The following is a 56,749-nucleotide window of genomic DNA, read 5'->3' as shown; positions in this document are numbered from 1 at the left end:
GCGGACCCACACCTCTTCCTGGGCCAGCTTGCGGTCGAACTCGGCGTTTTTCAGCTCCTCGACCCGCAACCACTCCTCCTTGCCTTGCAGATATTCGTCATAGTTACCGGGCCAGGAGGTGATCACGCCGCGATCGAGATCGATGATCCGGGTCGCCAGCTTGTGGATGAACTCCCGGTCGTGGGAGATGAAGACGATGGCGCCACGAAAGTCCTTGAGGAACTCTTCCAGCCAGTTGATGGCATCGATGTCCAGATGGTTGGTCGGCTCGTCCAGCAGCAACAGGTCCGGGTCACACGCCAGGGCGCGGGCCAGAGCCACCTTGCGCAGCCAGCCGCCAGACAGACTGTCGAGCGTCACATCAGGGTCGAGATCGAGCAGGGTCAGCACCTGATTGATGCGGGTTTCGTACTGCCAGCCGTTCTGATAGTCGAGCTGCTCCTGCAACTGGCTCATGGTGCGAATGTTGGCATCGGAAGGGTCGTGCGCCAGGGCGTGGGAGACATGGTGGTACTGCTTGAGCAGCTCCCCTACCCCGGCCAGCCCTTCTGCGGCGTAATCGAACACGGTGATCTCGCTCGAGGCGGGCGGATCCTGCTCGAGGCGGGTCACTTTCAAATCTTGTTGCAACACCAGACGGCCGTCGTCCAGCGGCAGTTCGCTGGCAATCACCTTCATCAGGGTGGACTTGCCCGCCCCGTTGCGACCCACCAGACAGAGGCGCTCGCCCCGCTCTATGGTGAGCTCGGCATGGTCGAGCAGCGGAAAATCACTGAACGACAGGGACGCGCCGTGCAATGTCAAAAGAGCCATGTTTGTTCCTTGTTGCTTATGAAAAAACGGGCGGCAGCGTGAATCTGCCCCCGTTTTGTCGTCAAATCCTGCTCACCCCTGTGCCAGCCAGCCTTGCAGCTCCCCCAGGGTGAAGGGCCAGCCCAGCTCCCGGCCGGCACTGTCTTGCAGCACCGGGATGCGCACCCGGTAAGCCTCGAGCCAGGCCTCCTCCTCCAGGATGTCGCAGCGGCGGGTCTGCGCGGCCATCCCGGCCTGTTCCACCAGCGTCCACGCCTGTTCGCACAGGTGACAGCCGTCGGTGTGAAACAGGGTCAGCATCAGCCTTGTGCCTCGGCGTGGGTGATGATCCAGCAGTTGTGGATATGCTGGTTGCGCTCGAAGTCCTTGGGCCGGGTCTTGTTCGTGATGTTCTGCGCCTTGAGACCGATGGCGTCAAGGCCGGCCAAGTCCATCTTGAAGTGGCGTTTGTTGTTGGAGAAGACCAGGGTGCCGTCCGCCGCGAGCAGGCGCTTGAGGTGCTGCATCAACAGCAGGTGATCCCGCTGCACGTCGAAGCTCTCGTCCATCCGCTTGGAGTTGGAGAAGGTGGGCGGATCGATGAAGATGAGGTCGTACTGCTCGTCGGCTTCCGACAACCACTTCAGGCAGTCCGCCTGCACGAACTTGTGCTCGCGGCCCACCAGCGAGTTGAGGCGCATGTTGTCCTGGGCCCAGTTGAGGTAGGTGCGCGACATGTCCACCGTGGTGGTTTCGCGGGCGCCGCCGAGCCCCGCGTGCACGGTGGCACTGCCGGTGTAGGCGAACAGGTTCAGGAAGCGCTTGCCCCGAGCCATCTGGCCCAGCATGCGGCGGGTCTGACGGTGGTCGAGGAAGAGGCCGGTGTCCAGATAGTCGTAGAGGTTGACCCAGAGGCGTGCACCGTACTCCTGCACTTCCATCCGGTGCTGCTCTTCGGAGAGCTTCTGGTACTGCTGTTTGCCTTCCTGGCGCTCGCGCACCTTCAGGATCACCTTCTCGCCGTCCATGCCGGTCACCTTGATGGCGGCCTGCACCATGTCCAGCAGACGCTGGCGGGTTTTCTGGGCGGGAATGTCCTTGGGCGCCGCGTACTCCTGTACCACCAGATAATCCTGATAGCGGTCGATGGCGGCGTTGTATTCCGGCAAGTCCGCGTCATAGAGGCGGTAGCAATCGAGGTTCTCCTTGCTCGCCCATTTCTCGAGGGTCTTCAGATTCTTGCGCAGACGGTTGGCAAAGTCCTGGGCCACCTCTTTCTGGGAAGCGACGGCATCGAGGGCGATCTGGTAGTTGCGCAGCTGGCACTCGAGGGCGCCGTTGAACAGGCGATACTGCTTGTCGGCACGCAGGCGCAGGCAGCTCAGGAGTTCGGGAGAGGCGGAGAGAATGGTGACCTTCCACCCCTGGAAGCCGCGGCGCAGGGCATCGCCAAGGGCCTGATGCACTTCCAGCAACGCCGGGAATTCACCGAGACGCTCGCCATAGGGCGGGTTGGAGATAAGCATGCCGACCTGACGGCTCTCTCCTTCCACAGCCGGCATTGGCAGCGGATTTTCCAGCTTGGTGACATCGGCCTGCTTGAAGGTAATGAGATGATCCACGCCGGCGGCCTTGGCGTTGTCACGGGCCTTCATCAGGACCCGGGTATCCGCATCGCAACCGAACAGTTTCACCTCGCAGCGCTGCATGCCGCGCTTGGCACGTACCTGGGCTTCCATCATCAGACTCTGCCACAGTTCACCATCGTGTTGCAGCCAGCGATCGAAACCGAAGCGCTCACGGCGCAGGGCCGGCGCCATGTCGGCAGCGATGAAGGCCGCTTCAATCAGCAGGGTACCGGAGCCGCACATGGGGTCCATCATGGGCTCGCCGGCCCAGCCGCTGCGGGCAATCATGGCCGCCGCCAGGTTCTCTTTGAGGGGCGCCTCGCCGGTGCCCTGGCGATAGAAGCGCTGGTGCAGCGCCGGGCCTGACAAGTCCAGCGTGATATTGGCCTTGCCTTTGCCAAGGTGCGCCATGATGCGAATGTCCGGGGACTTCTTGTCCACATCCGGGCGCACGTGACCGCGCTTGGTGAAGCGATCGACGATGGCGTCCTTGATCTTCAGGGCACCGTACTGGGTATTGCGAATGGAGGCGTTGGTACCGGTAAAGTCCACCGCGATGGTGGCGGTACCGGAGAAGTGATCTTCCCAGGGAATGGTATGGGCCCCGAGGTAGAGGTCCAGATCGTCGTTCATCTGGAACTCGGAGAGCACCAGCACGATTCGGGAGGCAAAGCGGCTCCACAGACAGGCCTTGTAGCCGATGGCCAGTTCGCCCTTGAAGTGGACGCCGGCCACGGTCTCACGGACCTGCTCTGCACCCAGATTGGTCAGCTCGACGGCCAGCAGGTTTTCCAGCCCTTTGGGGCAGGTTGCAAAAAATTCTTTCATCACGCTCACGGGGATGCCATAAAAATAGTGCCGCATTATACCTTATCGGCCCGCGCTCGGCACTCGAACCTTGGACAAAGGCGCCATATAAACGGCAAGAGGCGCGGCAAACGCTCCCCTCCCCCTTGCGGGCGACAGGATCCCGCTCTTGGCTGGCAGTTGTCTACCATCACATTCGTAAAGAATTCGAAAATCTTGCCCGGACCAGGCAGAAAATGGTCGTGACGACCAGACGAAGGAAAAAGACAAATAATGGAACAAGAGAGAGACTGAGCGCTTAAATATCAGACCAATATAGCAGGCCTATAACGGACTTATTCGTCGCCATATAACGGCCCCGTCGTCAGCCCACTTCCCGATATTGTGTCTGTGCCCGAACTCTGGCTTGCATCCGGTTATTCATCACCTTGATCACGGCAAAGCGCGGCAGCGTCTTGCTGTTGGTCAGCACCAGCTCGTCGGTCAGGTTCAGGCAAACACTCGCCTGATCGCCGGCTTCGATGACCATGAATTCCCCCCTACCGTGGGGCGTATCCATCCACACCAGGGATCCCATATCCGGAATAACATGGGCCTGCTGTTCATGAAAGAACCAGCTTTGCGGCATCAGGGGTTTATAAAAACGGCTGACGGCGATGGCATTGAGGACCAGCTGGACCTGGTGGGGCGTACTCCAGTCGAGTTCAGCGGCCTTGTCCATCAACTGGTAATAGAGGGCGGCATCATCCACGCAAAAAGGCTGGGTGGTGAAAGAACAGGGAACAAGTTGTCGACCTTTATATTCGGTGGCAAATATCATGCGATCGGACAAATCCAGCATAAGGCGATCATCCTGAGCGTCATAATGCCACTGCCAATTGTCATTGGGTTGAATACACATGGTGGTGCCCTTATCTAAGCCGTCCCTCGACTTTATTCCATGTCGAGAATTTGAGCAACGTTAAATAAGGGCAACCGGTTATTTTTTAAATATGGGTAACGATCTCTTTGACCAGACTCGGCCCTTTATAAATAAAGCCGCTGTAAATCTGGACAAGACTGGCACCCGCTGCCAGTTTTTCCCGAGCCGCCATGGCGCTGTCGATACCACCCACACCGATAATGGGCAGGGCGCCGTCGAGGGCCTTGGCCAGGTGGCGAATAACCTCGGTGCTCTTGTGCTGGAGCGGACGACCGCTAAGCCCGCCAGCCTCTGCGGCATGGGGCATGTCATATATCATCTCCCGCTCCAGAGTGGTATTGGTGGCGATGACACCGTCAATACGGTTCTTGATCAAAGAGGCGGCTACCTGATCTATTTCATCGAGTGACAGATCCGGGGCAATTTTCACGGCCAGCGGCACATACTTTTTATATTTCTCGGCCAGCTCCTGTTGGCGCTGTTTCAATGCGGCCAGCAGTTCATCCAGTGCATCGCCATATTGCAATTGACGCAGACCCGGGGTGTTTGGCGAGGAAATATTGACCGCAATATAACCGGCGTGGTCATACACCTTGTCCATGCAGAGAAGGTAATCATCCTTGCCCTGCTCGATGGGGGTGTCCTTGTTCTTGCCGATATTGATGCCGATCACCCCCTGATATTTGGCCTCTTTCACCTTGGCCACCAGGTGATCGACTCCCTTGTTGTTGAATCCCATGCGATTGATGATCCCCTCGGCCGGGATCACCCGGAAGAGACGTGGCTTGTCATTGCCGCTCTGGGGTCTGGGGGTCACGGTACCGACCTCGATGAAACCGAACCCCATGGCGCCGAAGGCATCGATGCACTCCCCGTCTTTATCCAATCCTGCGGCCAGGCCCACCGGATTGGCAAAATTAAGCCCCATGACGGTGACGGGGCGTTTTGGCAGGGTGTTGCGGAAGAAACAATCGAGCGGTGTACCGAGAAGGCGGGGCAAATATTTGATGGAGAGATCGTGAGCCTGCTCCGGATTGAGTTTGAACAGGAAATGCCTGGCGAGTGGGTACAGCATGCTTGCTCCTTAAAAAAAGCCCCGGCAACTGGCCGGGGCTTTTGGGGTTATGCCGAGGTTCGGCAATTCAACTGGAGCAGGTTCAACTCTCGCAAGGCCACCGAGAACTTGGCGAACTCGTGGGTGCTGGTAGTCTTGAAGTCGGCCAACATATGGGTCCAACGGGACAAGAGCTGCTCATGCTCCGAAATCCAGTCGGCCAGTATGGTAGCGCATTCCCCCTGCTCTTTGCACCCTTCCAGTACCACGGAAGTGAGGCTGCGTTGCTGCCAGTCCAGATCTTCGCGGAAGGAGGCCCGCGCCATCGCCTGCCAGTGGTTGCCCACCGGCTGATGGTTGATCTGCTCGAGGAACCAGTGCAGATCCAGCTTGGCACCGAGACGGTAGTAAACGTTGGCGGCGCGCAGGATGTCGGTCTTGTGCTCCGCGGCGATCTGCGCCAGATCCAGGCAGGAGAACAGGCTGCTCATGTGGGATACCTGACGGGCAATCTGCTCGGGTACCGCTTTGGCCACCAGGGCCGCGACCGCCTGCTGGTGCTCGGCCACTTCGCTCTCGTCCATCACCTCGTAGAGGTGCTCCGCCAGGGTCTCGAAGGCCGGGCGGAAGAAGGCGATGTTCTCGCCGATGCTCCAGCTGCGGTTGCGGGCACGCAGGAACCAGCGGGTGGCGCGGCGTACAATGCGGCGGCTGTAGAACATCAGCTCGAGCTGGGTGTTGGCATCCACCTGGTTGTCACACCCTTCGATGTCGCGCCACAGGGTATTGAGGCCGAACACCTCGCGGGCCATGGCGAAGCAGCAGGCCACTTCGGCCACCGAGGCACCGGTCTCGTCCTTCATCCGGCTGGCGAAGTTGAGCCCCATGTCGTTGACCAGCATGTTGGCCACCCGGGTCGCGATGATTTCGCCGCGCAGCGGATGCTGGGCAAGGGCCGCACCGAACTGCTGCTGCAGCTGGGTCGGGAAGCTGGTGACCAGCATGTTGGCCAGGAAGGGCTCGTCGGTCACTTCCGGGCAGTTGAGCTGCTCTTTGAGCACCATCTTGCCGTAAGCCACCAGCACCGCCAGCTCGGGTCGGGTCAACCCCTGCCCTGCCGCCATCCGCTCGGAGAGCTCCTCGTCGGAGGGGAGGAACTCGAGCGCCCGGTCAAGCTTGCCTTCCCGCTCCAGCCCCTGGATGAAGCGCTGCTGCTCTTTCAGCTGCTCGGCACCACGGAAAGCGGTCACCGAGATGGATTGTGACTGGCGGTAGGCGTTGGTGATGACCACCTGGGCCACCGCATCCGTCATCTCGTAGAGCATCTGGTTGCGCTGCTTGAGGGTCAGATCCCCGGCGGCCACCAGTTGGTTGAGCAGGATCTTGATGTTGACCTCGTTGTCGGAGCAATCCACCCCGCCCACGTTGTCGGTGAAGTCGGTGTTGATGCGACCACCCTGACTGGCATACTCCACCCGGCCAAGCTGGGTGAAGCCAAGATTGCCACCCTCGCCCACGATGCGGGCACGCAGGTCACGACCATTGACCCGCAGCACGTCGTTGCTGCGATCCCCGACGTCGGCGTCGCTCTCGCGGGCGCTCTTCACATAGGTGCCGATGCCGCCGTTCCAGAGCAGGTCGACGTTCAGGCAGAGCAGCGCCTTGATCAGCTCATTCGGGGCCATGCCGCTCTTGTCGGTGCCGAGCAGGGTCTGCATTTCCGGGCTCAGCTTGATGGACTTGGCAGAGCGCAGGAAGATGCCGCCCCCCTTGGAGATGAGCTCACGGTTGTAGTCATCCCAGCTCGAGCCCGGCAGCTCGAACAGGCGCTTGCGCTCGACGAAGCTCCTGGCCGCATCCGGGGTCGGGTCGACGAAGATGTGCATGTGGTTGAAGGCGCCCACCAGCTGGATGTGCTCGGAGAGCAGCATGCCGTTGCCGAACACGTCGCCGGCCATGTCCCCAATACCCACGCAGGTGAAGTCGGTGGTCTGGCAGTTGATGCCAATCTCACGGAAGTGGCGCTTGACCGATTCCCAGGCGCCGCGGGCGGTGATGCCCATCTTTTTGTGGTCATAGCCCACCGAGCCGCCGGAGGCAAACGCATCGCCGAGCCAGTGGCCGTATTCGAGGCTTATCTCGTTGGCGATGTCGGAGAAGGTGGCGGTGCCCTTGTCGGCCGCCACTACCAGGTAGTAGTCATCCTCGTCGTGACGCACCACGGATTTTGGCGGGATCACCTCGCCGCCGATGATGTTGTCGGTCACATCGAGCAGGCCGCGGATGAACAGACGGTAGCAGGCCTTGCCCTCCTCCTGGATGACGGCACGGGGGGCGCCTGCCGGCATCTGCTTGCAATAGAAGCCGCCCTTGGCGCCCACCGGCACGATGACGGTGTTCTTCACCTGCTGGGCTTTCACCAGACCCAGCACTTCGGTGCGGAAGTCCTCCTTGCGATCGGACCAGCGCAGGCCGCCACGGGCCACCTTGCCCCAGCGCAGGTGTACCCCTTCCACTCGCGGGGAGTAGACGAAGATCTCGAACTTCGGCAGCGGCAGCGGCATGTCGGTGATGCTGGAGGGGGCCAGCTTGAAGGAGATGTAGGGCTTGATGTTGCCCGCCTTGTCCAGCTGGTAGTAGTTGGTGCGCAGGGTGGCGTCGATCATCTCCACATAGCGGCGAATGATGCGATCGTCATCCAGGTTGGCGACCTGATCCAGCTTGGCGGCGAGCTGCTCATGCAGCTTGGCGGATGCCTTGGCATCTTGCGATGGCACCTTGGCGTCCTGCTTGCCGGCCGGATCCAGACGCTGTTCGAACAGAGTGAACAGCAGCTCTGCGATATCCGGATAACGGGTCAGGGTCTCCTCGATATAGGACTGACTGAAGGAGACGCCGGTCTGGCGCATGTATTTGGCATAGGCCCGCAGCACGGATACCTGACGACCGGTGAGGCCGGCCCCCAGCACCAGACGGTTGAAGCCGTCATCTTCCAGGGTCTTGTTCCAGATGGCGGCGAAGGCCTGCTGGAAGCGCTGCTGGCTCTGCTCCAGATCGAACGGTTGCTCGCCCCGCAGCAGCATGGAGAAATCGAGGATCCAGAACACCTCGCCGGTGGGGGTCCGTACCTGATACGGGGTCTCGCCGATGACGCGCAGTCCCATGTTTTCCAGCATGGGCAGGACGTCGGAGAGGTGGATGGGTTCGCTTCGGTGGAACAGCTTGAGGCGTACCCGGCGATCGTTCTCCTCCTCCTGGGCGCGGTAGAACAGCATGCCAAGCGGCTCGGCCTCGCTCAATCCATCCAGGGCCATGATGTCCGCGACGGCAGAGCCCGGCAGCACATCTTCCTTGTAGGCACGGGGGAAGGCGGTGCTGAAACGGCGGCGCAGCTCGTTACCGCGGGCCTCGCCATAGTGGGAAAGCAGCACGGAATCCAGGCGGTCATCCCAGCTGCGGGCCGCTTCAATCAGGTTGTTCTGTACTTCGTTCACATCCACATCCACGTTGTTGTTGTTGACCCGCACTATGTAGTGAGTCCGTGCCAGCACGCCCTCGGTGAAGTAGACGTTGAACTCCACATCGATGCTGCTGCCAAAATATTTCTGCAAAATCTGCTGGGTCTTGACCCGCAGCGCCGTGTTGTAGCGCTCCTTGGTGACATAGACCATGCAGGAGAAGAAGCGGCCGTAGACGTCGCGGCGCACGAACAGGCGCAGCATGTCCCGCTCCTGCATCTCCAGCACGCCGAGACCGGTGGCCAGCAGCTCCTCTTCACGGGCCTGGATCAGCTCGTCGCGCGGGTAGGTTTCCAGCACGTTCAGCAGCGCCTTGTAGGCATGAGAGCCCGATTCAAAGCCGGAGGCGGCCATGATGCGCTCGAGGCGGTGGCTGATGAGGGGGATCTGGGTCGCACTGGTGTTGTAGATGGAGGAGGCATACAGGCCGATGAAGCGATCCTCTCCCACCACCTTGCCGTGCTCGTCGAAGCGCTTGATGCCGATGTAATCCACATAGGCCGGACGATGCACCCGGGACTTGCTGTTGGACTTGGTGAGGATCAGCAAGTCGGAACTGAGGGCCGCGTGACGGGCGCTGGCGGGCATGGTGCCGAGGCGCTGGCCTTCGTCCTTGATGGAGTTCTTCATCAGCCCCAGGCTGGACTCGGGCTGCGGCAGGATCTCGTGATCCCCCTCCACCGCCTTGACGTCGTAGCGACGATAACCCATCAGGGTGAAGTTGTGGGCGGCCACCCATTTGAGGAAGGCGACGCAGGAGTCCACCTCGGCCTGGCTGACCGGGTTCTTGCGTTTGGGCAGCTCCTCGATGATCTCGTTCAGGCGCGTCAGCATGGGCTGCCAGTCTCCCACCGCCAGGGCCACTTCCCGCGCCACCGAGTTGAGCTCGGCAGTCAGGGCGTCCATCTCCTCTTCACCGGTCAGGTGATCGATTTCGATGAGGAAGGCGGTTTCCACCGAGGTCTGCTCTGCGGTGTTGTCCAGATCCAGGATGGCGCCAATCTTGCCGCCTTCGCCGCGGATCAGGTGCAGCGGCTGGTGCAGCATCATGTGGGCGGTGATATTGAGACGCTTGAGGGCCATGCGGATGGAGTCCACCAGGAAGGGGGAATCCTGCAGGATGATCTCGACGATGGTATGGGGAGACTGCCATCCGTGGCGGGTCAGCTCGGGGTTGTAGACCCGGATATAGGGCTCGATGCCGGTACGGTGGTTGAGGGCATTCCACAGACTGAGGGCGGCGCCATAGAGATCGCTGTCATTGCGGTCATGCAGATCAGTGCTGGCCATGTTGCCGTAGAACTTGGCAACGAAACATTCGACCAGGGAGGCACTGTTTTTCGGCAATTTCTGGTGGATCAGACTGAGAACGTTTTCGAGCAGAACGGAGGTAGGGGCGTCTTTCAATGCCATTGCTAGTTTCCTTATCGGACGACATCACAGACACGGCGACATCCACCCAGGATGCCCACCGGTACAGAGTTGCAGCGAAGTGTAATGGCTTGGATCAAGGAAGGCGAGCAAAGGTGATAACGGGATGTTAAAAACAAGGGACAGATCACGGCTTGGGTTGTGATAAATTTTGCCAAGTTGGCAAAATTCAGAAAATCCCACTGGATGCCGCGCCATTTGCCGGATAGATAGTGACTTAAAGCAGATAATTACCCGGATTGATGTTCAAGTTTTGTTAATTTATGCGTTCCAGGGAAATGAAGCGATGATCGTCCTGGGTTTTCAGTCGAAAGTAGCCGTGAACGCCGCTCTCCGACACAAAACGCCGGATTTTCTCCAATCCCAGCTCCAGGGTCAGACCCTGCTCGGTACGTACCACCAGGCGGTTCACCTGCCCCTGGTACATCAACATGATCTCGTCGCGGCCAAGGGAGAGCCGAAAAGTGTATTGCCTCATGTCACCTCCTGGTCATCCATGAAAAACGGGCAGGAAAGCCAGGCTCCCCTGCCCGCCGTCGCGGCGCTTACTGTGCCAGCGCCTTGCTCACCTTCTCGAACAGATCCCGCGCCAGCCCGTCCAGGTTGGCCAGGCGGGTCAGCTCGGCGCGAACCAGCGCCTTGCGCCCCTCATCGAGCCGCTTGAACTGGATAAGCGGGGTGATGAGGCGGGACGCCACCTGGGGATTGACCTCGTTGAGCTCGATCAAGAGATCGGTCAGGAAGCGATAGCCGCTGCCATCGGCGGCGTGGAACTGCACCTGGTTGTTCATGGCGAAGCTGCCGATGAGCGCCCGCAGCCGGTTCGGGTTGCGGATGCTGAAGGTCGGGTGCGCCATCGCCTGCTTCACGTCATGGAGCACATCCTTGGCCGGCTTGGCCCCCACCAACCGCAGCCAGTTGTCCAGTACCAGGCCATCATGGGCCCATTTGCCTTCGAAGTCGGCCAAGAGCGCGGCGCGGCACGGCAGCAGATGGCTGTTGGCCACCTGGAGCGCCGCCAGGGTGTCGGTCATGTTGTCGGCAGCCTCGTACTGCTCGCGCACCAGGGTATCGGCCTTCGCGGCATCCAGCGCCGCCAGATAACCCAGCACCACACCCTTGAGGGCCCGCTTGGCCATGTCGGCATGGACCACCTGATAAGCCGGCAGACGCAGGCTCTCGTAGCACGCCAGCAGGCGGTCGCCGAAGGCGTGGGCCAATGCGGTCTGGATCCCGTTGCGCACCTGGTGGATGGCGTCGATGTCGGCCACCTCGAACAGCTCGGCCAGGGTCGCCTCCCCCGGCAGGGCCAGGATCTCTGCCTTGAGGGCGGGATCCAGTGCAGCCTCGTCCAGAATGGCGACAAAGGCCGCCAGCAGGGTGTGGGAGAGTTCAACCCCCTGCCCGTGCTGGACCCGGGCCACCCCGTCGATCACCGCCTTGTTGATCAGCATCTGGGCGGCGTCCCAGCGGGCAAACTCGTTGCGGGCATGACGCATCAGGAAGGCCAGGGCCTCGTCGCTGTAGTCATAGTGCAGCTTGACCGGGGCGGAGAAGTCTCGCAGCAGGGAGGGTATCGGTCTGACCGGCACTCGATCGAATTCGAACGTCTGCTGTGCTTCCAGCACGTCCAGCACATTGCCGATGGCCTTGCCCTGGTATTGCAGCGGGATGACGGCACCCTGTGCATCGTAGAGCTCGATGTCGAGGGGGATATGCAGCGGCAGCTTTTGTGGCTGATCCTGGGTCGGCGGCGTGTGCTGGCTCACGTGCAGACGATAGACACCGCTTTCGGCATCGTATTCGTCGGTCACGGTGAGCTCGGGGGTGCCGGACTGGCTGTACCAGCGGCGGAAGCGAGCGAGATCCACCCCGGAGGCATCCTCCATCGCCTGCACGAAGTCGTCGCAGGTGGCAGCAGAGCCGTCGTGACGCTCGAAGTAGAGTCGCATACCCGCCTGGAAGGCGTCCTCCCCCAGCAGGGTGTGCATCATGCGGATCACTTCAGAGCCCTTCTCGTAGACGGTCAGGGTGTAGAAGTTGTTCATCTCGATCACCACATCCGGGCGGATGGGGTGGGCCATGGGGCCGGCATCTTCGGCAAACTGCGGACCGCGCACGGTGCGCACGTTGTTGATGCGGTTGACGCCGCGCGACCCCAGATCGGAGGAGAACTCCTGATCCCGGAACACCGTCAGTCCCTCTTTGAGGCTTAACTGGAACCAGTCGCGGCAGGTGACGCGGTTGCCGGTCCAGTTGTGGAAATATTCGTGGCCGATCACCCGCTCGATGCCGTGGTAGTCCGCATCGGTGGCAGTGGCCGGGTTGGCCAGCACGAACTTGGAGTTGAAGATGTTGAGCCCCTTGTTCTCCATGGCCCCCATGTTGAAGAAGTCCACCGCCACGATCATGTAGATGTCGAGGTCATACTCGAGGCCGAAACGCTGCTCGTCCCAGCGCATGGAGTTGATGAGGCTCTCCATGGCGAAACCGGCGCGGTCCAGGTTGCCCTTGTCCACGAAGATCTCGAGCGCCACCTGGCGGCCGCTTTTGGTAATGAAGTGGTTGCGTTCCACATCGAAGTCCCCCGCCACCAAGGCGAAGAGGTAGCTCGGTTTGGGGAAGGGATCCTGCCACTGCACGAAGTGGCGACCGTCGTCCAGATCGCCGCTCGCGACCTTGTTGCCGTTGGAGAGCAGATAGGGGTACTTGGCCTTGTCGGCGGTGATGCGGGTACTGTAACGGGCCAGGATGTCCGGCCTGTCCATGTAATAGGTGATACGACGAAAGCCCTCGGCCTCGCACTGGGTGCAATAGGCATCGCCGGATTTGTAGAGCCCCTCCAGCGCCGTGTTGGCGGCGGGATCGATGTCGGTGACCACGGTCAGCACGCACTCGGCCGGCAGGTTGAACAGGGTCAGGCTGCTCTCTCCCTGCTCGTATTGCTGATAGGGCACGCCATCCACAATGACGCTGACAAGGTCAAGCCCCTCGCCGTCCAGCACCAGGGGTTCGTTGTGATCGCCGCTGCGACGCAAACGGGAAATGGCGGTGACCCGGGTCAGGGGCTCTTGCAGCTGAAAATCGAGATCCAGGCTGTCACACCAATAGAGGGGAGCCTGGTAATCCTGGCGATATTTGGCCGTCATGGCCTGAGGTTGTTCAGTCATTATTGTGTGCTTCCACGCTTTGTTATTGACGTGTCAGAGGCTGTCACAAGGCTCGGACAGGGTCAAATAGTTTGCATTCAGGCAAAAGAAAGGGCGACCCGAGTCGCCCTTGTCATTTCGTTGCCAGCATCAGCTCTTCTTGCTGAGGGTGGTCAGATCCGCCGTGATGTTGGCCGCTTCCACCTGGTATTCGTCAGGTGCCTCGAAATCGGTCGGCAGTTCATCCAGGCTCTTCACCGTCGGCTTGCCAAGACGGGTCAGCCGCTCATTGGCTCGCGCCAGCGCCTTCTCGTCCTGTTTGGCCTGTTCAGCCAGCCGCTCGGCTTCGTTCAGGGAGACCGACTTCTTGTCCTTGTCCGCCTGATACTCCTTGATGTCCTGCAGCACATAGGCAAATTCCGGATCCTTGGTGATCCGTGCCTCGTGGGCCGCTTTCAGCTTGGGCAGCAGGCTGGAGAAGTCCCCCAGTCGCTCGTAGCTGGCCGAGGCAATCTTGTCCCAGGGCAAGGCGTTGAACTCGCGGCTCTCCCCCGTCTCCCCCGGCGCTACCGCAGTCGGGAAGGCGATATCGGGTGCAACTCCCTTGTTCTGGGTGCTGCCGCCATCGATACGGTAGAACTTGGCGATGGTGTACTGCACGTGACCCAGCGGCTGCTCGTAGAAGTCATAGACCTTGGCGAGGCTGCGATGCTGCTGCACCGTCCCCTTGCCGAACGAGTTTTCGCCGAGGATCAGCGCACGACCATAGTCCTGCATGGCGGCAGCGAAGATCTCGGAGGCCGAGGCGCTGTAGCGGTCGATCATCACCGACATGGGGCCACCGTAGTAGACATTGCCGTCGTCGTCGCCATTGACGGTGATGCGACCCATGTGATCACGGATCTGCACCACGGGGCCGCTGGCAAAGAAGAGACCGCTCAGGGCGGAAGCTTCCGTCAGGGCACCGCCACCGTTGCCGCGCAGATCGACGATGAGGCCGTCGATCTTCTGCTTGTTGAGGCTGGAGATCTCCTTGATCACGTCGTCGTGCAGGTTGACGTAGAAGCTCGGGATCTCGAGCACGCCGATCTTCTTGCCCTCGGCGGTGATCACCTTGGACTTGGCGGCTCTGTCTTCCAGACGCACCTTGTCACGCACCAGCTCCACCAGCTCGGTCTTGGCGGTCGCGCCCTTGCCGCGCTGGATCTCCAGCTTCACCTTGCTGCCCTTGGGCCCCTTGATGAGCTCGACCACGTCGTCAAGACGCCAGCCAATGACATCCACGATCTTACCGTCGTCCTGCCCCACACCGGTGATCTTGTCATCGGGTTTCAGGTGATTGGACTTGGCCGCCGGGCCGCCTGGCACCAGGGAGCGGATGACGGTAAAGTCATCTTCCGCCTGCAGCACGGCCCCAATCCCTTCCAGCGAGAGGTTCATCTCGGTGTTGAACCGATCGGCGCTGCGCGGAGACAGATAGCTGGTGTGCGGTTCGATGGCGCGGGCGAAGGAGTTCATGAAGAGCTGGAACACGTCCTCGCTCTCGGTCTGGGACATCCGCTTGATGGCGTTGTTGTAACGCTTGCCAAGCAGCTCCTTGATCTCGGGCCACTCCTTGCCGCTGAGCTTGAGGCTCAGGGCATCGAACTTGACCCGCTGACGCCACAGCTCGTTGAGCTCGGCTTCATCCTTGGGCCAGGGAGCCCCTTCCCGATCGAAGACGTAATTGTCTTTCTGGGTAAAATCGAAGGGAGTGTCGAGCAGTTTGAGGGCGTATTCGAACCGCTCGTACCGCCGCTGCTGACTCAGGTTGAACATCTCGTAGGCCGGAGCCAGTCGCCCTCGCTCGAGGTCGGTGTCAAAACCGGTACGATATTTCTCAAAACGGCTGATGTCAGAGGCCAGAAACAGGTTGCGGCTGTAGTCCAGATTCTCCAGATACTTGTCAAAGATCACGGAGGAAAAGGCGTCGTCCAGCTTGAACTGTTTGTAGTGGGAGCGGGTAAACAGATTGGCAATTCGCTTGCTGGCCGTAGCATGTTGGCTCTCTTGAGCCAACACAGGCAAATCACTTTCCTTGAGCACCGGCTCGATGGCCTGTGCGAGCCCGGCAAGCGCCAGGCTACAGGCAACGAGTGAAAAACGAATCACGCCATGCTTCAACATTCGTCTCCTTAGAGAACCAGATGCTCGAACTTGACCCGCAACATCATGCCGGTCTGCAATTGAACCTGTACGTCATCCTTGGTCACTTCCTTGATGGTCGCAGGCACAGGGGACTTGCCCAGCACGACGCGCACGCCCTGCTCGACTTTCAGGGTAGCGGCATCCACTTTCACCAGCGGCGCATCGGCGACCGGTGCAGCCTTGGGAGCAGGGGCGGACTTGGGCTTGTCGGAGCGGGGAGCGTCAGCCTTGCGCGGCGCGTTGCGACGCGGCTGCTTGGGCTTGTCTTCCTTCTCCTTGGTGTTGGTGCGGCGGCTGGCAAAGACACGTTCCTTGCTCTCCTTGAGCGCCTGTTTGGCATGCTCGATGTGCTCTTCGGTGAGCAGCTCGCCCGGGTTGCCGTCCAGATCGACACGGGCCTGGCCAGCCTTGAGGCCATGCAGGTAACGCCAGCTGGAGGTGTATTGACGCAGAGCAGAGCGCAGCATGGTCTTGGAGACTCTCTCGTCATCAGCAAGACGCGCGGCCAGATCCTGGAAGATGCCAATCTTGAGTGGCTTGGCCTCTCCTTCAGCGATGAAGCAGGCCGGGAATTTCTCGACCAGGTAGGCGACGATCTCTTTACTGTTCTTCAGCTTTTCAGTGTTTTCCATGTATAACCTTGGCTTTCATATAGACGCACGGGCATGCCCGAACACAACAAAGGCCCCATTATAGAGAGCTTGGGACCTTTTGCGAACCATCTAGCAATGACTTAGAGCATGCTTTCCAAAATTTGCACCGTTTCTTCGAGGCCAATCCGGTCCTGCTCGTCAAAGCGGTTAAAGATTGGACTGTCGATGTCCAGCACCCCGATGATCTCCCCGCCACGGCGCAGCGGGATCACGATTTCCGAGTTGCTGGCACCGTCGCACGCAATGTGCCCCGCGAACTGGTGCACGTCGTCCACCAGCTGGGTCTTGCCCTCGGCAACCGCAGTGCCACAGACGCCGCGCCCGACCGGGATGCGCACACAGGCCGGCTTGCCCTGGAACGGGCCGAGCACCAGGGTCTCGCCCTGCAGCAGGTAGAAACCAACCCAGTTGATGTCAGCCAGTTCCTGATTGAGCAGGGCAGACAGGTTTGCCAGGGTGGCGATCATGTCGGGTTCGCCCTCTAGCAATGCCTGGGCCTGCTGGTTGAGCGTGCGATAAAATGCTTGTTTTTCAATCATGATTAAATGAACTTCACTCTTTGATAATCAATGCAAGGTACCGTCCTGCCTGAAAATTTCAAATCAATTTTCATTTATCCCCCCTCCTGGGGCCCGATGAGAGTCCGTTCAACGTGCCGCGCCCAACGTCAGTTGATGGCGCTGGCCATTGCTCCACTCGATGGTCAAGAGCCAGTCCATCGCCTCTGCCGTACAACTTCCCACCTGGGTCACCCCTCGCCACCCCGCATCGCTGGCTTCAAACAGCACGGGGATGAGCCCCATGAACATCTCCTTGCCCTCGAGCCAGGCCTTGACCGGCGTAATGGCCGGCACACCCCCTTGAAGGCGCAGGACAAAGTCATGTTCAGGGCGGATCGGCAAGCCATCGATGCTGACCGTCAGCGGGCGATCCCCGACGATGAGGCGGCAGGGGCTGTGGGACAGATCACAAATCTGAACATTGGAGCCCTCTGCATGGTCGCTTCCTGTGCCTGAAAACCAGGTTCGATAGGCCATCAGGGAGAGCAAAATGACCAGCACCATGGACAGGTGGACGATTTTGCGTGAAGTGAGTCTCTCTTTCATGAAAAAACAGCTCTGTAAGGTACGTAGAAAATGTAATTTTCGTGATCTGGCTCAAGGTAAAAACTGGCGGACATGAGACCCGCTGGAGCCAAATATATCACTGTTTGTACTGTTATTTTACCGGTCATTTCAGTATCATTCTCAATGGATTTTCATTTAACCACCTTTTGCTTTTCCTTTTATTAACAGATGTTAACGAGGGGATTTTGCAAAACCGGGGTGAAAATGGCCCAGGACACCGGGCAACACTAACAACAGCATCGGAAGCGGAATACAACGATGAGCCATACAACAAACCACCCTGAGTACAACTACACCGTTGTGCGCCAGTTCACCGTCATGACGATTGTCTGGGGTATCGTCGGCATGTCGGTGGGTGTATTGATTGCAGCCCAGTTGATCTGGCCTGCCCTCAACTTCGACACCCCCTGGCTGACGTACAGCCGTCTGCGTCCCCTGCATACCAATGCGGTCATCTTCGCATTTGGTTGCAGCGCCCTGATGGCCACCTCCTTCTACGTGGTGCAACGCACCTGTCAGGTCCGGCTGTTTGGTGGTCCCCTCGCCTCCTTCGTGTTCTGGGGCTGGCAGGCGATCATTCTGTCTGCAGCCATCTCGCTGCCGCTGGGGTACACCACCTCCAAAGAGTACGCCGAGCTGGAGTGGCCCATCGACATCGCCATCGCCGTGGTCTGGGTGAGCTATGCCATCGTCTTCTTCGGCACCTTGGTCAAGCGCACCACCTCCCACATCTATGTGGCGAACTGGTTCTTCGGTGCCTTCATCATCACGGTGGCCGTACTGCACATCGTCAACAACATGGAAGTGCCGCTCTCCGGCATGAAGTCCTACTCCATGTACTCCGGTGCCATGGATGCCATGGTGCAGTGGTGGTATGGCCACAACGCAGTGGGCTTCCTGCTGACAGCGGGCTTCCTTGGCATGATGTACTATTTCGTGCCCAAGCAGGCGGGTCGCCCCGTCTACTCCTACCGCCTCTCCATCGTGCACTTCTGGGCGCTGATCTCCCTCTATATCTGGGCCGGTCCGCACCACCTGCACTATACCGCCCTGCCTGACTGGGCCCAGTCGCTGGGCATGGTGATGTCCCTCATCCTGTTCGTGCCCTCCTGGGGCGGCATGATCAACGGCATCATGACCCTCTCGGGTGCCTGGCACAAGCTGCGTTATGACCCCATCCTGCGCTTCCTGATCGTCTCCCTGTCGTTCTACGGCATGTCGACCTTCGAAGGCCCCATGATGGCGATCAAGACCGTCAACGCCCTCTCCCACTACACCGACTGGACTATCGGTCACGTTCACTCCGGTGCCCTGGGCTGGGTTGCCATGGTGTCCATCGGTGCCGTCTACCACCTGATCCCGAACCTGTTCGGGCAGGGGCGCATGTACAGCATCAAGCTCATCAACGTCCACTTCTGGCTGGCCACCGTGGGCACCGTGCTCTATATCGTCGCCATGTGGATTTCCGGTGTGATGCAGGGTCTGATGTGGCGTGCGGTCAACGACGACGGCACCCTGACCTACAGCTTCGTGGAGGCGCTGCAAGCTTCCTATCCCTTCTACTTCGTGCGCTTCCTGGGTGGCTGCTTCTTCGTCACCGGCATGCTGCTGATGGCCTACAACGCCTATCGCACCGTCACTGCGCCCAAGGGTTCTCTGGAACCCGTCGCACAGCCAGCCTGATTTGAAGGGGTTTAAAGCATGAGCAACAACAACCGTCACGAGATTTTTGAAAAAAGCGTCCCCATGCTGGTCATTGGCATCATCTTCGCCATCAGCCTGGGGGGCCTGGTGGAAATCACCCCCCTGTTCTTCCAGAAGCAGACCAACGAGCCGGTGGAGGGCCTCAAGCCCTACACCGCCCTGCAGATGGAAGGACGCGACATCTACATCCGCGAAGGCTGCACCGTCTGCCACAGCCAGATGATCCGCCCGTTCCGCGCCGAGACCGAACGCTACGGCCACTACTCGGTTGCCGGCGAGAGCGTGTGGGAGCACCCCTTCCTATGGGGCTCCAAGCGTACCGGCCCGGATCTGGCCCGGGTCGGCGGCCGCTACTCCGATGACTGGCATCGCGCCCACCTCATCAACCCGCGCGACGTAGTGCCCGAGTCCAACATGCCGGCCTTCCCCTGGCTCGAGACCAATGTGCTGAGCGGCGAGCTGACCGGCAAGAAGCTGGCTCTGTTCCGGGATCACTTCGGCGTGCCCTATACCGATGCCGACATCGCCGGTGCCGGTGAGGCCGTCAAGGGCAAGACCGAGCTGGATGCGCTGATCGCCTATCTGCAATCACTGGGCCATGCCCTGAAATAAGGAGTCGGGATATGGATTACGGCACATTTCGCGGCCTGTACACCCTGCTGCTGATGGTCATCATGATTGGCATCATCGTCTGGGCCTACAGCAAGCGCCGCAAGGCTTCTTTCGACGAGGCCGCCAACCTGGTTTTTGCCGATGACGAGCAACCCAGTGCTGATAACAAGAACGCAGGAGCGAAGCAATAATGAGCACTCTGTTTAGCATTTTTGTGACCGTCATAAGCCTTGGCACCATTCTCGGCTGCTTCCTGCTGCTGGCCTGGTGCATGAAGGACAAGATGGGGGCCGAAGAGGGCAAACCCATGGGTCACACCTTCGACGGCATCGAGGAGATCAACAATCCCCTGCCGAAGTGGTGGTCCTATATGTTCCTCTTCTTCATCGTCACCGGGCTCATCTACCTGCTCGCCTTCCCGGGCCTTGGCAACTTCAAGGGTCTGCTGGGCTGGCAGAGCTCCAACCAGGATGTACGTTCCCTGGCCGAGTCCAAGGCAGCGGCGGCTTCCGCCAAGGCCGAAGGACGCGCGGTGGAATACGATCGGGAACTTGCCAAGGCCGACGAGATCTACGGCGCCAAGTTCCGCGAGCTGACCTATCAGGCTGACGGCAAGAGCTACAAGGAGATCACCGAGATCGCCAAGGATCCGGAAGCCCTGAAGGTGGGTCAGCGCCTGTTCCTGCAAAACTGTTCCCAGTGTCATGGCTCCGATGCCCGCGGTGGCCGCGGTTTCCCGAACCTGACCGACAGCGAATGGCAGTGGGGCGGCGCACCCGACCAGATCAAGACCACCATCATGGGCGGTCGTCAGGGTATCATGGCCGCTTGGGGCGAGATCCTGGGTCAGGACGGGGTGAAGGAGGTGGCCTCCTATGTGCTGAGCCTCTCCGGTCGCAAGGTTGATCTGGTGGAAGCCAAGAAAGGGGAAGCACGCTTTGCCATGTGCGCCGCCTGCCACGGCCCGGATGCCAAGGGCGGCATCGCCTTCGGCGCCCCCGACTTGACCAACAACATCTGGCTCTATGGCGGCTCCCGTCAGGTGGTCGAACAGACCATCACCCACGGTCGTCACGGCGTGATGCCGGCCTGGAAGGACATTCTGGGGGAAGACAAGGTACATCTGCTCGCCTCCTACGTTTACAGCTTGTCCCACAACGATCGGCAAAATCAGCAGTAACATGTGATAAGCACGTGATTAATCAGCAAAAAGCCTCGACTCTTCGAGGCTTTTTGTTATCTTGTGTTGGCTGAATTACCGCCATTTCGTTAACCATTTGTTTCGGTAGCATCATGACCCAACCCTGGTATCGCCAATTCTGGCCCTGGTTCATCATCGCCCTCCCCTGCGCCGCCGTGGTAGGCAGCATCGCCACCGCCATCATTGCCAGCAAGGATGGGGTCAACCTGGTAGCGGAGGACTACTACAAGCAGGGCAAGGAGATTAATCAGGATCTCAGCAAGTTCGATCGCGCCGAGGCGCTCGGCATCCGTATCGCCCTCAATGTCAGCGACAAGGAGCTGACGTTAAATCCACTGTCCGGGGATTTCCCCCTCGGGCAGGCACTGCACCTCTCCCTGTTTCATCCCACGTTGGCGGGCCTGGACAGCGAACATCTGCTGACGGCCGATGGCAAGGGAGTCTATCGCCTGATGCTGGACAAGCCCCTCACCGGCAAGTGGCACGTGCGGGTCGATGCCTTCAACCATGAATGGCGCCTCCAGGAGACGGCACAACTGCCGACTCAGGCAGCGATTGAGCTCGATCCCAAGGGACGTTGAATCACGAAGGCAGGGTGATCGGCACGCCGGTCAGCCACCCTTCTCCCCGACCCGGCCTGCTGGGCTGCATCAAAGAGGGATGATCACCATGACCGGCTGTTTTCACTGTGGTGAACCGGTTCCCACTGGCAGTAACTTTACTCTCGAGATCAAAGGCATCGTTCAGCCGATGTGTTGCCCTGGCTGTCAGGCCGTGGCACAGACCATTCTCGAATGCGGCCTCGCCAGTTATTACGAACACCGCACCGCTCCCGGCATCAAGGGGGAACTGGTGCCCGAAGAGCTCGCCGCCCTCACCCACTACGATCTGGCGGAGGTGCAGCAGGAGTTCGTCACCGACACCGGTACGGGTCGCGAAACTACGCGCGAGATCCAACTGACGGTGGAAGGTTTGACCTGCGCCGCCTGTGCCTGGCTCATCGAGCGGCACCTGATGACCCTGCGCGGTCTGCGTTACATCAACGTCAATACCACCACCCATCGCGCCCGCATCAAGTGGGATCCGGCCCAGCTCTCTTTGAGCGACATTCTCAAGGGCTTTGCCAGGGTCGGCTATCGCGCCTATCCCTTCCAGACTCATCAGCAGGAAGCGCTCTACGCCAAAGAGGTGCGCAGCTACATGTTCCGCATGGCGCTGGCCGGCCTTGGCTCCATGCAGGTGATGATGTGCGCCGTAGCACTCTACATGGACCTCTTCATCAGCGTGGAAGAGGAGTTCATGATCTACTTCAAGTGGATAAGCCTTCTGCTCTCCACCCCCATCATGATCTACTCGGCCCAGCCTTTTTACGTGGGGGCATGGCGCAGCCTGAAGCAGGGGCACCTCTCCATGGATGTTTCGGTGTCGCTGGCACTGATCGGCGCCTTCGTCGCCTCCATCTGGGCCACGGTCTTCAACACGGGTGAGGTCTATTACGACTCCATCACCATGTTCGTCTTTTTCCTGCTGTTGGGCCGTCTGCTGGAACTGCGAGCGAGGCGCAAGGCGTCGGAGTCGAGCTCCAACCTGGCGCGCCTGGTACCCATCATGGCAACCCGCATCGATGATGACGGCGAACACGAGGTGGCCGCCAAGACGCTGCGAGTCGGAGACAGGGTGCGGGTACTCGCGGGGGCCACCCTGCCGGCAGACGGCATCGTCACCCTGGGCCAGGCCAGCCTCAACGAATCCATGCTGACTGGCGAACAGTTGCCTCTGCTCAAACAGGCCGGAGATCCCGTCTATGCAGGCACCATCAACACCGATGCCCCCCTGGAGATCCGGGTCAGCCATTCCATTGAAGAGTCGCGCCTGGCCCAGATCATGCGCCTGCAGGATCATGCTCTGGACGACAAGCCCGCCATCGCCCAGCTGGCGGACGTGCTGTCGCGCCACTTTATCCTGGTGCTCCTGATCATTGCGGCCGGGGTCTGGACCTTCTGGCATTTTCATGAGCCCGAGCGGGCCTTCTGGGTCACCCTGGCGGTGCTGGTGGCGACCTGCCCCTGCGCCCTCTCGCTGGCCACCCCGACCGCACTGACCTCGGCCACTGCCAACCTGACCCGCAGCGGCATCCTACTGCGCCGCGGCCACGTGCTGGACATTCTGACCCGGGCCAACCGCATCGTGATGGACAAGACGGGGACCCTGACCACGGGCAACATCAGCCTGGTGAGCACCCAGCCCCTCGGCGAGCTCGACGCAGCCCGCTGCCTCGCCCTCGCCCAGGCCCTGGAGACCTATTCCGAGCATCCCATCGCCCGTGCGTTTCGAAGCAAACCACTGGCGGACGGGGTGCCGCTCGCCGCCAGCGACGTCACCCCCGTCATCGGCCACGGCGTGCAGGGAGTAATTGAGGGCAAGCATTACCGCATCGGCAGTGCACGCTGGCTCGAACTGGCGCAAGAAGAGAATGCCGCTCAAGGGCTGACCATCTATCTGGCCGATGAACACGGACTGCTGGCCCGTTTCATCCTGGCCGACACGCTGCGCCCCGATGCCGGTGCACTGATCCAGGCCTTCAAGGAGGCAGGCCTGCAAACCACCATTCTCACCGGCGACGGTTCGGACCAGGCGGACATGCTGGCCCGCGAGCTGGGGGTCGATGAGCTGGTAAAAGGGGTCACCCCGGACGGCAAGCTGGCCTATCTCAAGGCCCGGGAAGCGGCCGGGGATATCAGCATCATGGTGGGAGATGGCATCAACGACGCCCCTGTGCTGGCCGGCGCCCACGCGTCCTTTGCCATGGCGGGGGGCACGGATCTGGCCAAGAACAGTGCCGACGCCATCCTGCTGGCCGACGATCTCTCCCGTCTGCTGGCCGCCCGGGCCCTGGCCCTGCGAACTCGCAAGATCATCAAGGAGAACTTTGCCTGGTCCATCGGCTACAACCTGCTTGTGCTGCCGCTGGCTGCAAGTGGCTGGCTCCCCCCTTATCTGGCGGCTGCTGGCATGTCCCTGAGCTCCCTCATCGTGGTCACCAACTCCATGCGGCTCAACCGGTGAGCAGCCATCTGGCATCCTCCCGGGTGGCGGCACCTCTTGCCTCGCCGGGTTATCATCCCCCTTTCACCACAGGGTCCACGCCATGAACATTATCTTCGTCCTCATCCCCATCGCCATCCTGTTCGTTGTCATTGCCGGCGCCGTCTTCTTCTGGGCCATCCGCTCCGAGCAGTTCGAGGATCTCGACAGGCAGGGCTCCAACATCCTGTTTGACGAGGAGCAGCGCCCCTTGCCCCCCTCTGAACAACAAGCAGAACAGGAAAACGGGCCCCATGACCAGCAGCCTTGACCTCATGGGCGCCCTGCTGGTCGGGCTTGCCGGTGCCGGCCACTGTATCGGCATGTGTGGCGGCGTGTCCGCAGCGCTCTCCATGGCCATACCTGCCGAGAAGCAGCATTTTTGGGGCAGGCTCGGTTATCTGCTCAACTACAACCTGGGGCGCATCCTGAGCTATGTGCTGGCGGGCGCGCTGGTGGGCGGCTTGCTCGCCACCACCACGGAGATAGGCGCTGGCAAACACGCCCTGGCAGGGCTTCGCCTCATCGCCGCCCTGCTGATGATAGCGCTCGGCCTCTACTTGGCTGGCTGGTGGCATGGCGTCTTGCTGCTCGAGCGCATCGGTGCGAAGTTCTGGCCTCTCATCAAGCCGCTGGCAGGCAGGTTTCTCCCGTTTACATCAGCCAGGCAGGCCCTCCCCTTTGGCATGATATGGGGCTGGCTCCCTTGCGGCCTCGTCTACTCCATGCTGACCTGGAGCGCTGCCGCAGGCTCCGCGAGTGGCGGGGCACTCATCATGCTCTTTTTCGGCCTCGGCACCCTGCCGACCCTGTTTGCGCTAGGGGGGCTGGCAGACCGATTGCGCTACTGGCTCACCCTGCGCAGCCTGCGCCTTGGGGGCGCCTTGCTGCTTATTGCCTACGGGATCCACACCCTCTGGATCGGGATGGCGTCCTTTTGAAACCCTATCCAAAACGGATGAGATGGTGGTAAACTTGTTTGATATAAATCAATTATTCATTTGAGCCTATGATCCCGGACAAGAAACCTGGCAGACGTATTCAGAGCGGTGGCTGTGCAATTCATTGCCAGGATTGCAGCATCAGCCAGCTCTGCATCCCCTTCACCCTGAACGATAACGAGCTCGATCAGCTCGACAGCATCATCGAGCGCAAAAAGCCGTTCCAGAAGGGTGAAGAGTTGTTCAAGGCCGGCGATGAGCTCAAGTCGCTCTATGCCATACGTTCCGGGACCATCAAGTCATACACCATCACCGAACAGGGTGACGAACAGATCACCGCCTTCCACCTCGCCGGTGATCTGGTCGGTTTCGACGCCATCCACAAGCAGGCCCACCCCTCCTTCGCCCAGGCGCTGGAAACCGCCATGGTGTGCGAAATACCGTTCGATGTGCTCGACGACCTCTCTGGCAAGATGCCCAAACTGCGCCAGCAGATCATGCGGCTGATGAGCAACGAGATCATGGGCGACCAGGAGATGATACTGCTGCTCTCCAAAAAGAACGCCGAAGAGCGCCTCGCTGCCTTCCTGCACAATCTCTCGGTTCGTTTCTCCGAGCGCGGCTTCTCCGCCAAGGAGTTCCGCCTCTCCATGACCCGTGGAGACATCGGCAACTACCTCGGTCTCACCGTCGAGACCATCAGCCGCCTGCTGGGCCGTTTCCAGAAATCCGGTCTCATCAGCGTCAAAGGCAAATACATTACTGTACTGGACAACGTTGCCTTGGGCGTCATGGCCGGAGCCACTCGTCCTCCCTGCGGTTAATCCCCGTTTATTCCCTTTTTTGCCGGATCGGATCACCCTGAAATTTGATCCGGCACACCTTCCCGTCTCCCCCCTTGGACTAAGCTGTAATAGCTAAAGAGTTGCCATCATTGGCCTTTTTACCAAGGAGGAGAACATGGTCAAGTACCGAAACATTCTGGTGGTGATCAATCCCGAGGAGGAGCGCCAGATCGCGCTCGAGCGCGCGGTCAAGGTCGCCGAGCTGGATGAGGGCGCCCAGCTGACCCTGCTCCTGACGATTTACGACTTCTCTTACGAGATGACCGCCATGCTCTCGGCAGACGAGCGGGAAGAGATGCGCCATGGTGTCATCGCCCAGCGTCGGGAGTGGCTCGACGAGATCCTCACTCCCTATCGGGCCAGAGGACTGGAATGCGAAGTGAAAGTGCTCTGGCACAACCGTCCCTTCGAGTGCGTCATTCAGGAAGTGCTGGAACAGCGTCACGATCTGGTCGTCAAGGCGACTCACAAGCACTCCTTCCTGCAAACCTTCATCTTCACCCCCACCGACTGGCACCTGCTGCGCAAATGCCCCTGTCCGGTTCTGCTGGTAAAAGAAGGGCACTGGCAACGGGGGGGCAACCTGATTGCCGCCATCAACTGCTCGAGCGATGACAAGGAGCAGAAGGTGCTCAACGAGCGGATCACCCGCGAGGGGATCGCCATCGCCGAGCTGCTTGGTGCCAGTCTCTATCTGGTCAACACCTACCCGGGCACCCCGGTCAATGTCGCCATCGAACTGCCAGAGTTCGATCCCAACGCCTACAACGATGCCATTCGCAAACACCATGAAGATCTGCTGCGGGAGCATGCCGATCAGTTCGGCATCAACCACATGTGGACCAAGGTGGCGGAAGGCTTGCCGGAGGAGGTGCTGCCGGACATGGCGGACGATCTGAATGCCACCCTGATGATCATGGGATGCGTCGGCCGTACCGGCCTCTCTGCCGCCCTGCTTGGCAACACCGCCGAGCACGTGGTGGACAGGCTCAACTGCGACATTCTCATCCTCAAACCCGACGATTACAGCAGCCCTGTGGATGACAGGCGTCATCCTGCATAAGCGTTTCTTGCCCTCCCCCGGGACATGGCTATAATAAGCCGCTTATTTTTGTCCCGGGTTTGAGGCCATGCTAGAAGAGCTTAACGCCAAAGAGAAATACAGTTTCAACAAGCTGCAGAAACGCCTGCGGCGCAACGTGGGCCAGGCCATCGCCGACTTCAACATGATTGAAGAGGGTGACAAGATCATGGTCTGCCTGTCTGGCGGCAAGGACAGCTTTGCCATGCTCGACATCCTGATGAGCCTGAAGGCCAGCGCCCCCATCCATTTCGATCTGGTGGCCGTCAACCTGGATCAGAAGCAACCCGGCTTCCCCGAGCACGTGCTGCCCGAATACCTGAGCACCCTCGGCATCGACTTCAAGATCGTGGAAGAAGATACCTACTCCATCGTCAAGGAGAAGGTACCGGAGGGCAAGACCACCTGCGCGCTCTGCTCCCGCCTGCGCCGCGGCATTCTGTATCGCACCGCCCAGGAGCTGGGTTGCACCAAGATCGCCCTTGGCCATCACCGTGACGACATCCTCGAGACTCTGTTCCTCAACATGTTCTACGGTGGCAAGCTCAAATCCATGCCCCCCAAGCTGGTGAGCGACGATGGCAAGAACGTGGTGATCCGCCCCCTGGCCTACTGCAAGGAGAAAGATCTGGTGCGCTATGCCGAGGTCAAGGCCTTCCCCATCATCCCCTGCAACCTGTGCGGCTCCCAGGAGAACCTGCAGCGCCAGGCCATCAAACAGATGATGCAGGAGTGGGATCGCCGCTTCCCGGGTCGTCTCGAAACCATGTTCACCGCCATTCAGGACGTGATCCCGAGCCACCTGCTCGATCACCAGCTGTTTGACTTCAAGAGCATCAACCGCGACTCCGGCATCATCGACGGTGGCGACAAGGCATTTGATCCGCCCGAGCTGCCCAAGGCGCCGCTGCTGGACATCGACGAGATGGACATGCTGGACGTGATTGAGGTGCGCTAAGCCCCGTCACCCACAAAAAAGGAGCGCCAGGCGCTCCTTTTTTCATTCTGGCAATCTGCGGACTCGGGTCGCTACCCCTTGTGCAGCCAGGGGGTCAGACGCAGGATCTCCCCTTGCAGTTGCAGCTTGCCCTGGGCAAACCCCTTCAGCTGCGCATTGCTGAGCAGCAGTTGCCCCTGCTGCCAGGAGACGGCCTCCTGACGGGCACCCTCCACAAGGTAGGCTGTGCCTGCGGGCGCCACCATGGAGATCCGCACCCCTTCCATCTTGGGCAGGAAATACTGGCCGACCATGCCGGCCATCTTGTCGAGCAATCGCTGCATCTGCTGCTGGCGCGAGACAAGCTCGGCCAGCGGCACCTCGGGTGTGGCGGGGGCGTCGGCCATCACCTGTACCGACAGATCGCAGGCGGCATGGGCCTCGGTGAGCCCCACCACCACGATCGCCTTGTCGAGGTTGAGATCTTCGTCATAGGGCAGACGCAGTTCGCCATCCACCGTGACCTCGGCGGGCACATCCCTGTCCGGGGTCGAGACCCGGGCCGAGGTGAGCCCGCAGCGCCGACCGTTCTGTTGACTGGCCAGATAAAAGCCCAGTCTGGCGTGGCCGAACTCCCCCTTGGCGAAGGTCTTCATCTGGCTGTAGAAGGTGCCGTAGTCGAGTTCAAGGGACGGCTCAGCCTGTCCCAGCATGGGTACCAGCAGGAGCGCCGCCATCCCGTATCGCTTGTTCATATGCCATCCTTTTGCATCACGCTCCGGGCGGGTCGACACCGGCTGACCCCCTGGTATCCCGTTATGCGTTGAAATGATCCGGGCCCTGCCCGCCGTTGCCACTGGCAACCTCGGTCACTTCGACTGCCACCCCACACAGATCCCGGTAGAGAATGCCCTTGCAGTTGAAGTAGAGCGGCGCCACCCAGATAAGTCCCAGCCCCATGGGGATGAGCGCCAGGAAGAAGAGTGCCAGCATGACCCCGTGCAGCAGCACTATGCTGGGCCATCCCCGGGCAAAGAGCTTGAGGGATACCAGAATGGCCTGAGCCGGGGAAAGACCGCGCTCCAGCACCAGAGGTACGGTAAACACCAGCCCCATGCCCACCAGGGCGGAAGGGATGAAGGCCAGCATCACCGGCACGCCCAGCAGCTCGAACAGGGGGCCAAACAGGCTGGTGATGAGGCTGCCGAGCAGACTCAGGCTGCCCAGGCGCAGGAAGTGGCGGAAGAAGTCGAATACCTGGCTCGGCCGGGCGCGCACCCCCACCGACTGCTGCAACCCCAGCATGTCGAGGGAGGAGGTCATGGGTGACATGATCACCGTGACCAGCAGGCTCAGGATCAGGGCCATATCCATACCCCCCCCTTCACGGGCGACATAGGGTGTCAGCAAGGTATTGCTCAGCAGGATCCAGATTGCCATGACCCCGGCGATGGCCAGCGCCAATCCGAAACCGGTACGACGAGTCTGTTGCCACCCCTCTTTCAACACCCCTTGCAGGTCCAGACGATATCCCTGGCTGAGGGACTGTTCGAGGGTTCCACCGATCCGCATTCTATTACTCAATTGACTGTCCAACATTCACTGACGACTGATCCAAGGTGGCACATTATAGCGGTTTGAACCGGCATGCGTAGCCGTTTTTCCTGTTATCTTCCGTTCAGAAAGCCATTGATACCAAAGGCCTTGCAGCCCTTCTTGATGAAGTTCCCCTCACCCTTGGCCCCTCTGTCCAACGGGGGTAGGATAATGGCGCGCGCTGGCGGACGAGATGTCCACTGGCTCTTCTCTCTCACACAAGGAAAACGGTCATGTCCGAACTGACGCTCTATCTTGCCCCTGGTACCTGTGCCATGGCGGTGCGCATCGCTCTGGTGGAGGCCGGTGCCCCTCACCTTGTCAAGCGCCTGGATCTGGCCGCTGGTGAACAGCGCAGCCCCGACTACCTCGCCATCAATCCCAAGGGGCGAGTCCCGGCACTGGTGACGGAGCATGGCGTGCTGACCGAAACACCGGCTCTGCTGCTCTACGTGGCCCAGCGTTTTCCTAACGCCGGGCTGGCCCCATTGGATGACCCCTTCCTCCTGGCCAGGATACAGGAGGTACACAGTTTCCTCGTCTCCACCGTCCATGTCGCCCATGCCCATGGACGCCGTCCCGGCCGCTGGGCCGACGATGAACAGGCCATGGCTGCCATGCAGGCCAAGATGCCCCAGAACATGCGCGATGGCTTTGACCAGATTGAGCGCCACTATCTGGCCGGCCCCTGGGTACTGGGGGAGCGCTTCAGCCTGGCCGACATCTACCTCTTCGTGATTGCAGGCTGGCTCGAGAGCGACGGGGTTGCCATCAGCGAGTTTCCCAAGGTGGCGGATCACTATCAGCGCATGCTGGCCCGCCCCGCAGTGCAGGCGGCGCTCGCCCTCTGATCTCCTCGCGCTGGGTACGCCTTTTTGTACGGGCAACATCCGGCGACGCCTCTCAGACGGGTGCTCTTCTGGCACCCGTTTCTTCTGAAATTGCCCTGTCACTGAGATCGTTTTCACATTTTCGTCATCACTGCCTAGACCCGTTAACGGTTAACACTTATCTTTCGCCCTAATGACGCAACCGGTTGCGTAACCGATTGCCCAACTCAATATCCATATGCGGTCCCAGGCCGCCGAGGTGCTGTATGAAACGAGGCAAGCTGCTCAATGCTCCCTTAAGCGCGCTGGTCGCGCAGATGGGCCACACCGACGAGATCACCGTCTGCGATGCGGGCCTGCCCATTCCGGCAGGCCCCGAGCGCATCGATCTGGCGCTGATGGCGGGCACCCCCAGCCTTGAAACCGTACTGACCGCCCTACTCACCGACCTGGTGGTGGAGAAGGTGATCATGGCAAGCGAGATCAAGCAGATCAGTCCCGCCGCCCATCAGGCGCTGGTGGATCAGCTGGAGGCCCACGCAGCCGCCCAGGGCAAGCCCATCACCATCGAGTACTGCCTGCACGAAGCGTTCAAGGCTCGCTCCTGCCAGAGCAAGGCTATCGTGCGCAGCGGCGAGGTGACTCCCTACGCCAACCTGATCCTCTGCGCCGGTGTGGCGTTCTGAATTCTTCAAAGAAGGCCTCTTCAAGGAAGCTGCAAATGAGCACAACCTCCCCCCTCTCACCCATTCTGGAGCTGACCGAGATCGTCAAGACCTTCCCCGGTGTGCGCGCCCTCGACGAAGCGGGTCTTCGGGTCTATCCGGGCCAGGTGATGGCCCTGCTCGGCGAAAATGGCGCTGGCAAGTCGACCCTGATGAAGGTGCTGACCGGCATCTACCAGGCCGATTCGGGCAGCATCAGCTATCGCGGCCAGCCGGTTCACTTCAAGGGCCCCCGCGACTCCCAGGATCAGGGGATCAGCATCATCCACCAGGAGCTGAACCTGCTGCCGGAATTGTCGATTGCCGCCAATATCTTCCTCGGCCGCGAACCGCGCACCCGTTTTGGCAGCATCGACCACAAGCAACTGCGCGAACGGGCCAGCACCCTGCTGGCACGACTTGGCGTCAAACACGGCCCGGATACCCGGCTAGGGGATCTCTCCATCGGCGAACAGCAGATGGTGGAGATCGCCAAGGCGCTGTCGTTCGATGCCAGCGTCATCATCATGGACGAACCCACCGATGCCCTCACCGACACCGAAACCGAGCAGCTTTTCACCGTCATTCGCGAACTGCGCGAGCAGGGCTGCGGCATCGTCTATATCTCCCATCGCTTGAAGGAGATCTTCGAAATCTGCGATCGGGTCACCGTGCTGCGGGACGGCAAGTGGATCGGCGAGCAGGCGGTGAGCGATCTCGACGAAGACAGGATCATCGAGATGATGGTGGGTCGCCGGCTGGAAGAGCAGTACCCGCGCCTGGTGCGCGAACTCGGCCCCGTCAGCCTGCAGGTGAAGGATTTGGCCGGCCCCGGCGTGCGCGGGGTGAGCTTCTCCCTGCGTCAGGGTGAAATTCTGGGCTTTAGCGGCCTGATGGGCTCCGGCCGCACCGAGCTGATGAAGCTCATCTACGGTGCCAGCCCCATCAGCGCTGGCCAGATGACGGTGGATGGCCACGCCCTGGTACCCAGAAGCCCGGCCGATGGTCTGGCCGCTGGCATCGCCTATATCTCCGAGGATCGCAAGGGCGACGGCCTGGTGCTGGAGCTGTCGGTGCGCGAAAACATGAGCCTGTGCGCCCTCGGCGAGTTCATTCGTGGCGGCAAGATTGACGGCAAGGCCGAGCGCCAGGCGGTAGGAGACTATGTGCGTCTGTTCAACATCAAGACCCCGAGTCAGGATCAGCTGATCAAGCTCCTCTCCGGCGGCAACCAGCAGAAGGTGGCCATCGCCAAGGGGCTGCTGACCCGGCCCAAGGTGCTGATCCTGGATGAGCCGACCCGCGGCGTCGATGTCGGCGCCAAGAAGGAGATCTATCAGCTCATCAACCAGTTCAAGAAGGAGGGGATGAGCATCATCCTGGTCTCCTCCGAAATGCCGGAAGTGCTCGGCATGAGTGATCGCATTATGGTGATGCACGAAGGGCGCATCAGCGCAGAATTCAACACCCGCGATGCCAATCAGGAGAAGCTGATGGCAGCGGCAGTCGGTAAACAGTGGCAAGCAGAGCAAGAGGCAGCACAATGACAACCCAAACCCTTTCCCGCCGCGGCGTCATGAGCATGGCCTGGTGGATCGAGAACAAGTCCCTGGTCGCGCTGCTGGTGCTGATCGGCGTGGTCTCTTTCCTGAGCCCCAACTTCTTCACCGCCGACAACCTGCTCAACATCCTGCGCCAGACATCGGTCAACGCCATCATGGCGGTCGGCATGACGCTGGTCATCCTCACCGCCGGCATCGATCTGTCGGTCGGCTCGGTACTGGCCCTGTGCGGCGCCCTGGCCGCCACCATGGTGGCCATGGAACTGCCCATCGGCCTGGTGATCCCCCTCACCCTGGGGGCCGGCGCCCTGCTTGGCAGCATCAGCGGCCTCATCATCGCCAAGGGCAAGGTACAGGCGTTCATCGCCACCCTGGTCACCATGACCGCCCTGCGCGGCGTCACCATGGTCTACACCGAGGGGCGCCCCATCTCCACCGGCTTCAGTGACGGCGCCGATCACTTCGCCTGGCTCGGGACCGGCTACCTGCTGGGTCTGCCGGTGCCCATCTGGCTGATGGCCATCGTCTTCCTGCTGGCCTGGTACCTGCTCAACCACACTCGCCTGGGCCGCCACATCTATGCCCTCGGCGGCAACGAATCGGCCACCCGCCTCTCTGGTATCAATGTGGATCGGGTCAAGCTCGCGGTGTATGGTCTGTGCGGCATGCTGTCGGCACTGGCCGGGCTCATCGTCACATCCCGCCTCTCCTCCGCCCAGCCCACAGCCGGCATGGGGTACGAGCTGGATGCCATCGCCGCCGTTGTGCTGGGGGGCACCAGCCTGATGGGGGGCAAGGGCCGTATCATGGGTACCCTGATCGGTGCCCTCATCATCGGCTTCCTCAACAATGCCCTCAACCTGCTCGACGTCAGCTCCTATTACCAGATGATCGCCAAGGCCAGCGTGATTTTGCTTGCTGTGATGATCGATAACAAAAGCAACCGTTAACAAGCCACGCCACACACAAGGAATGAAATGATGAAAAAGCTCAATACCCTGCTCGCTGCCGCCATCATGTCCGTGCTGGGCACCGCCCAGGCCGCGGATCACACCCTGGCGATGGTGGTCTCCACCCTCAACAACCCCTTCTTCGTCACCATGAAGGAGGGGGCCGAAGCCAAGGCCAAGGAGCTTGGCTACGAGCTGGTGGTGCTGGACTCCCAGAACGACCCGGCCAAGGAGCTCTCCAACGTGGAAGATCTCACCGTGCGCAAGGTCAACGCCATCCTGATCAACCCGACCGACTCCGAAGCCGTGGGCAACGCCATTCGCCTGGCCAACAAGGCGAACATCCCGGTGCTGACCCTGGACCGCGGCGCAGCCCAGGGTGACGTCAAGGCCCACATCGCCTCCGACAACGTGGCCGGTGGCAAGCTGGCTGGCGACTTCATCGCCGAGAAGCTGGGCAGCGGTGCCAAGGTGATCCAGCTGGAAGGGATCGCAGGTACCTCCGCCGCCCGTGATCGCGGCGAAGGCTTCGCCCTGGCGGTCACCGCCAACAAACTGCAGGTGCTGGCCTCCCAACCCGCCGACTTTGACCGCACCAAGGGTCTGAACGTCATGGAGAACCTGCTGGCCGCCCATCCGACCGTGCAGGCAGTGTTCGCCCAGAACGACGAGATGGCGCTGGGTGCCATCCGCGCCGTGCAGGCCGCTGGCAAAGAGGTGATGATCGTGGGCTTTGACGGCACCGACGATGGCAAAGCCGCCGTGGCCAAGGGTAAACTGGCCGCCACCGTGGCCCAGCAGCCTGCCCTCATCGGCGCCATCGGCGTGGAAACCGCCGACAAGGTGCTCAAGGGTCAACCGGTGGAAAAATCCATCCCGGTACCGCTGCAAATCGTCAACAAGTAAGTTGACGGGGGGAGGTTCGCCTCCCCTCTCTTTTTCCGCCAGTGCCGCCTGGTCTGGGTCCACCCAGACCAGGATGTACTCAACCAAGGGTGATAGGAATGAATCGTCTCGTAGTCCTCGGCAGCGTGAATGCGGATCATGTGCTGCGCGTCCCCCACTTTCCCCGCCCCGGTGAAACCCTGACCGGCCACAGCTATCAGGTCGTTCCCGGCGGCAAGGGCGCCAATCAGGCGGTGGCCGCCGCCCGCCTCGGCGCCCCTGTCTCCTTCATCGCCCGCATCGGTGATGATGCCATCGGCCACCAGATGAAAACCGGGTTTGCCAACGACGGCATCGATGTCAGCGCCGTCGAACTCGACCCCAGGCTCCCCACCGGCATCGCCATCATCTATGTGAGCGACGAGGGGGAGAACAGCATCGGCATCTCCGCCGAAGCCAATGGCGCCCTCACCCCGGCCGTAGTGCAAGGTCACGAGGCGATGATCGCCGCCGCCCACACCCTGCTGCTGCAACTGGAAGTGCCGCTGGAGAGCGTGCAGGAAGCGGCCCGTCTGGCTCGTGCCCACGGCACCCGGGTGGTGCTCAACCCCGCCCCCGCGCGCCCGCTCTCAAGGGATCTGCTGGCGCTGGTGGACCTCATCACCCCCAACCAGACCGAGGCCGAGCTGCTGACCGGCGTCAAGGTGACGGACGAAGCGAGCGCCCGGGAGGCTGCCACCCGCTTCCACCAGATGGGCATCGGTGAGGTGATGATCACCCTGGGGTCTCAAGGGGTCTATTGCAGCAAGGGGCAGAAACAGGCGCTCATGCCGGGTTTTCGGGTCAAGGCGGTGGATACCACGGCGGCCGGGGATACCTTCAACGGCGCCTTCCTGGCGGCCGAGCTCGCCGGCGCCGACTTTGACGCAGCCGTACGCTTTGCCCACGGGGCGGCGGCACTCTCCGTCACCCGGTTTGGTGCCCAGAGCTCCATCCCGAGCAAGCAGGAGGTCGATGCTTTCCTCCTTGAACAGACTGCGCAGGGGCACTGATGGCCAATATCAAGGAGGTGGCTGCGCTGGCGGGGGTGTCGACCACCACCGTTTCCCACGTCATCAACGAGACCCGTTTCGTCGCCGAAGAGACCCGGGAGCGGGTCTTCGCCGCCATGCGCGATCTCAACTATGCCCCAAGCCTGGTGGCCCGCAGCCTCAAGGTAAAGGAGACCAACAGCATCGGCATGCTGGTCACCACCTCCAGCAACCCCTTCTTCGCCGAGGTGGTGCGCGGGGTGGAGCGCTACTGCTTCGAGCAGGGTTACAACCTGATGCTGGGCAACACCGAAGGACAGGCCGAGACGGCGCTCTCCTACCTCAAGATGATGCTCAGGAAACGGGTCGACGGCCTGCTCATCATGTGCAGCGAGGGGCAGCAGGAGGTGTTCAACCAGCTCGACTGGCTCAAGAGCCTGCCGGTCGTGGTGATGGACTGGGGCATGGAGAACGACGAGGTGGATCTCATCGCCGACAACTCCCATCGCGGCGGCTACCTGGCAACCCGCCATCTGCTGGGGCTGGGTCACACTGCCATCGGTTGCATCACGGGACCCCACAGCCGCGCCCCGGCCAACCAGCGCCAGGCGGGTTTCGAGCAAGCGATGCAGGAGGCCGGGCTCACCGTCAATCCGGGCTGGATCCAGGAGGGAGACTTTGACTGCGCCAGCGGCGCCGCCGCCATGACCCGCCTGCTGGCGCTGCCAGAGCGTCCCACCGCGCTGTTTGTCTGCAACGACATGATGGCCATGGGGGTCATCAGTGCCGCCCATCAGGCAGGGCTGGTGATCCCCCGCGATCTCTCCATCGTCGGCTATGACAACGTGGCGCTGGCCCAGTTCATGTCCCCCCCGCTCACCACGGTCAATCAACCGAAAGAGGAGCTGGGCCGTCTCGCCGTCACCCGGCTCTTGGCACGCATCAACGGCGAGCCCATCGCAAACCGCATGATCACCGTGGATCCGGACCTGGTGATCAGACACTCCTGCGCTCCCTTTTCCTCACCGGACAGCAAACCAGTTTAAGTGTCAGCAAGCAGCAGAAGGGCGGCCATGAGCCGCCCTTCTGTGTATTGTCTCCTTGACATCGGCCCCGAGACTGCACAAGCCACCACTCAACTCAGCTTGAGATCATCCTCTTGCTGCGCCTCTCCCCGGGGAGCCAGGCGCAGCAGCCCCAGCGCCGTTGCCAACGGCTGGAGCAGCGCCTCGTACCCGGAGGGTGCTGGCAGCCAGTAGCGAATTGGCCAGCCCGCTTGCAGCAGTTCGGGGGCGCTGCTGCCAAGCTCGCTCAGCGCCAGCATGCAGCCACACTCGCGCATCTTCTCAAGCAGGGTGGCATCCGGTATCAGCACAGGCAATGCCAGGATCAGCCCCCCTGTGGCAAGGGGGGCAGGCTCGCCAGCAGAGGGGCCAGCTGGGCAGGCTGATGAAGCCTTACCAGCAAGGTGCCACTGCATGGCTCTTCTGTCAGCCATCGTGCCATCACGGGCCCAAGGACACCACGCTCTTGCATCCAGCCCACGTCACAGGGCTGCTGACTCACCTGCCAGCGCAGGCTGACCGCCGTCACCGGCACGCCCTGCTCGTCTCTCATCGCCTCGCAGAGGGTCTCCAGGGGGGAAGGGGCGGCCCCCGCCAGCCATTCCCGCAGTTGGTGCAGCTGCCGCTGGGCCATGTGGAGGTCAGCCTTCATCGCACTCTGATACCACACCAGGATGGTCCCCTCACGCTTGGCCTCGTTCAATGCCAATATGGCCTGCTCCAATAGCTCATCGGCATCCTCGCCACCCTCGCGCCTGGCCACTCCGAAGCGACACGCCAGATCAAAGCTGCTTTCCCGGGTCACGAACTCAAACTGCAACAGGCTCACCATAGCCGCCATGCGGGCATCGAGATCTCCCTCTTCGTCGTCCAGCACCACGGCGAACTCATCCCCCCCAACCGGTACGCACGGCCGGGGCATGCCTGGCGCAACCGGGCCGCGACCGCCTGCAACAGACGATCACCAACCTGGTATCCGAGCAGATCATTGACCTGCTTGAACCGCTTCAGATCCAGCACCGCCAGCGCCTGGACCCGAACTTGCAGCAGGGATTGCCTGAGCTGCCCCTGCAAGGCCCGACGGTTGCCAAGCCGGGTCATGGGATCGAGCAGGGAGAGGCGACGATTCTGCAGATTGGTTCGAATGAGGGCAAAGACCAGCACACAGCCCATCACCAGCAGGATCAACTGCCAGATCTGGATCCAGAACAGGCTCTGGCGCAACTGGTTGAGGGAGGCTTCCCGCTCCTGGCCGGAGAGGATCTGATCCCCAATCTGCTCCACCTGATGGGTCAAGCCGGTCAGCCGGACGAGGGCAAGATCGAGGGCTTACCCCTCTTCAGCTCCCCGGACTGCATCTGGGGATCCAGCCCCTTGAGTTCGTCAAAGAGCCGTTCAAGCACCTCCCCCAACCCATGCCTCGCCCGCGCATCGGCGGTCTCGGTACTGATCAGGAACACATCCAGCCGGTTCCACAGCAGGTCGTAATCCAGGCTCAGGGCCGCCATGTCGAGCGCCCCGGCACGGTAGAGGCGCACATCATAGAGAAATCGCTGGGACTCCTGCATTACCTGGCTGATGTTCCAGTGGGTGTTGCGGTAGAACATGTCAACGAGCTGCTCGTGCCGACTCTGCAGCAGCAGCCCCCAGAGGGACGAGAAGAGAAACAGCAGGGAAATGGCTGCAAGCAGCAGGTTATCTCGCTGTCGTCGCGTCACGGGACAACCTCGATGCGGATCACCTGCCAGACCATGTTGTTGTGGATGGCGGACACATCCATGTCGGGATGGGCCGAGAGGGGGACCAGCAGCCAGAGCGGCCCTTTATTGCGACGGGTGAGCGGTTTGTCATCCTGGTAACGCACCAGGGTCAGCGGCACCTTGGCAAACAGGGAGAGATCGACCCGCTGCTGGTAGCCATTGAGTGCGGCGACATCGATGGCGCTGGCACTATCCACCTGCTGCGCCGCCAGCACGCTCTTCAGGGTCGGTCCACGATAGCGGTGAGTGCCGAGGGTCCAGGGCGTCGCCGTCTCGAACTCCACTTGTGGCAAGGCTGCCAACGCCGCCTCATCCAGGGTGATTTCCCGCTTGTCCGGCAGGATCAGTTGCAATAGCGAAGAGGAGGAAGCCTGGGTACCGAACGAGAAAAGCACCAGCAGGAGCGAGGCCATCCCGCGCGTTGGAAAGTTCATGACATGTTGTGCCAACTGCATCTTGAAGTTAGGAGCCAGTGTGGCGATTTCAGTGGGTCAATGCAACTGTGTGAAAAATCAATAATTAGGGGCCCCGCATCTCCATCCAGTTATGGCCCTCGACGGAGAGAGGCTGATGCACTCCGCAACTTTGCAGGAGTTCATCCACAAAAGCGGGCACCAGCAAGGAAGCCGGACCATAACGTTTTTCATCAAACTGGCTGCCCACTTCGCTCGGCTCCAGATTGAGCTCCACCGTATGGGCACCGTTCAGGCCGGCCTCATGGACGAATCCGGCGGCAGGGTAGACCGCCCCGGAGGTCCCGATGGAGATGAAGAGATCGCACTGAGCCAGGGCCGAGTAGATGCGGTCAAGTCCGAGGGGCATCTCCCCGAACCAGACCACATGGGGGCGCAGCGGGTGGGGAAACTGGCAGCAGGAACACAGCTCTTCCTGATGGAGATCCCCGCGCCACTCGATCACCTGACCCGAGCCCGGGCAGCGGGCCTTGAGCAACTCGCCGTGCATGTGGATGAGGTTCTTGCTGCCGGCACTCTCGTGCAGGTTGTCGATGTTCTGGGTGACCAAGGTGACGCGCCCCGGCAGCAGGCGCTCCAGACGGGCCAATGCATAGTGGGCCGGATTGGGGTGGATCTCGGCGCGCTGCAACTGATGGCGCCGTGCATTGTAGAAACGTTGTACCAGTTCGGGATCCCGCGCATAGCCTTCAGGGGTGGCCACGTCCTCCACCCTGTGCTCTTCCCACAGGCCATCACAGGCCCGGAAGGTCTTGATACCGGATTCGGCCGAGATGCCGGCACCGGTGAGGATCACGATATGTTTGGCTGACTGCACCATGGTTGTTCTCCTCCAACGGGTAACAGGCTGACCTTAGCACAGGAGCAAGAGGCGGCCCATTCGCCCTTGGTCTTAGGCCGATGGGAGCACAAAGCTCGCCATGGGCGCGAGATCCAGCCTGGCAAAGACCATCTCCCGTCCTGTCACCAGGGTAAGCGGCAACCCGAGCCCCTTGAGCAGAGCCAGCATGGGGCGATTCTGGCCGAGCACTTCCGCCGTCCACTCCCGGATCCCCTCCCCGTATGCCAGCCGCGCAAGCGCCAGCAGGATGCGACGCCCGGCGCCGCGATGCTGAAAATGATCCGCGACGATGCAGGAGAACTCGGCCCTGTCCGGGTGCAGGCGCCGGCGAACGGACTGGGCCATGGCAAGCGGCGTCCCCTGCTCGTCGGTCAGCAGCAATCCTATCTGGGGTTCTCTGGGGTAGTCGAGAAAGAAGGCGAGCTGCTCGGCCGTCGCAGGCTGCTTGGCCCGCATGAAGCGCAAATAGACGCTCTGCTCGCTCAGGGCGTCATAGGCCGCGCTTATTCGCTTCGGGTCGCAGCCCGCCAGCTCCTGCAAGCGGCAAGTCAGCCCCCCCACCACCATCGTCATCGGCAAGGCGGCCCGTGAGGCGGGAGCCGTCCAACCCGACATTCCCTGCCACAAGCGCGGCTCATCGAGCGGCCAGCAAAGATAGCGAGCCATTTACCAGCGCCCTGCCACGCCGCGATCCTGCCACTGGGCGGCATCCTGCAGGTTGAAGGGGTCGTCGAGGTAGAGCGCGATGCCAAGCTCCCGGGAGCACTGGATGAAGCGGGCCAGCAAGGAGTCGGCAGCCATCGCCTCCAGTTCGGGCAGCAGGTGTTGCCCGAGCAGCAAGGATTGCAACGGCAGACGCTCGATGAGATCAAACGGCAGGTGCTGGGCATGATCGAGCAGCAGCGCGAGTCTGGCCCCCGCGAGGCTCGCCTGCAGCACCAGGGCGAAACGGTCCGCCTGGCTCAGCAGGTGATCCCGTCGGTGGATGACCAGGGTGAGTTCGCTTGCTTCTCGTCCATGCTGCTCGAGCCAGAGCTTGAGCGGCTCCCAGTGAGGGGAAAGACCGCTCAGGCTCAGCCAGATCGGCAGCGTGCAGGAAGCCGCATCTGCCAGCAGCCCAAGCTGTCCTCTCGCCTCTCCCTGCCAGCTACGCACGGTGCGCTTGAGCCCGCCCAGCCTGCGCTGACGCTGGGGGCCAAGATAGAGCATCTTGAGCAGACGCAGCAGATCGTCGCTTTGCAGCGGCTTGGCCAGGGCGGCCAGCACGTTGAAACCCGCATCGTGCAGGAGACGCCGGGCGCCGTCTATCAGGGTCTGATCATGAGCGGAGAGCAGGATGATGGGCAGACCGCTGTGGTGATACTGGGGATGGCTCATCAGCAGGCTGATGGCATCCTGCTCCGCTAGGCTGAGATCACAGATAAGCAATCTCACGCCCCCCTCTTCCAGCGCCTTGAGGCACCCTTCGCCATCCTGAACCCAGTGGCAGGGCAACCCCAGTCCCTGGATCTCCTGCTGAATGCAGGCTCCCTGGAAGGGGTGATCTTCGAGCAGCAGGATCTGGCACTGGGCGAGCCAGGCACGCCACCCCTGCTCCCGTGCCTGCAACCCCTCGAGCCAGGGATCGCTGAGGCGATAGATCCCTGCCCCGGGAGCCAACAGATGAGGCAGATAGTCGGCCCCCTGATGAGAGGCAGGATCAAACAGGGCGATGGCCCCGGCGGCAAACAGTCCTTCCCATTGCCAGCCGGCATCGGGTCGGGTGCGGTGCAGATTGGCATAGGCCGGCAGGCCCGCTCCCTTGACCGCCAGATGGGAGACGGCGTCCAGGGCATAGACGCTGACCGGGTAAAACGTTGGCTCCTGGCTGTCATCAGACTCCAGCAAGGCCATCAACTCTTCATCTGTGATGATCATGTCATGCTCTCTCGCCCAGTTGTCGGCAGACCTCTTCCACGCACTGCCTCAAGGCGGCTGCAAGGGGATGTCCGGGGGCCTCCTGCCAACGGTCGATCACCTCTACCAGGGGGGTAGCCCCCACCATTTTGGCGGCCCCCTTCATCTTGTGTAAAGCCGTATTGAGGGCCTTCTCGTCCCCTTGTGTGACACACCGCTCAATGTCGGCCAGATCATGGTGAACCGATGCCAGATAGATGTCTACGAGGGCCGGGCTGAGGGACACGGGCAGGGAAAGGGCTGCCGTTGGCTGCGGTGCCTTCCCCCCGTCATGGGGGCCAAAGACGGTACGAAGCAATACGGCCAGATCCCTGAGCAAAACGGGTTTGTCCAGATGGCCCTGACAGCCGCATTCCGCCAGTCGCTGCGCCGCCTGCTCGCTGAGATCCGCGGTGATCACGTAGACGGGTAGATGCTGCCAGCGTTCATCGGCGTGCAATTGCCTGCAGAGCTCGGCGCCGTCCATCACCGGCATCTGCAGATCCGTCAGCACCAGATCCACCGACTCCGATTGCAGGATCTCCAGTGCCAGACGGCCATTGGCCGCGCTCAATACCCGGGCCCCCAGCTGACCCAGCTGCATGCTGATCAGCATTCTGTTCACCTCGTGATCTTCCACCAGCAGCACCCGCCTGCCTGCCCCCGGCAGGTCCGTGATCTCCTCGGCGCCACGGACGAGTCTGGGCTGCAGCAGGCTGACCACGGAGCCCGGGATCCAGGGTTCCCCCTGCCAGTACCAGGCGCGCAAGCCCCCATCGTCCTGCATGGCCCCAAGGCAAGGTGCCGCCGGATCCTCGGCCACGCCAAACGCTGCGAGCCAGGCCCGCATATATTCAAGTTCCCCGGGCAACAGTTGCAGGGAGACCGTCTTGACGCGCGGTTGCCAGAGCGCCTTCTCCTGCGCATGTCTTAGGGGCAAGGAACAGAGGAAACGGCTGCCCCCGCGAGCCAGAGGTTCGACCCGGATCTCGCCCCCTATCTGTTCCATCAGCTGGCGGCAGATGGCCAGCCCAAGCCCGGTCCCCTGGGCTCTGGGCTGGCCAGGCTCCTCCCCTTGTTCGAAGGGCTGGAACAACCGGGGCAACAGCTCGGCACTGATCCCGGGCCCCTCGTCATCCACCCCGCACAAAATCCACTCCCCTTGCCGCCGGGCCCAGAGTACCACCTCTCCCCGCTCGCTGAACTTGATGGCGTTGGAGAGCAGGTTGTGCAGCACCTGTTGCACCCGGTGGGGATCGAGTTCCATCAAGGCGGGCAGCGCCGGGTCGAGCGCCAAGCGCAGCTGCAGATGGCGGGATCGCGCCTTGGACCAGTGCACCGCCGCCACATGCTCGCACAGCTCCACCAGATCCGTGGGCTGCACGGAGAGGCGCAACTGGCGCGTCTCGTTGCGGCTGAAGTCGAGTACGTCGTTGAGCAATCCGAGCAGTTCATTGCCCGCCTGTCTCACATGGGCCAGAACCGAGGCCTGCTCTGCATTGAGCTCGGTCTGCTCGAGCCACTCCAGCAGGCCGAGCATGGCGTTCATGGGGGTGCGGATCTCGTGGCTCACGGCGGCCAGGAAGCGCCCCTTGGCAAGCACGGCCTGCTGGGCCTGCTCGTGGGAAAGTTGCAGGGAGTGCTCCTGCTCCACCCTGGCCGTCACATCCTGCACCACCCCGTAGATCCGCCACCCCTCTCCCTGACGGCGCCCCCTGCCGGAAAATTGCAGCCAGCGGGTTCCCTTGGCGGGGTGCTGATAGCGCAGCAGATGGGAGAAAGGTCGTCCGGCTTGCAGCATGGCCAGCATGGGGGCTCGCATCTCGCGCCTGTCCTGATGGGAGATGCGGGTCAGGGTCTCGTTGGGATTGACCCGGATCTGCTGGCTCGCCAGCCCCAGCAGCTCGTGACTGCCCCGGCTCACAAACTCCACCCGGGTGATGGCTCCCCCCAGCAGGGTGAATTGCAGCACCACACCGGGCACCGTATTGGTGAGGGCGCGCAGGCGCCGCTCCGCCTGACGCAGCAGGCGGGTACGCTCGCGCAGAGCGCTGATGTCGGAGAGGGCGATAAGATCCCCTGCCGGTGCCTGGGGCCCCAGTCGCAAGGGGATCTGGGCATAGGAGTAGACCTGCTCGTGCAGCGCCAGCTCCCCTTCGGCGCCCTGCAACTGAGGCGCGGGCAGCACCAGATCGGCGGCGTAGCGCGCCTCCATGCGCTTGGCCCGCTTGTTGCGCTTGATCACCTCCCCCTTGTCATTGCGCAAGAACACGGGAACGGGGAGCGCCTGGAAGAGAGACTCCCTGAACTTGCTTTCCAGCGCCAGCGCCTGCTCTACCTTGTGACGCTCGCGGGCCTCCTGGGCCAGTTGCTGGCGGGATCGCCAGACTGACCAGATCACCGCCATGCTGATCAGCAGTGCCAGCAACACGGAGCCAAGCCAGAAACCGTAGCTGACCCCCTCCTGCTGGTTGACCACCAGGTGGCGCCAGCGTTGCACCAGCTCGTCCACCTGCCGATCATTGAGGGTCATCAGGCTCTGATCCAGCACCCCTGCCAGGCTGGTCTGTTCCGGCCGGATGGCAAAGCCGAGGCCGAAACGCTCCGGCAATTCGGTGATGGTCAGCTCGCTCAACTGGTTGTTTCGAATGGGATATTGGAGCTGGTACAACTCCGCCAGCATGGCCTGGGCATCCCCATGCCGCACCGCCGCCAATCCCTGCAGCAGGTTGTCGGTGACCTCCCACTCATGCTGGCCGAACCGGGCAAGCAGGCCGGGATCATAGAGCATTCTCGGGACCACCACCTTGCCACTCACGTCCGCGAGGGAGACTGGCCCCCTCTTGCTGCGACTGACCAGGGCATAGCGGCTGGTCGCCACCATCCTGGTGAAGTCGAACTCCTTGTTCAGGGCGGCGGACTCCATCAGTCCGACCATCATGACGGCATCGCCACTGCGCAGCAATGCCAACGCCTCCTCCCGGCTGGCGGCGGGCACCAGCTCGAAGCGCAGCCCCGTCTGCCGACTCACTTCCCGCAAGACATCCGCACTCCAGCCAATGAGCGCTCCCTGCCGGTTGACGCCGCTGTACGGCATGAAGCCGGGATCCGCCACCATCTTGATGGTGTGGGCCTTGCCGACCAGCCAGGCCTGCTCCTTGTCGGTAAAATGCAGGGGATTCACATCCTGCTCACCCTGAGGCAGATACTTGCCCAGATCCCGGTAGAGACTGCCCGGCGGCAAATAGCGGATGGCCGTATCCACCAGCTCGAGCAACTCGGGCTGGTTGCGCATCATCAGCCGGTAGCTGATGACCAGATCGTCGCTGCGAAGACGACGAAGGCGCAGCCCTTCATCCGGGAATTCCCGCATCAGGTAGCGCAGTTGCAGATAATCACCGAGATAGGCGCTGCCCTTGCCGGCCACCAGGGCACCATACCAGTTCTCGGCATCGGTCAGCAGTTGCTGGGATGAACCAGGATAGAGACGCTTCAGGGTCTCCTGGGCCTGCCAGATGGGTGACACCAGAAACTGCGCCTGATCGAGCTCACCCCGATAGAGGATGGCGGACTCCGCTTCCATCATGGCCCGGCTCAAGACGGTATCGCTCGAGTTCGACCGGGCAGGCCCGACGTGAGGAATGAGATCGCAGCGCCCGTGCAGCAGATCCTGCGTCACGGCTGCCCAGCTCGGCCGCTTCTCGACATGCACCGGTACCGGCAACAGCTCTGCCAGCCGCGTCATGCGATCGATAAGCAGGCCCCCCTCCGCCTCCAGATAGGGAGGACGTTGCAGGGCCGGGTAACAGAAGGTCAGTCCGGTGAGCGAATCGGCATAAGCCTGGGCATCCGGTGACAGCGGGAGTATGGCGGCACGCAGTGGCAAGGCCAGCAGCGCGCCGGACAACAGAAGGATTTTTATCATCGGAACGGAAAAGCCAGGCGATTGCCTGGCTTTTTGTCACTCGTTGGGTTCAACATTTTCTACCCTGGCCTTGAGCTTCTGGCCGGGCCGGAAGGTCACCACACGACGGGCGCTGATGGGAATATCCTCCCCCGTCTTGGGGTTGCGTCCGGGACGCTGGTTCTTCTCGCGAAGATCGAAGTTACCGAAGCCGGAAATCTTGACCTGTTCGCCACGCTCGAGCGCCTGTCTGATCTCCTCAAAGAAGGCTTCCACCATATCTTTGGCTTCACGCTTGCTCATCCCGAGCTGGGTGAACAGGTGCTCTGCAATGTCGGCTTTGGTAAGCGCCATAGATCAATCCCTCAAGGATGCATTCAACTCTTCACCGAGGGCCCGCACGACATTGTCCACGGTCTCGGCGATCTCTTTCTCCTCCAGGGTGCGCTGGGTGTCTTGCAACACCAGGCTGATGGCCAGGCTCTTCTTGTCCTCTGCCATACCAGCGCCCTGGTATACGTCGAACAAGTTTATTCCAACTAACTGATTTCCGCCAACTTTTTTAATTACTGCCAGAACGTCGCCTGCCAGGATCTGTCTGTCAACCACCACGGCGATGTCGCGACGGTTGGCCGGGAACTTGGATACTTCGGCAGCAACCGGCACCTTGGCCGGCGTCAGTTTGTCCAGCTCCAGCTCGAACATGACAGCGCGGCTCTTGAGCCCCAGCTTCTTCTCGAGGCTCGGATGGATCACGCCGATGTGGCCGATCACGACGCCATTGCGCAGAATGGCTGCGCTCTGGCCCGGATGCAGGGCACTGTGCTCGGTGCGCTCGAAGGTGAAGGTAGCCCCTTCTGCAGTCAGATCCAGCACCGCTTCCAGGTCACCCTTCAGATCGAAGAAGTCGACGGGACGGGCCTTGACATCCCAGTGCTCGTCCCCCTGGTTACCGGTGATGATGCCGGCCAGCATAGGCTCCTGACGGATGCCGTTCTCGGCATTCTCGTCCTTGATGAAACGCAGGCCCTGCTCGAACAGGCGCACGCGCGGCTGCTGACGGTTCTGGTTGTAGACCACCGCCTGCACCAGACCCGGGAACAGAGAGACGCGCATGGCGGACATCTCGACGGAGATCGGGTTCGGCAACACGATGGCATCGCTCTGCGGGAACAGGGTCTGCTGAGCCTTGGGATCGACAAAGCTGTAGGTGATCGCTTCCTGGAAACCGCGGTCAACCAGCAGGTCGCGCACCCGCTTCAGGGTCACCTGCCCTTCAGCCTGCTCCACCATCGCGAGGGAGGCGGCGGGTTTGAGGTTCGGGATGTTGTTGTAGCCGTAGATGCGGGCAACTTCCTCGATGAGGTCTTCCTCGATGGCAATGTCGAAACGCCAGGAGGGAGCCAGCGCGGTCCAGCCGTCAGTATCCACGGTTACCTGCATGCCCAGACGAGTCAGAATTTCGACCACCTGCGCATCCGCCACGCTGATGCCGATCACCTTGTCGAGCTTGGTGCGACGCAGCTTGATGGGGGCAGCCTTGGGCAGATGGGTATCGGATTTGACTTCGATGACCGGACCCGCTTCACCACCGCAGATGTCCAGCAGCAGACGGGTGGCACGATCCATCACCTTGGCCTGCAGCTCGGGATCCACCCCGCGCTCGAAGCGGTGGGAAGAATCGGTATGCAGACCGTAGGCACGGGCACGGCCGGTGATGGAGAGCGGCGCGAAGAAGGCGCACTCCAGCAGGATGTCGGTGGTGGTCTCGGAGACACCGGTGCGATCGCCGCCGAAGATGCCGGCCATGCAGGCAGGGCCTTTGGCGTCGGCAATCACGAGCGTGGTCTCTTTGAGCTTCACCTCGTTGCCATCGAGCAGAGTCATGGGCTCGTCGGCACGGGCGCGGCGCACCACCAGTTCCCCTTCAAGCGTCGCCAGGTCGAAGGCGTGCATCGGCTGGCCGTATTCCAGCAGCAGGTAGTTGGTGATGTCGACGATGGCGTCGATGGAGCGGATGCCGCCACGGCGCAGCTTCTCCTGCATCCAGAGCGGGCTCTGGGCGTGCAGGTTCAGCCCCTTGATGACACGACCGAGATAACGGGGGCAATCCGCCGGCGCTTCAACCCGGATCGGGAAGGTGGCATCACAGGTGGCAGCAGCCGGCGCCCAGGTCGGCTCGACCACGTCCACGCTGTTGAGCACGCCGATTTCACGGGCCAGACCCGCGATGCCGAGGCAATCGGCACGGTTCGGGGTCAGATCCACATCGATGCTGACGTCGTTGAGCGCGAGGTATTCACGGATATCGGTCCCGATGGGGGCATCCAGCGGCAGCTCGATGATGCCATCGGCTTCGACGTCGATGCCCAGCTCGCTGAAGGAGCAGAGCATGCCGTGGGACGGCTGGCCGCGCAGCTTGGCTTTCTTGATGGTGAAATCACCCGGCAGGGTCGCCCCGACCTTGGCCACGCACACTTTGAGGCCGGCGCGGCAGTTCGGCGCACCGCAGACGATGTCCAGCAGCTCAGCCTCGCCCACATTGACCTTGGTCACCCGCAGCTTGTCCGCGTCCGGGTGCTGGGCGCACTCGACCACTTCACCCACGACCACATTGTTGAACTGGCCGGCCACCGCTTCCACGGCGTCCACTTCCAGACCGGCCATGGTGATCTGCTCGGCCAGTGCATTGTCACTCAACTCGGTGCGGACCCACTCCATCACCCAGGATTTACTGAATTTCATGTTCTCTCGCCCTTACTTGAACTGCTTGAGGAAGCGCAGGTCGTTTTCGAAGAAGGCACGCAGGTCGTTGACCCCGTAACGCAGCATGGTCAGGCGCTCAACGCCCATGCCGAAGGCAAAGCCGGAGTATTTTTCCGGATCGATGCCGACCGAACGCAGCACGTTCGGGTGCACCATGCCGCAGCCCAGCACTTCCAGCCACTTGCCGTTCTTGCCCATCACGTCCACTTCGGCGCTCGGCTCGGTGAACGGGAAATAGGAAGGACGGAAGCGAATGGTCAAGTCTTCCTCGAAGTAGTTGCGCAGGAAGTCGTGCAGGATGCCTTTCAGCTCGGTGAAGCTGGCATGCTCGTCGACCAGCAGGCCTTCGACCTGGTGGAACATCGGGGTGTGGGTCATGTCGTAGTCGTTACGATAGACGCGGCCCGGCGCGATGATGCGGATCGGCGGCTGCTGATGTTCCATGGTGCGGATCTGCACACCGGAAGTGTGGGTACGCAGCATCAGATCAGGATTGAAGTAGAAGGTGTCGTGATCGGTACGCGCCGGGTGGTGAGCCGGGATATTCAGCGCATCGAAGTTGTGGAAGCCATCTTCAATCTCGGGACCACGGGCAACCTTGAAGCCCATATCGCCAAACAGGCGCTCGATGCGCTCGATGGTACGGGTCACCGGGTGCAGACCGCCATTCTCGATGCGGCGGCCCGGCAGGCTAACGTCGATGGTCTCGGCGGCCAGCTTCTGGTTCAGCACGGCGACTTCGAGGGCTTCACGACGCGCGTTCAGGGCATCCTGAACCTGCTGTTTGGCCTGGTTGATCACGGCGCCCGCGGCGGGACGCTCTTCAGCGGACAGGGCGCCCAGGCCCTTCATCTGCTCGGTAAAAAAGCCCTTTTTACCCAGATATTTGACCCGGATTTCGTCGAGGGCGGCGATGTCGCTTACGCCCTCAATTTCGGCCTTGGCCTGGCCTACTACTTCTTCAAGCTGTTGCATGTCTTCCTCGTCACCACTCCCGGAACAGGAGCCTTTAGGCTAAATAAGGTCAAGAGGGGAATAATACAAAAAAAGCCCCTTGGCTGACCATAGTTATGACGGGCTTTTCTCCCTGCAAATCATTTTGTTATATGGAGAAAGCCACAAGCCAGGTGCAACAGGATTGAAACAAGCATCGTTTGCTCTAGTTTGTTGGCATATGGAAGGATAAAGCATTCATGAACGTGGCATGCTACCTACCAACGCTCAAAAATGAGCAACAAAAAAGGAGGCCTAAGCCTCCTTTATTTTTATAACAGAGCTGGATTAGACCAGAGCTGCTTTAGCTTTTTCAACCAGGGCGGTGAAAGCCAGCTTGTCGTGAACGGCGATATCGGACAGGATCTTGCGATCGATCTCGATGGAAGCCTTCTTCAGACCGTCGATCAGACGGCTGTAGGACAGGCCGTTCTGACGGGCTGCAGCGTTGATACGCGCAATCCACAGTTGACGGAACTGACGCTTCTTCTGGCGACGGTCACGGTAGGCATACTGACCAGCTTTGGTTACCGCCTGTACCGCTACGCGGTAGACACGGGAACGGGCGCCGTAGTAACCCTTGGCGGCTTTCATTACTTTCTTGTGACGAGCGCGAGCGGTCACACCACGTTTAACTCTTGGCATTTTTCACATCCCCCCTTATGCGTACGGCAGACAAGCGACAACACGTTTGTGGTCGGCAGCGGAAACAAAGAACTTCGGTCCCAGCTGACGCTTACGCTTGCTGCTCTTCTTGGTCAGGATGTGACGCAGGTGGTTGTGCTTGCACTTGAAGCGACCTGAGCCAGTCTTCTTGAAGCGCTTTGCCGCGCCCCGGTTGGTTTTCATCTTCGGCATTTCATACTCCGCATTGTGAGTGACAACAAAATCGCAAGGCGAACCGACTCATGGGGCCAGCCTCATGAGTCAATTTCTTGTGGGCCTTAAGATTTCTTCTTGGGTGCGAGGACCATCACAGCTTGACGGCCTTCGACTTTCGGGAACGATTCGACTACGGCCAGCTCTTCCAGATCGTTCTTGACGCGCTCGAGAACCTTGATACCAAGATCCTGGTGGGCCATTTCACGACCACGGAAGCGCAGGGTGACCTTTGCCTTGTCCCCGTCTTCCAGAAAGCGAACCAGGTTGCGTAGTTTTACCTGATAGTCGCCTTCGTCGGTGCCAGGACGGAATTTGATTTCCTTAACCTGGACGACTTTCTGCTTTTTCTTCTGTTCTTTGGTGGTCTTGCTCTTTTCGTAGAGGAATTTGCCGTAATCCATGATCCGGCAAACGGGCGGCTCAGCGTTCGGACTGATCTCGACCAGATCCACTCCTGCCTCAAGGGCCAAGTTCAGCGCATCCTGAATGGAGGTGATGCCAATGGCTTCACCATCCAGACCAGTCAGACGAACTTCTTTCAGACGGATCTCTTCATTGATCCGGTGAGCGCGGGCTTGCGGTTGCTTGCCCAGTTTTTTTCCGCCTTTTATAGCTTATTCCTCCACTTTCTTTTGTCCGCGGGTCTGAACTTCCTGGGTCAACAGAGCAATCAGCTCTTCAACAGGATAAGAGCCCAGGTCAGCCCCTTTACGAGTACGCACTGCAATCTTGCCGGCTTCTACTTCTTTGTCGCCGCAGACCAGCATGAAAGGTACCCGTTTCAAAGTATGCTCGCGGATTTTAAAGCCAATTTTCTCATTTCTCAAGTCCGCTTTTGCGCGAAGGCCCGCATCATTCAATGCCTTGGCAACTTTCACCGCATAATCGGCCTGGTTATCCGTGATATTCATGACCACGGCCTGGGTCGGAGCCAGCCAGGTCGGGAACAGACCGGCGTACTCTTCCGTCAGGATCCCGATGAAGCGCTCCAGCGAGCCCAGAATGGCGCGGTGGATCATCACGGGGATGTGACGCTCGTTGTCTTCGCCCACATAGGTGGCGCCAAGACGGCCCGGCAGGGCAAAGTCGAGCTGCACGGTACCACACTGCCAGGCACGATCAAGGCAATCGTGCAGGGTAAACTCGATCTTGGGACCGTAGAAAGCCCCCTCGCCCGGTTGCAGGTCGTACTTCAGGCCGTTGAGTTCCAGCGCCTCGGCCAGCGCAGCCTCGGCACGATCCCAGGCTTCATCAGAGCCGATACGCTGCTCCGGACGGGTCGAGAGCTTCACCACGATGTTTTCGAAACCGAAGGTGCCGTAGACGTCATAGACCATGCGGATGCACGCAGACACCTCTTCCATGATCTGCTCTTCGGTACAGAAGATGTGGGCGTCATCCTGGGTGAAACCCCGTACCCGCATCAGGCCGTGCAGGGAGCCTGACGGCTCGTTGCGGTGGCAGGAGCCGAACTCGGCCATGCGCAGCGGCAGATCGCGGTAGGATTTCAGACCCTGGTTGAAAATCTGCACGTGACCCGGGCAGTTCATCGGCTTGATGGCGTACTCGCGGTTTTCGGACTGGGTGGTGAACATGGCCTGGGCGTATTTTTCCCAGTGACCTGAACGCTCCCACAGCACGCGATCCATCATGAAGGGGCCTTTCACTTCCTGATAGTCGTACTCTTTGAGCTTGCCACGGATGAAGGTTTCCAGCTCGCGGAAAATGGTCCAGCCATCGTTGTGCCAGAACACCATGCCCGGCGCTTCTTCCTGCATGTGGTACAGGTCGAGCTGCTTGCCGATCTTGCGGTGGTCGCGCTTGGCGGCCTCTTCCAGACGCTGCAAATAGGCCTTGAGCTGCTTCTTGTCGGCCCAGGCGGTGCCGTAGATGCGCTGCAGCATCTTGTTGTTGGAGTCGCCGCGCCAGTATGCGCCGGACATCTTCTGCAACTTGAAGTGGTGGCAATGACGCATGTTGGGCACGTGCGGGCCGCGACACATGTCGATGTACTCTTCGTGATGATACAGACCGGGCTGGTCATCACGGGCAATGTTCTGATCCAGGATCTCGACCTTGTAGGTCTCGCCACGGGCTTCGAACACGTCGCGCGCTTCCTGCCAGGAGACCTTCTTCTTGATGACGTCGTAATCCTTGGCGGCCAGCGCCAGCATGCGCTCTTCCAGGGCAGCCAGATCTTCGTCGGTCAGGGTGCGGTCGAGATCGATGTCGTAGTAGAAACCGTTGTCGATGACGGGACCGATGGCCATCTTGGTCTGGGGCCAGAGTTGCTTGATGGCATGACCCAGCAGGTGAGCACAGGAGTGGCGCAGAATGTCCAGACCTTCTTCGTCTTTGGCGGTGATGATGGCCAGGGAGGCATCGGCTTCGATCAGCTCGCAGGCATCCACCAGTTCACCGTTTACCCGACCGGCAATGCACGCCTTGGCGAGACCGGGACCGATGTCCGCGGCCACATCCATGACGGAAACGGCGTGGGCAAATTGACGTTGGCTGCCGTCAGGCAGAGTAATGATTGGCATTAGGTGTTTCCTTATACAGTGGTGACCCCTACCAAAGGCCACATGCAGGTTGGAGAAACCCTTTCATGTCCAGCTGTTCACTCCCGAGTTTCACCGTTCACAATACGGTTGGTACACGGCAGTGGCACACCATATGGCGTGTGCAAGGCCATCCATTGAGAGGTACAGCGGGGGATTGTATCAGACGCGACAACCCAGACAAGCTGTCTTGGGCGTTGTTGCCCAAATCGATGCAGCTTGAATGGAACTAACTGAGGACTTGGTGATCTGATCACCACCATCTCCTTCAAGTCTGCATCATGAGCACGTCGCTTCACCCCATCACCAACTGGCCTACATACAACAAATCTTTGATTAACCGTGGTTCACTCACCTTCTGGGTTGATGCCGAGGCCATGAACAACTGCTTTCACCACGGCCATCATGGGCGGCGGGGCCGCAGCCAACTATACACTGACCAGACCATCTGCACCTTCCTGATGCTCAAGGGGATTTTCAACCTCACTCTGCGGGCACCCAGGGACTACTCGACTCCCTGTTCGAGTTGATGAACGTACCGCTTTGTGCCCCCGATTACAGCTGTGTCAGCAAGCGAGCACGCACGGTGGCGGTGGCTTATCGACAGCCCTCTAAGGGGCGCATCACTGACTTGGTTATCGATTCGACGGGCCTGAAGGTATTTGGTGAAGGCGAGTGGAAGGTCAGAAAACACGGCGCCGAGAAGCGGCGAGTGTGGCGCAAGTTGCATCTGGCGGTAGACCCGGTGACCCACGATATCGTGGCGGCGGAAGTCTCGCTGGAAAATGTCCATGATGCCGAGGTGTTGCCGACCTTGCTCAACCCACTGCGGCGCAAGCTGGGACGTGTTTATGCGGATGGCGCCTATGACAGCAAAGCCAGCCATCAGCTAATCTCGCGCAAAGGGGCGACAGCCTGTATCCCGCCTCGCAAGAACGCTGGGCTATGGGAAAAAGGACATCCAAGAAATGAGGCTGTGCTGGTGATGCGCAAGGAAGGGCTGGCGCACTGGAAGAAGATATCGGGGTATCACCGTCGCTCGCTGGCGGAAACGGCGATGTATCGGTTCAAGCAGTTGCTGGCGGGGAGAATCAGTCTGCGTAACTACAATGGCCAAGTGGGAGAAGTCATGGCGTATGTCAGTGCCATAAACAAACTGAATACCCTTGGTCTGCCTGTCAGAAAGCCCCGAGTGTAACGGTCACTTGGGGCTGGGGCAGTTGTGGCTTGATGGTTGATTTGGGAAACAGCGCCGCTGTCTTGGCGATTTTGCATACCGTCTAAGCGCGGGTGTTAACCTGTCCTACTTGCGAGGGCGCCCTTCTGCTGCCATACCCTGTACCAGATTGAGGCGTCAGCCAAAGCAAGGAGAGCATGATGTACACCTACGACATTTCATTTCCGGAGCATGCAGAAAAGCTGGTTCATCCGGATCACCTTCTCACGACTCACTGTCCCGTCCATATCGGTGAGCTGGTGATCCTGGGCGATGGCAGCAAGCGGGAGGTATGCAGCATCGTCCACAGTGCCGAGCGCAGTACCCTCTATGTCACGGACGTGACGCCCGGCAAAGTCACCGCCAGCCGTTGATCCCTAGCCGGCGTTCAGAAAAGAGTGGCCATTGAAATCGAAGGCGCTGCGCCCCTCCTCGGCCAGCGCCATCTCCTGCAACACCTGGAGTGCCATCTTGTTGCCCTTTTGCGAGGCCTGATAGAGCCACTGCTTCGCCTCGGCCAGTTCAACCCGCCCGTTGACCCCCATCAGTTGCAGGATGCCCACCTTCAGCATGGCGGGCACATCACCGTTCCTGGCTGCCAGCTCCATCCAGCGAAACGCCTCGTGCAGATCCCGCTTCACCCCGGCCCCGCGCAGATAGACCTCTCCCAGCCGATACTGGCCGAGAGCGTCCCCCGCCTGCGCAGCCTGACGATAGAGTCGGATGGCGCGATCCATATCCTGCTCGCTCCCCTGCCCCACTTCATGGCTCCAACCCATCAGCGCCTGTGCCCGTGGCTGGCCCTGCTCCGCCAGCGGCGTCCAGATCCGGGTCGCCTCATCAAAGTGCCCTGTCCGCCAGGCGCGGTTGGCCGCCGCCAGCTCCTGCTCAGTGGAGAGCGGGATCAGACGCCAGATGACCAGCGCAATGAGGGCGATGAAGAGCCAGCGGGCGATAGTAGGTTGCATGACATTTTCCGTGATCTGGTTCGCATTTCGTCTATGTAAACGAAATGTAGCAACAGATCAAGCAGGAGATCACCTGGGTTCACCCTCTTTCATGGGGTCGCTCTTTGCGAACTTGCAGTTTGAGGGGCTACACAACAAAATAACTGTATATATAAACAGTGCATTGGTGATGTGATGGCAGGACGAGGCGCGAACCACAATGTCGAGCACCGCTTCAGCGGCCCGCAAATCGAACCAGTTGACGACGGCTGGAGTCAGAGCGACTGGGACGCGGCATTTGCCGCCAGCGCTCCCCGCACCGAGGTGACGGAGATCAGCGCCCGCAGCATCATCAGCTACAACGATTCGCCGGATCTTCCCTTCGGTCGCTCCATCAATCCCTATCAGGGGTGCGAGCATGGCTGCCTGTGTCATGCTATAAGACACTAAGACATTAGGGAAAGTGCGAACAAGTATCCCACGAACAAAAAATGAAAATTTTAGTCATTTAATATCAATGGGTTACCAGTAAATGCTCTCGTGCCATATGACTTATTCGCACCTTCCATTAGTGAGCATCAGCCCGTAAGGAGTGAAAAATTGTGGCCGAAATGATATCGTTTTGGCATGTAATTAAGGAGTTGGGGCTAATGAAAAAATGGATATATGAAAAATCTCTGGCGATATGCTTAGGAGCATTAGCACTATACATATTAATCTGGTGCACCGTTTCATATATAGGCGTTCAGGTGACATACGTTCTTGGGCCTATAATTTTAATGTTCGGGCTGATAGCTTACTTTACCGCTCCATCTGAAAAATTAATTGATAAGGAATAGTCGATGAAAATTTTGAAGTTTTTTTCACTCGGTTCGCTTTTGATAATCGCTATAAATTTTGGCCTTGCACTATATTCATCAATGAATGGAAATTATAATGTTGGTTATGTGCATCGTATGGTATCCTTCATTTTTATATTCGTCATATCCACAACCTTGTGGCTGATTGTTTTTGCGTTTAAAAAATACACAGCAAAAGAAAAGGAAAGTGCGAACAAGTATCCCAAGAACAAAAAATGAAAATTTTAGTCATTTAATATCAATGGGTTACCAGTAAATGCTCTCGTGCCATATGACTTATTCGCACCTTCCCTGGGTCTTTGTTTCTGATAGAATCTTCAACAGCAATCCAGCTTGGGGTTTTTCGAGTTTTGGGAATTTTTAACGAACGCATTTCTTTTCGATAAATGTTCCAAGCAGCACTTGTGAAATCTGATTTTCGTTCAGACTCTTTGTTGGCCCTGTCAAATTCGATAATGACATTGAAAAAATCGGAGCTTATAAGGTTCTCACGAGTGTAGATTTTGCCAGTGTCGAGAATTGCAATATCAATTCCTTGACTCAATAGGTCACTGAAAATGCGTGTTGATTTGATGATTTTCTGTCTTGAAAGCCTGTCAAAGTTTTCAATCAGCAAAATGCTGTTCGGCTCGACAAGCCCGCTTTGGACGAGATCAATGAAACAGCCAAGCTGACCTTGGGTAGCGTTTTTGCCACGGAATGCCGACACACCAAGGTCTTCCAGCGTGGTGTCTACAACGAGACTATGGCGTTCAAGGAAGCTCTCAATGTCGCTCTGACGAGCGTAGGACGTGCCAAATTCTTGCTTCTTGGTCGAGAAACGGATGTATGGATAGCATTTGCGCTGCATGGTCAGCCCCGGAATCGGTGTAGTGTCTTTTAGAGTAACACGGCTGCATCTACTGCTATGCCAGACCCAGCCACGCCTACCTTGAGCTCTCACCCGGGCTGGATTTCGAGAGCAAGCTGTTTGCCAAAATCAATGCTGCCGAGCTGCTGCGACGGGAGTTTGCCAAACCAGCCTATCAGCCACAAACCATCGTGCTGGGGGCCAATACCGATCCCTATCAACCCATCGAGCACCACTATCGCCTGACTCGTGAACTCCTGACGGTGATGCTGGCTCATCGCCATCCGGTAGGGCTCATCACCAAGAGCGCCATGATCCTGCGCGACCTCGATCTGCTGACCGAGCTGGCCCGAGAAGGGTTATGCCAGGTGTTGACATCCTCCCCACCTTAGCGCTTCGCGTCACAGGAGGGGGATTCCCATTACTGGGTGATAGCTGCTCGCGCAGTACCGGGTTCCTGCTTCAT

General features: G+C 60.3%; 53 protein-coding genes and 3 pseudogenes (1 of these 56 cut by a window edge). 24 read left to right on the top strand and 32 right to left on the bottom strand.

Going from position 1 to position 56,749, the window contains the following annotated elements:
• The 12 genes from AB5Y50_RS18630 to AB5Y50_RS18575 form a co-directional block, all read right to left on the bottom strand.
• Window positions 1–813, bottom strand: the start of a protein-coding gene (locus tag AB5Y50_RS18630) for an ABC transporter ATP-binding protein (protein ID WP_029314544.1). Its footprint begins 1,098 nt before the window's first position; 813 of the gene's 1,911 nt are visible here — the first part of the coding sequence; the start codon lies at window positions 811–813; its stop codon lies beyond the left edge, outside the window.
• Window positions 814–885: 72 nt separating this feature from the next.
• The gene (locus AB5Y50_RS18625; RefSeq protein WP_010674762.1) at window positions 886–1,113 is read right to left on the bottom strand and encodes a glutaredoxin family protein; all 228 of its coding nucleotides are present in this window, start codon (window positions 1,111–1,113) and stop codon (window positions 886–888) included.
• A complete protein-coding gene (rlmKL, locus tag AB5Y50_RS18620) occupies window positions 1,113–3,284 on the bottom strand; it encodes a bifunctional 23S rRNA (guanine(2069)-N(7))-methyltransferase RlmK/23S rRNA (guanine(2445)-N(2))-methyltransferase RlmL (RefSeq protein WP_010674763.1) in 2,172 nt (723 codons plus the stop codon). The genes AB5Y50_RS18625 and rlmKL overlap by 1 nt, the downstream gene beginning before the upstream one ends.
• 307 nt (window positions 3,285–3,591) lie before the next feature.
• Window positions 3,592–4,128, bottom strand: coding sequence for a cell division protein ZapC (locus AB5Y50_RS18615; protein ID WP_029314546.1), 537 nt, complete (start codon window positions 4,126–4,128; stop codon window positions 3,592–3,594).
• Window positions 4,129–4,213: 85 nt separating this feature from the next.
• Complete coding sequence (gene pyrD, locus AB5Y50_RS18610; RefSeq protein WP_010674765.1) at window positions 4,214–5,224, bottom strand: quinone-dependent dihydroorotate dehydrogenase; 1,011 nt, start codon at window positions 5,222–5,224, stop codon at window positions 4,214–4,216.
• A gap of 47 nt (window positions 5,225–5,271) precedes the next feature.
• Window positions 5,272–10,134 carry an NAD-glutamate dehydrogenase gene (locus AB5Y50_RS18605; RefSeq protein WP_368163175.1) on the bottom strand — a complete coding sequence of 1,621 codons (4,863 nt, stop codon included), beginning with the start codon at window positions 10,132–10,134 and terminating at the stop codon, window positions 5,272–5,274.
• 274 nt (window positions 10,135–10,408) lie between these two features.
• The gene (locus AB5Y50_RS18600; RefSeq protein WP_010674767.1) at window positions 10,409–10,630 is read right to left on the bottom strand and encodes a DUF2835 family protein; all 222 of its coding nucleotides are present in this window, start codon (window positions 10,628–10,630) and stop codon (window positions 10,409–10,411) included.
• Window positions 10,631–10,697: 67 nt separating this feature from the next.
• A complete protein-coding gene (gene pepN, locus AB5Y50_RS18595) occupies window positions 10,698–13,322 on the bottom strand; it encodes an aminopeptidase N (RefSeq protein WP_010674768.1) in 2,625 nt (874 codons plus the stop codon).
• Between the two features lie 129 nt (window positions 13,323–13,451).
• Complete coding sequence (gene prc, locus AB5Y50_RS18590) at window positions 13,452–15,467, bottom strand: carboxy terminal-processing peptidase (protein ID WP_010674769.1); 2,016 nt, start codon at window positions 15,465–15,467, stop codon at window positions 13,452–13,454.
• Between the two features lie 8 nt (window positions 15,468–15,475).
• Window positions 15,476–16,120: an RNA chaperone ProQ gene (gene proQ, locus AB5Y50_RS18585; protein ID WP_010674770.1), complete on the bottom strand. Its 645-nt coding sequence runs from the start codon at window positions 16,118–16,120 to the stop codon at window positions 15,476–15,478.
• Between the two features lie 101 nt (window positions 16,121–16,221).
• A complete protein-coding gene (locus tag AB5Y50_RS18580) occupies window positions 16,222–16,680 on the bottom strand; it encodes a GAF domain-containing protein (protein ID WP_010674771.1) in 459 nt (152 codons plus the stop codon).
• A gap of 108 nt (window positions 16,681–16,788) precedes the next feature.
• Window positions 16,789–17,247, bottom strand: coding sequence for a hypothetical protein (locus AB5Y50_RS18575; RefSeq protein WP_010674772.1), 459 nt, complete (start codon window positions 17,245–17,247; stop codon window positions 16,789–16,791).
• A gap of 41 nt (window positions 17,248–17,288) precedes the next feature.
• Between AB5Y50_RS18575 and AB5Y50_RS18570 the strand changes: the two genes are divergently transcribed.
• The 12 genes from AB5Y50_RS18570 to ttcA all read left to right on the top strand — a co-directional run bounded on the left by AB5Y50_RS18570 (window position 17,289) and on the right by ttcA (window position 27,694).
• Window positions 17,289–17,552, top strand: coding sequence for a hypothetical protein (locus tag AB5Y50_RS18570; protein WP_125117269.1), 264 nt, complete (start codon window positions 17,289–17,291; stop codon window positions 17,550–17,552).
• Window positions 17,527–18,951, top strand: coding sequence for a cytochrome-c oxidase, cbb3-type subunit I (ccoN, locus tag AB5Y50_RS18565; RefSeq protein ID WP_010674773.1), 1,425 nt, complete (start codon window positions 17,527–17,529; stop codon window positions 18,949–18,951). The genes AB5Y50_RS18570 and ccoN overlap by 26 nt, the downstream gene beginning before the upstream one ends.
• A gap of 18 nt (window positions 18,952–18,969) precedes the next feature.
• On the top strand, window positions 18,970–19,584 hold the full coding sequence (gene ccoO, locus AB5Y50_RS18560) for a cytochrome-c oxidase, cbb3-type subunit II (RefSeq protein WP_010674774.1): 615 nt from the start codon (window positions 18,970–18,972) through the stop codon (window positions 19,582–19,584).
• 11 nt (window positions 19,585–19,595) lie between these two features.
• Entirely contained in the window at window positions 19,596–19,775 is a 180-nt protein-coding gene (locus tag AB5Y50_RS18555; RefSeq protein WP_010674775.1) for a CcoQ/FixQ family Cbb3-type cytochrome c oxidase assembly chaperone, read from the top strand.
• Window positions 19,775–20,764 carry a cytochrome-c oxidase, cbb3-type subunit III gene (gene ccoP, locus AB5Y50_RS18550; protein ID WP_010674776.1) on the top strand — a complete coding sequence of 330 codons (990 nt, stop codon included), beginning with the start codon at window positions 19,775–19,777 and terminating at the stop codon, window positions 20,762–20,764. The genes AB5Y50_RS18555 and ccoP overlap by 1 nt, the downstream gene beginning before the upstream one ends.
• Window positions 20,765–20,877: 113 nt before the next feature.
• The gene (locus AB5Y50_RS18545; protein ID WP_010674777.1) at window positions 20,878–21,366 is read left to right on the top strand and encodes a FixH family protein; all 489 of its coding nucleotides are present in this window, start codon (window positions 20,878–20,880) and stop codon (window positions 21,364–21,366) included.
• A gap of 88 nt (window positions 21,367–21,454) precedes the next feature.
• Complete coding sequence (locus AB5Y50_RS18540; protein ID WP_029314548.1) at window positions 21,455–23,851, top strand: heavy metal translocating P-type ATPase; 2,397 nt, start codon at window positions 21,455–21,457, stop codon at window positions 23,849–23,851.
• An 82-nt stretch (window positions 23,852–23,933) separates the two neighbouring features.
• Complete coding sequence (gene ccoS / locus AB5Y50_RS18535; protein WP_010674779.1) at window positions 23,934–24,140, top strand: cbb3-type cytochrome oxidase assembly protein CcoS; 207 nt, start codon at window positions 23,934–23,936, stop codon at window positions 24,138–24,140.
• Window positions 24,124–24,810, top strand: a complete 687-nt coding sequence (locus tag AB5Y50_RS18530) for a sulfite exporter TauE/SafE family protein (protein ID WP_010674780.1) — start codon at window positions 24,124–24,126, stop codon at window positions 24,808–24,810. Before ccoS ends, AB5Y50_RS18530 begins: the two co-directional genes overlap by 17 nt.
• Before the next feature lie 68 nt (window positions 24,811–24,878).
• Window positions 24,879–25,634 carry an FNR family transcription factor gene (locus tag AB5Y50_RS18525; RefSeq protein WP_010674781.1) on the top strand — a complete coding sequence of 252 codons (756 nt, stop codon included), beginning with the start codon at window positions 24,879–24,881 and terminating at the stop codon, window positions 25,632–25,634.
• A 136-nt stretch (window positions 25,635–25,770) separates the two neighbouring features.
• Complete coding sequence (gene uspE, locus AB5Y50_RS18520; protein ID WP_010674782.1) at window positions 25,771–26,718, top strand: universal stress protein UspE; 948 nt, start codon at window positions 25,771–25,773, stop codon at window positions 26,716–26,718.
• A 67-nt stretch (window positions 26,719–26,785) separates the two neighbouring features.
• Window positions 26,786–27,694 (top strand): tRNA 2-thiocytidine(32) synthetase TtcA, encoded by a 909-nt coding sequence (ttcA, locus tag AB5Y50_RS18515; protein ID WP_010674783.1) that lies wholly within the window; start codon window positions 26,786–26,788, stop codon window positions 27,692–27,694.
• 71 nt (window positions 27,695–27,765) lie between these two features.
• On the opposite strand, the gene AB5Y50_RS18510 is transcribed toward ttcA, so the two are convergent.
• Window positions 27,766–28,428: a DUF2987 domain-containing protein gene (locus AB5Y50_RS18510; RefSeq protein ID WP_010674784.1), complete on the bottom strand. Its 663-nt coding sequence runs from the start codon at window positions 28,426–28,428 to the stop codon at window positions 27,766–27,768.
• 61 nt (window positions 28,429–28,489) lie between these two features.
• The gene (locus AB5Y50_RS18505) at window positions 28,490–29,245 is read right to left on the bottom strand and encodes a hypothetical protein (protein ID WP_010674785.1); all 756 of its coding nucleotides are present in this window, start codon (window positions 29,243–29,245) and stop codon (window positions 28,490–28,492) included.
• Between the two features lie 257 nt (window positions 29,246–29,502).
• Between AB5Y50_RS18505 and AB5Y50_RS18500 the strand changes: the two genes are divergently transcribed.
• The 7 genes from AB5Y50_RS18500 (at window position 29,503) to AB5Y50_RS18470 (ending at window position 36,277) form a co-directional block, all read left to right on the top strand.
• Window positions 29,503–30,120 carry a glutathione S-transferase family protein gene (locus AB5Y50_RS18500; RefSeq protein WP_010674786.1) on the top strand — a complete coding sequence of 206 codons (618 nt, stop codon included), beginning with the start codon at window positions 29,503–29,505 and terminating at the stop codon, window positions 30,118–30,120.
• Between the two features lie 245 nt (window positions 30,121–30,365).
• A complete protein-coding gene (gene rbsD, locus AB5Y50_RS18495) occupies window positions 30,366–30,785 on the top strand; it encodes a D-ribose pyranase (protein WP_010674787.1) in 420 nt (139 codons plus the stop codon).
• Window positions 30,786–30,820: 35 nt separating this feature from the next.
• On the top strand, window positions 30,821–32,350 hold the full coding sequence (rbsA, locus tag AB5Y50_RS18490; RefSeq protein ID WP_010674788.1) for a ribose ABC transporter ATP-binding protein RbsA: 1,530 nt from the start codon (window positions 30,821–30,823) through the stop codon (window positions 32,348–32,350).
• Window positions 32,347–33,315 (top strand): ribose ABC transporter permease, encoded by a 969-nt coding sequence (rbsC, locus tag AB5Y50_RS18485; protein ID WP_010674789.1) that lies wholly within the window; start codon window positions 32,347–32,349, stop codon window positions 33,313–33,315. Before rbsA ends, rbsC begins: the two co-directional genes overlap by 4 nt.
• Before the next feature lie 30 nt (window positions 33,316–33,345).
• Window positions 33,346–34,221, top strand: coding sequence for a ribose ABC transporter substrate-binding protein RbsB (gene rbsB, locus AB5Y50_RS18480; RefSeq protein ID WP_010674790.1), 876 nt, complete (start codon window positions 33,346–33,348; stop codon window positions 34,219–34,221).
• 98 nt (window positions 34,222–34,319) lie between these two features.
• Complete coding sequence (gene rbsK, locus AB5Y50_RS18475) at window positions 34,320–35,252, top strand: ribokinase (RefSeq protein ID WP_010674791.1); 933 nt, start codon at window positions 34,320–34,322, stop codon at window positions 35,250–35,252.
• On the top strand, window positions 35,252–36,277 hold the full coding sequence (locus AB5Y50_RS18470; RefSeq protein WP_010674792.1) for a substrate-binding domain-containing protein: 1,026 nt from the start codon (window positions 35,252–35,254) through the stop codon (window positions 36,275–36,277). The genes rbsK and AB5Y50_RS18470 overlap by 1 nt, the downstream gene beginning before the upstream one ends.
• Window positions 36,278–36,366: 89 nt before the next feature.
• Here AB5Y50_RS18470 and AB5Y50_RS18465 read toward each other — a convergent pair whose 3' ends face one another.
• The 16 genes from AB5Y50_RS18465 to thrS form a co-directional block, all read right to left on the bottom strand.
• Window positions 36,367–36,606, bottom strand: coding sequence for a hypothetical protein (locus tag AB5Y50_RS18465; RefSeq protein WP_029314550.1), 240 nt, complete (start codon window positions 36,604–36,606; stop codon window positions 36,367–36,369).
• A 14-nt stretch (window positions 36,607–36,620) separates the two neighbouring features.
• The gene (locus AB5Y50_RS18460; RefSeq protein ID WP_252592984.1) at window positions 36,621–37,175 is read right to left on the bottom strand and encodes a hypothetical protein; all 555 of its coding nucleotides are present in this window, start codon (window positions 37,173–37,175) and stop codon (window positions 36,621–36,623) included.
• Window positions 37,121–37,591: a GGDEF domain-containing protein gene (locus tag AB5Y50_RS18455; protein WP_029314552.1), complete on the bottom strand. Its 471-nt coding sequence runs from the start codon at window positions 37,589–37,591 to the stop codon at window positions 37,121–37,123. Before AB5Y50_RS18455 ends, AB5Y50_RS18460 begins: the two co-directional genes overlap by 55 nt.
• 5 nt (window positions 37,592–37,596) lie before the next feature.
• Window positions 37,597–38,013, bottom strand: coding sequence for a hypothetical protein (locus AB5Y50_RS18450; protein WP_029314553.1), 417 nt, complete (start codon window positions 38,011–38,013; stop codon window positions 37,597–37,599).
• Complete coding sequence (locus tag AB5Y50_RS18445; protein ID WP_010674793.1) at window positions 38,010–38,468, bottom strand: hypothetical protein; 459 nt, start codon at window positions 38,466–38,468, stop codon at window positions 38,010–38,012. Before AB5Y50_RS18445 ends, AB5Y50_RS18450 begins: the two co-directional genes overlap by 4 nt.
• Before the next feature lie 106 nt (window positions 38,469–38,574).
• Entirely contained in the window at window positions 38,575–39,348 is a 774-nt protein-coding gene (gene cobB, locus AB5Y50_RS18440; RefSeq protein WP_010674794.1) for a Sir2 family NAD+-dependent deacetylase, read from the bottom strand.
• A 72-nt stretch (window positions 39,349–39,420) separates the two neighbouring features.
• Window positions 39,421–40,035, bottom strand: a complete 615-nt coding sequence (locus AB5Y50_RS18435; protein ID WP_010674795.1) for a GNAT family N-acetyltransferase — start codon at window positions 40,033–40,035, stop codon at window positions 39,421–39,423.
• Entirely contained in the window at window positions 40,036–41,286 is a 1,251-nt protein-coding gene (locus AB5Y50_RS18430; RefSeq protein WP_368163166.1) for a response regulator, read from the bottom strand.
• Between the two features lies 1 nt (window position 41,287).
• The gene (locus AB5Y50_RS18425) at window positions 41,288–45,229 is read right to left on the bottom strand and encodes a transporter substrate-binding domain-containing protein (RefSeq protein ID WP_102948508.1); all 3,942 of its coding nucleotides are present in this window, start codon (window positions 45,227–45,229) and stop codon (window positions 41,288–41,290) included.
• 36 nt (window positions 45,230–45,265) lie between these two features.
• On the bottom strand, window positions 45,266–45,562 hold the full coding sequence (ihfA, locus tag AB5Y50_RS18420; protein WP_005300715.1) for an integration host factor subunit alpha: 297 nt from the start codon (window positions 45,560–45,562) through the stop codon (window positions 45,266–45,268).
• Between the two features lie 3 nt (window positions 45,563–45,565).
• Window positions 45,566–47,953, bottom strand: coding sequence for a phenylalanine--tRNA ligase subunit beta (gene pheT / locus AB5Y50_RS18415; protein WP_010674798.1), 2,388 nt, complete (start codon window positions 47,951–47,953; stop codon window positions 45,566–45,568).
• A 12-nt stretch (window positions 47,954–47,965) separates the two neighbouring features.
• The gene (pheS, locus tag AB5Y50_RS18410) at window positions 47,966–48,949 is read right to left on the bottom strand and encodes a phenylalanine--tRNA ligase subunit alpha (RefSeq protein ID WP_010674799.1); all 984 of its coding nucleotides are present in this window, start codon (window positions 48,947–48,949) and stop codon (window positions 47,966–47,968) included.
• A gap of 306 nt (window positions 48,950–49,255) precedes the next feature.
• Window positions 49,256–49,612: a 50S ribosomal protein L20 gene (gene rplT, locus AB5Y50_RS18405; protein WP_010674800.1), complete on the bottom strand. Its 357-nt coding sequence runs from the start codon at window positions 49,610–49,612 to the stop codon at window positions 49,256–49,258.
• 15 nt (window positions 49,613–49,627) lie between these two features.
• The gene (gene rpmI / locus AB5Y50_RS18400) at window positions 49,628–49,825 is read right to left on the bottom strand and encodes a 50S ribosomal protein L35 (RefSeq protein ID WP_005300673.1); all 198 of its coding nucleotides are present in this window, start codon (window positions 49,823–49,825) and stop codon (window positions 49,628–49,630) included.
• Window positions 49,826–49,911: 86 nt separating this feature from the next.
• Window positions 49,912–50,442, bottom strand: a complete 531-nt coding sequence (gene infC, locus AB5Y50_RS18395; protein ID WP_185219337.1) for a translation initiation factor IF-3 — start codon at window positions 50,440–50,442, stop codon at window positions 49,912–49,914.
• Window positions 50,443–50,463: 21 nt separating this feature from the next.
• A complete protein-coding gene (gene thrS / locus AB5Y50_RS18390; RefSeq protein ID WP_010674801.1) occupies window positions 50,464–52,392 on the bottom strand; it encodes a threonine--tRNA ligase in 1,929 nt (642 codons plus the stop codon).
• Between the two features lie 299 nt (window positions 52,393–52,691).
• Between thrS and AB5Y50_RS18385 the strand changes: the two are divergent.
• A pseudogene (locus AB5Y50_RS18385) lies at window positions 52,692–53,608 on the top strand (IS5-like element ISAs13 family transposase).
• A gap of 179 nt (window positions 53,609–53,787) precedes the next feature.
• Entirely contained in the window at window positions 53,788–54,000 is a 213-nt protein-coding gene (locus AB5Y50_RS18380; RefSeq protein WP_010674802.1) for a hypothetical protein, read from the top strand.
• A gap of 3 nt (window positions 54,001–54,003) precedes the next feature.
• On the opposite strand, the gene AB5Y50_RS18375 is transcribed toward AB5Y50_RS18380, so the two are convergent.
• Window positions 54,004–54,594, bottom strand: coding sequence for a tetratricopeptide repeat protein (locus AB5Y50_RS18375; protein ID WP_010674803.1), 591 nt, complete (start codon window positions 54,592–54,594; stop codon window positions 54,004–54,006).
• Window positions 54,595–54,768: 174 nt separating this feature from the next.
• On the opposite strand from AB5Y50_RS18375, the pseudogene AB5Y50_RS18370 reads away from it, so the two are divergent.
• Both AB5Y50_RS18370 and AB5Y50_RS18365 read left to right on the top strand, forming a co-directional pair.
• Window positions 54,769–55,011 (top strand): annotated as a pseudogene (locus tag AB5Y50_RS18370) (radical SAM protein); the annotation flags it as partial.
• A gap of 404 nt (window positions 55,012–55,415) precedes the next feature.
• On the top strand, window positions 55,416–55,652 hold the full coding sequence (locus AB5Y50_RS18365; RefSeq protein WP_010674806.1) for a hypothetical protein: 237 nt from the start codon (window positions 55,416–55,418) through the stop codon (window positions 55,650–55,652).
• Window positions 55,653–55,671: 19 nt separating this feature from the next.
• Here the strand turns inward: AB5Y50_RS18365 and AB5Y50_RS18360 are convergent, their stop codons facing one another.
• Window positions 55,672–56,283 carry a recombinase family protein gene (locus AB5Y50_RS18360; RefSeq protein WP_010674807.1) on the bottom strand — a complete coding sequence of 204 codons (612 nt, stop codon included), beginning with the start codon at window positions 56,281–56,283 and terminating at the stop codon, window positions 55,672–55,674.
• Window positions 56,284–56,321: 38 nt separating this feature from the next.
• On the opposite strand from AB5Y50_RS18360, the pseudogene AB5Y50_RS18355 reads away from it, so the two are divergent.
• Window positions 56,322–56,657: pseudogene (locus AB5Y50_RS18355) on the top strand (radical SAM protein); the annotation flags it as partial.
• Window positions 56,658–56,749: the final 92 nt, after the last annotated feature.

Source organism: Aeromonas sp. s6, assembly GCF_040907815.1.
In the GTDB taxonomy this organism is placed as follows: Bacteria; Pseudomonadota; Gammaproteobacteria; order Enterobacterales; family Aeromonadaceae; genus Aeromonas; species Aeromonas caviae.
This window is presented reverse-complemented; position numbering and strand designations above follow the sequence as displayed.

Bases quoted from the DNA above. Each gene is read 5' to 3' on its own strand.
- AB5Y50_RS18625 (WP_010674762.1), bottom strand. From the start codon at position 1,113: ATGCTGACCCTGTTTCACACCGACGGCTGTCACCTGTGCGAACAGGCG.
- rlmKL (WP_010674763.1), bottom strand. From the start codon at position 3,284: ATGCGGCACTATTTTTATGGCATCCCCGTGAGCGTGATGAAAGAATTT.
- AB5Y50_RS18615 (WP_029314546.1), bottom strand. From the start codon at position 4,128: ATGTGTATTCAACCCAATGACAATTGGCAGTGGCATTATGACGCTCAG.
- pyrD (WP_010674765.1), bottom strand. From the start codon at position 5,224: ATGCTGTACCCACTCGCCAGGCATTTCCTGTTCAAACTCAATCCGGAG.
- AB5Y50_RS18605 (WP_368163175.1), bottom strand. From the start codon at position 10,134: ATGGCATTGAAAGACGCCCCTACCTCCGTTCTGCTCGAAAACGTTCTC.
- AB5Y50_RS18600 (WP_010674767.1), bottom strand. From the start codon at position 10,630: ATGAGGCAATACACTTTTCGGCTCTCCCTTGGCCGCGACGAGATCATG.
- pepN (WP_010674768.1), bottom strand. From the start codon at position 13,322: ATGACTGAACAACCTCAGGCCATGACGGCCAAATATCGCCAGGATTAC.
- prc (WP_010674769.1), bottom strand. From the start codon at position 15,467: ATGTTGAAGCATGGCGTGATTCGTTTTTCACTCGTTGCCTGTAGCCTG.
- proQ (WP_010674770.1), bottom strand. From the start codon at position 16,120: ATGGAAAACACTGAAAAGCTGAAGAACAGTAAAGAGATCGTCGCCTAC.
- AB5Y50_RS18580 (WP_010674771.1), bottom strand. From the start codon at position 16,680: ATGATTGAAAAACAAGCATTTTATCGCACGCTCAACCAGCAGGCCCAG.
- AB5Y50_RS18575 (WP_010674772.1), bottom strand. From the start codon at position 17,247: ATGAAAGAGAGACTCACTTCACGCAAAATCGTCCACCTGTCCATGGTG.
- ccoN (WP_010674773.1), top strand. From the start codon at position 17,527: ATGAGCCATACAACAAACCACCCTGAGTACAACTACACCGTTGTGCGC.
- ccoO (WP_010674774.1), top strand. From the start codon at position 18,970: ATGAGCAACAACAACCGTCACGAGATTTTTGAAAAAAGCGTCCCCATG.
- AB5Y50_RS18555 (WP_010674775.1), top strand. From the start codon at position 19,596: ATGGATTACGGCACATTTCGCGGCCTGTACACCCTGCTGCTGATGGTC.
- ccoP (WP_010674776.1), top strand. From the start codon at position 19,775: ATGAGCACTCTGTTTAGCATTTTTGTGACCGTCATAAGCCTTGGCACC.
- AB5Y50_RS18545 (WP_010674777.1), top strand. From the start codon at position 20,878: ATGACCCAACCCTGGTATCGCCAATTCTGGCCCTGGTTCATCATCGCC.
- AB5Y50_RS18540 (WP_029314548.1), top strand. From the start codon at position 21,455: ATGACCGGCTGTTTTCACTGTGGTGAACCGGTTCCCACTGGCAGTAAC.
- ccoS (WP_010674779.1), top strand. From the start codon at position 23,934: ATGAACATTATCTTCGTCCTCATCCCCATCGCCATCCTGTTCGTTGTC.
- AB5Y50_RS18530 (WP_010674780.1), top strand. From the start codon at position 24,124: ATGACCAGCAGCCTTGACCTCATGGGCGCCCTGCTGGTCGGGCTTGCC.
- AB5Y50_RS18525 (WP_010674781.1), top strand. From the start codon at position 24,879: ATGATCCCGGACAAGAAACCTGGCAGACGTATTCAGAGCGGTGGCTGT.
- uspE (WP_010674782.1), top strand. From the start codon at position 25,771: ATGGTCAAGTACCGAAACATTCTGGTGGTGATCAATCCCGAGGAGGAG.
- ttcA (WP_010674783.1), top strand. From the start codon at position 26,786: ATGCTAGAAGAGCTTAACGCCAAAGAGAAATACAGTTTCAACAAGCTG.
- AB5Y50_RS18510 (WP_010674784.1), bottom strand. From the start codon at position 28,428: ATGAACAAGCGATACGGGATGGCGGCGCTCCTGCTGGTACCCATGCTG.
- AB5Y50_RS18505 (WP_010674785.1), bottom strand. From the start codon at position 29,245: ATGCGGATCGGTGGAACCCTCGAACAGTCCCTCAGCCAGGGATATCGT.
- AB5Y50_RS18500 (WP_010674786.1), top strand. From the start codon at position 29,503: ATGTCCGAACTGACGCTCTATCTTGCCCCTGGTACCTGTGCCATGGCG.
- rbsD (WP_010674787.1), top strand. From the start codon at position 30,366: ATGAAACGAGGCAAGCTGCTCAATGCTCCCTTAAGCGCGCTGGTCGCG.
- rbsA (WP_010674788.1), top strand. From the start codon at position 30,821: ATGAGCACAACCTCCCCCCTCTCACCCATTCTGGAGCTGACCGAGATC.
- rbsC (WP_010674789.1), top strand. From the start codon at position 32,347: ATGACAACCCAAACCCTTTCCCGCCGCGGCGTCATGAGCATGGCCTGG.
- rbsB (WP_010674790.1), top strand. From the start codon at position 33,346: ATGAAAAAGCTCAATACCCTGCTCGCTGCCGCCATCATGTCCGTGCTG.
- rbsK (WP_010674791.1), top strand. From the start codon at position 34,320: ATGAATCGTCTCGTAGTCCTCGGCAGCGTGAATGCGGATCATGTGCTG.
- AB5Y50_RS18470 (WP_010674792.1), top strand. From the start codon at position 35,252: ATGGCCAATATCAAGGAGGTGGCTGCGCTGGCGGGGGTGTCGACCACC.
- AB5Y50_RS18445 (WP_010674793.1), bottom strand. From the start codon at position 38,468: ATGGCCTCGCTCCTGCTGGTGCTTTTCTCGTTCGGTACCCAGGCTTCC.
- cobB (WP_010674794.1), bottom strand. From the start codon at position 39,348: ATGGTGCAGTCAGCCAAACATATCGTGATCCTCACCGGTGCCGGCATC.
- AB5Y50_RS18435 (WP_010674795.1), bottom strand. From the start codon at position 40,035: ATGGCTCGCTATCTTTGCTGGCCGCTCGATGAGCCGCGCTTGTGGCAG.
- AB5Y50_RS18430 (WP_368163166.1), bottom strand. From the start codon at position 41,286: ATGATCATCACAGATGAAGAGTTGATGGCCTTGCTGGAGTCTGATGAC.
- AB5Y50_RS18425 (WP_102948508.1), bottom strand. From the start codon at position 45,229: ATGATAAAAATCCTTCTGTTGTCCGGCGCGCTGCTGGCCTTGCCACTG.
- ihfA (WP_005300715.1), bottom strand. From the start codon at position 45,562: ATGGCGCTTACCAAAGCCGACATTGCAGAGCACCTGTTCACCCAGCTC.
- pheT (WP_010674798.1), bottom strand. From the start codon at position 47,953: ATGAAATTCAGTAAATCCTGGGTGATGGAGTGGGTCCGCACCGAGTTG.
- pheS (WP_010674799.1), bottom strand. From the start codon at position 48,949: ATGCAACAGCTTGAAGAAGTAGTAGGCCAGGCCAAGGCCGAAATTGAG.
- rplT (WP_010674800.1), bottom strand. From the start codon at position 49,612: ATGCCAAGAGTTAAACGTGGTGTGACCGCTCGCGCTCGTCACAAGAAA.
- rpmI (WP_005300673.1), bottom strand. From the start codon at position 49,825: ATGCCGAAGATGAAAACCAACCGGGGCGCGGCAAAGCGCTTCAAGAAG.
- thrS (WP_010674801.1), bottom strand. From the start codon at position 52,392: ATGCCAATCATTACTCTGCCTGACGGCAGCCAACGTCAATTTGCCCAC.
- AB5Y50_RS18380 (WP_010674802.1), top strand. From the start codon at position 53,788: ATGTACACCTACGACATTTCATTTCCGGAGCATGCAGAAAAGCTGGTT.
- AB5Y50_RS18375 (WP_010674803.1), bottom strand. From the start codon at position 54,594: ATGCAACCTACTATCGCCCGCTGGCTCTTCATCGCCCTCATTGCGCTG.
- AB5Y50_RS18365 (WP_010674806.1), top strand. From the start codon at position 55,416: ATGAAAATTTTGAAGTTTTTTTCACTCGGTTCGCTTTTGATAATCGCT.
- AB5Y50_RS18360 (WP_010674807.1), bottom strand. From the start codon at position 56,283: ATGCAGCGCAAATGCTATCCATACATCCGTTTCTCGACCAAGAAGCAA.